General features: G+C 69.0%; 54 protein-coding genes and 2 tRNA genes (1 of these 56 only partly in view). 29 read left to right on the top strand and 27 right to left on the bottom strand.

The window, feature by feature from the left end; translation table 11 throughout:
- Positions 1–169: the 5' portion of an Lrp/AsnC family transcriptional regulator gene (locus tag EPN98_RS09205; protein ID WP_293362388.1), read on the bottom strand. 257 nt of this gene lie to the left of the window's left edge; only the first 169 of its 426 coding nucleotides appear in the window; it begins with the start codon at positions 167–169; its stop codon lies off the left edge, out of view.
- A 121-nt stretch (positions 170–290) separates the two neighbouring features.
- On the opposite strand from EPN98_RS09205, the gene EPN98_RS09200 reads away from it, so the two are divergent.
- Positions 291–1,397 carry a saccharopine dehydrogenase C-terminal domain-containing protein gene (locus EPN98_RS09200; protein ID WP_293362387.1) on the top strand — a complete coding sequence of 369 codons (1,107 nt, stop codon included), beginning with the start codon at positions 291–293 and terminating at the stop codon, positions 1,395–1,397.
- Positions 1,398–1,400: 3 nt separating this feature from the next.
- Positions 1,401–2,924: an aldehyde dehydrogenase family protein gene (locus tag EPN98_RS09195; protein WP_293362386.1), complete on the top strand. Its 1,524-nt coding sequence runs from the start codon at positions 1,401–1,403 to the stop codon at positions 2,922–2,924.
- 279 nt (positions 2,925–3,203) lie between these two features.
- Here EPN98_RS09195 and EPN98_RS09185 read toward each other — a convergent pair whose 3' ends face one another.
- Both EPN98_RS09185 and EPN98_RS09180 read right to left on the bottom strand, forming a co-directional pair.
- Positions 3,204–3,692, bottom strand: coding sequence for a group 1 truncated hemoglobin (locus tag EPN98_RS09185; protein WP_293362384.1), 489 nt, complete (start codon positions 3,690–3,692; stop codon positions 3,204–3,206).
- Entirely contained in the window at positions 3,692–4,561 is an 870-nt protein-coding gene (locus EPN98_RS09180) for a DUF3034 family protein (protein ID WP_293362383.1), read from the bottom strand. Before EPN98_RS09180 ends, EPN98_RS09185 begins: the two co-directional genes overlap by 1 nt.
- Before the next feature lie 85 nt (positions 4,562–4,646).
- On the opposite strand from EPN98_RS09180, the gene EPN98_RS09175 reads away from it, so the two are divergent.
- Both EPN98_RS09175 and EPN98_RS09170 read left to right on the top strand, forming a co-directional pair.
- Complete coding sequence (locus EPN98_RS09175; protein WP_293362382.1) at positions 4,647–5,267, top strand: methylamine utilization protein; 621 nt, start codon at positions 4,647–4,649, stop codon at positions 5,265–5,267.
- A 124-nt stretch (positions 5,268–5,391) separates the two neighbouring features.
- A complete protein-coding gene (locus EPN98_RS09170) occupies positions 5,392–6,519 on the top strand; it encodes a ferritin-like domain-containing protein (protein ID WP_293362381.1) in 1,128 nt (375 codons plus the stop codon).
- A gap of 57 nt (positions 6,520–6,576) precedes the next feature.
- Here the strand turns inward: EPN98_RS09170 and EPN98_RS09165 are convergent, their stop codons facing one another.
- Entirely contained in the window at positions 6,577–7,659 is a 1,083-nt protein-coding gene (locus EPN98_RS09165) for a citrate synthase/methylcitrate synthase (protein WP_293362380.1), read from the bottom strand.
- Between the two features lie 82 nt (positions 7,660–7,741).
- Between EPN98_RS09165 and EPN98_RS09160 the strand changes: the two genes are divergently transcribed.
- Positions 7,742–8,905 (top strand): citrate synthase, encoded by a 1,164-nt coding sequence (locus EPN98_RS09160; RefSeq protein WP_293362379.1) that lies wholly within the window; start codon positions 7,742–7,744, stop codon positions 8,903–8,905.
- A gap of 25 nt (positions 8,906–8,930) precedes the next feature.
- On the opposite strand, the gene gltB is transcribed toward EPN98_RS09160, so the two are convergent.
- Both gltB and EPN98_RS09150 read right to left on the bottom strand, forming a co-directional pair.
- Entirely contained in the window at positions 8,931–13,469 is a 4,539-nt protein-coding gene (gene gltB, locus EPN98_RS09155) for a glutamate synthase large subunit (RefSeq protein ID WP_293362378.1), read from the bottom strand.
- Between the two features lie 5 nt (positions 13,470–13,474).
- The gene (locus tag EPN98_RS09150; RefSeq protein WP_293362377.1) at positions 13,475–14,920 is read right to left on the bottom strand and encodes an NAD(P)-dependent oxidoreductase; all 1,446 of its coding nucleotides are present in this window, start codon (positions 14,918–14,920) and stop codon (positions 13,475–13,477) included.
- A gap of 231 nt (positions 14,921–15,151) precedes the next feature.
- On the opposite strand from EPN98_RS09150, the gene EPN98_RS09145 reads away from it, so the two are divergent.
- Both EPN98_RS09145 and EPN98_RS09140 read left to right on the top strand, forming a co-directional pair.
- Entirely contained in the window at positions 15,152–15,952 is an 801-nt protein-coding gene (locus EPN98_RS09145) for an undecaprenyl-diphosphate phosphatase (RefSeq protein ID WP_293362627.1), read from the top strand.
- Positions 15,952–16,194: a hypothetical protein gene (locus tag EPN98_RS09140; RefSeq protein ID WP_293362376.1), complete on the top strand. Its 243-nt coding sequence runs from the start codon at positions 15,952–15,954 to the stop codon at positions 16,192–16,194. Before EPN98_RS09145 ends, EPN98_RS09140 begins: the two co-directional genes overlap by 1 nt.
- Here EPN98_RS09140 and EPN98_RS09135 read toward each other — a convergent pair.
- On the bottom strand, positions 16,191–17,168 hold the full coding sequence (locus tag EPN98_RS09135; RefSeq protein ID WP_293362375.1) for a complex I NDUFA9 subunit family protein: 978 nt from the start codon (positions 17,166–17,168) through the stop codon (positions 16,191–16,193). The genes EPN98_RS09140 and EPN98_RS09135 overlap by 4 nt on opposite strands.
- Positions 17,169–17,371: 203 nt before the next feature.
- Here EPN98_RS09135 and EPN98_RS09130 point away from each other — a divergent pair.
- Positions 17,372–17,458, top strand: a tRNA-Leu gene (locus EPN98_RS09130).
- Between the two features lie 32 nt (positions 17,459–17,490).
- Here the strand turns inward: EPN98_RS09130 and EPN98_RS09125 are convergent.
- Positions 17,491–18,762: a cytochrome P450 gene (locus tag EPN98_RS09125; protein WP_293362374.1), complete on the bottom strand. Its 1,272-nt coding sequence runs from the start codon at positions 18,760–18,762 to the stop codon at positions 17,491–17,493.
- A gap of 98 nt (positions 18,763–18,860) precedes the next feature.
- Here EPN98_RS09125 and EPN98_RS09120 point away from each other — a divergent pair, with 98 nt between their 5' ends.
- From EPN98_RS09120 to lptB, 6 genes are all read left to right on the top strand, one after another.
- Positions 18,861–19,502 carry a TetR/AcrR family transcriptional regulator gene (locus tag EPN98_RS09120; RefSeq protein WP_293362373.1) on the top strand — a complete coding sequence of 214 codons (642 nt, stop codon included), beginning with the start codon at positions 18,861–18,863 and terminating at the stop codon, positions 19,500–19,502.
- Positions 19,499–19,678: a rubredoxin gene (locus tag EPN98_RS09115; RefSeq protein ID WP_293362372.1), complete on the top strand. Its 180-nt coding sequence runs from the start codon at positions 19,499–19,501 to the stop codon at positions 19,676–19,678. The genes EPN98_RS09120 and EPN98_RS09115 overlap by 4 nt, the downstream gene beginning before the upstream one ends.
- 113 nt (positions 19,679–19,791) lie before the next feature.
- Positions 19,792–20,409 (top strand): ribonuclease D, encoded by a 618-nt coding sequence (locus EPN98_RS09110; protein WP_293362371.1) that lies wholly within the window; start codon positions 19,792–19,794, stop codon positions 20,407–20,409.
- Between the two features lie 9 nt (positions 20,410–20,418).
- On the top strand, positions 20,419–21,069 hold the full coding sequence (gene lptC / locus EPN98_RS09105; RefSeq protein ID WP_293362370.1) for an LPS export ABC transporter periplasmic protein LptC: 651 nt from the start codon (positions 20,419–20,421) through the stop codon (positions 21,067–21,069).
- A gap of 20 nt (positions 21,070–21,089) precedes the next feature.
- A complete protein-coding gene (locus tag EPN98_RS09100; protein ID WP_293362369.1) occupies positions 21,090–21,659 on the top strand; it encodes an LptA/OstA family protein in 570 nt (189 codons plus the stop codon).
- A 47-nt stretch (positions 21,660–21,706) separates the two neighbouring features.
- The gene (gene lptB, locus EPN98_RS09095; RefSeq protein WP_293362626.1) at positions 21,707–22,432 is read left to right on the top strand and encodes an LPS export ABC transporter ATP-binding protein; all 726 of its coding nucleotides are present in this window, start codon (positions 21,707–21,709) and stop codon (positions 22,430–22,432) included.
- Here lptB and EPN98_RS09090 read toward each other — a convergent pair.
- Positions 22,425–23,273, bottom strand: a complete 849-nt coding sequence (locus EPN98_RS09090) for a TetR/AcrR family transcriptional regulator (RefSeq protein ID WP_293362368.1) — start codon at positions 23,271–23,273, stop codon at positions 22,425–22,427. The two genes, lptB and EPN98_RS09090, sit on opposite strands and share 8 nt — an antisense overlap.
- 132 nt (positions 23,274–23,405) lie before the next feature.
- Between EPN98_RS09090 and EPN98_RS09085 the strand changes: the two genes are divergently transcribed.
- Entirely contained in the window at positions 23,406–24,800 is a 1,395-nt protein-coding gene (locus EPN98_RS09085; protein ID WP_293362367.1) for an LLM class flavin-dependent oxidoreductase, read from the top strand.
- Positions 24,801–24,881: 81 nt separating this feature from the next.
- Positions 24,882–26,084 (top strand): MFS transporter, encoded by a 1,203-nt coding sequence (locus EPN98_RS09080; protein ID WP_293362366.1) that lies wholly within the window; start codon positions 24,882–24,884, stop codon positions 26,082–26,084.
- Positions 26,085–26,107: 23 nt separating this feature from the next.
- Here the strand turns inward: EPN98_RS09080 and EPN98_RS09075 are convergent, their stop codons facing one another.
- Positions 26,108–26,596, bottom strand: coding sequence for a hypothetical protein (locus tag EPN98_RS09075; protein WP_293362365.1), 489 nt, complete (start codon positions 26,594–26,596; stop codon positions 26,108–26,110).
- A 214-nt stretch (positions 26,597–26,810) separates the two neighbouring features.
- On the opposite strand from EPN98_RS09075, the gene EPN98_RS09070 reads away from it, so the two are divergent.
- Positions 26,811–27,725: a hypothetical protein gene (locus EPN98_RS09070; RefSeq protein ID WP_293362364.1), complete on the top strand. Its 915-nt coding sequence runs from the start codon at positions 26,811–26,813 to the stop codon at positions 27,723–27,725.
- A gap of 4 nt (positions 27,726–27,729) precedes the next feature.
- Here EPN98_RS09070 and EPN98_RS09065 read toward each other — a convergent pair whose 3' ends face one another.
- Positions 27,730–28,215 carry a chemotaxis protein CheW gene (locus tag EPN98_RS09065; RefSeq protein WP_293362363.1) on the bottom strand — a complete coding sequence of 162 codons (486 nt, stop codon included), beginning with the start codon at positions 28,213–28,215 and terminating at the stop codon, positions 27,730–27,732.
- Complete coding sequence (locus tag EPN98_RS09060) at positions 28,215–29,942, bottom strand: methyl-accepting chemotaxis protein (protein WP_293362362.1); 1,728 nt, start codon at positions 29,940–29,942, stop codon at positions 28,215–28,217. The genes EPN98_RS09065 and EPN98_RS09060 overlap by 1 nt, the downstream gene beginning before the upstream one ends.
- A gap of 535 nt (positions 29,943–30,477) precedes the next feature.
- Here EPN98_RS09060 and EPN98_RS09055 point away from each other — a divergent pair.
- A complete protein-coding gene (locus EPN98_RS09055; RefSeq protein WP_293362361.1) occupies positions 30,478–31,938 on the top strand; it encodes a deoxyribodipyrimidine photo-lyase in 1,461 nt (486 codons plus the stop codon).
- On the opposite strand, the gene EPN98_RS09050 is transcribed toward EPN98_RS09055, so the two are convergent.
- Positions 31,931–32,308, bottom strand: coding sequence for a DUF3597 family protein (locus tag EPN98_RS09050; RefSeq protein ID WP_293362360.1), 378 nt, complete (start codon positions 32,306–32,308; stop codon positions 31,931–31,933). The two genes, EPN98_RS09055 and EPN98_RS09050, sit on opposite strands and share 8 nt — an antisense overlap.
- Positions 32,309–32,420: 112 nt before the next feature.
- Between EPN98_RS09050 and EPN98_RS09045 the strand changes: the two genes are divergently transcribed.
- Positions 32,421–33,245, top strand: a complete 825-nt coding sequence (locus EPN98_RS09045; protein WP_293362359.1) for a transglutaminase family protein — start codon at positions 32,421–32,423, stop codon at positions 33,243–33,245.
- Between the two features lie 6 nt (positions 33,246–33,251).
- Here the strand turns inward: EPN98_RS09045 and EPN98_RS09040 are convergent, their stop codons facing one another.
- The gene (locus EPN98_RS09040; RefSeq protein WP_293362358.1) at positions 33,252–35,102 is read right to left on the bottom strand and encodes a M3 family oligoendopeptidase; all 1,851 of its coding nucleotides are present in this window, start codon (positions 35,100–35,102) and stop codon (positions 33,252–33,254) included.
- Between the two features lie 113 nt (positions 35,103–35,215).
- Complete coding sequence (locus EPN98_RS09035; protein WP_293362357.1) at positions 35,216–35,947, bottom strand: YafY family protein; 732 nt, start codon at positions 35,945–35,947, stop codon at positions 35,216–35,218.
- Between the two features lie 80 nt (positions 35,948–36,027).
- On the opposite strand from EPN98_RS09035, the gene EPN98_RS09030 reads away from it, so the two are divergent.
- From EPN98_RS09030 to ptsN, 5 genes are all read left to right on the top strand, one after another.
- On the top strand, positions 36,028–36,759 hold the full coding sequence (locus EPN98_RS09030) for a glutathione S-transferase family protein (protein WP_293362356.1): 732 nt from the start codon (positions 36,028–36,030) through the stop codon (positions 36,757–36,759).
- A 170-nt stretch (positions 36,760–36,929) separates the two neighbouring features.
- Positions 36,930–38,435, top strand: coding sequence for an RNA polymerase factor sigma-54 (gene rpoN, locus EPN98_RS09025; RefSeq protein ID WP_293362355.1), 1,506 nt, complete (start codon positions 36,930–36,932; stop codon positions 38,433–38,435).
- A gap of 91 nt (positions 38,436–38,526) precedes the next feature.
- Positions 38,527–39,168, top strand: coding sequence for an exopolysaccharide biosynthesis protein (locus EPN98_RS09020; protein ID WP_293362354.1), 642 nt, complete (start codon positions 38,527–38,529; stop codon positions 39,166–39,168).
- A gap of 32 nt (positions 39,169–39,200) precedes the next feature.
- Positions 39,201–39,836 carry a ribosome-associated translation inhibitor RaiA gene (raiA, locus tag EPN98_RS09015; RefSeq protein ID WP_293362625.1) on the top strand — a complete coding sequence of 212 codons (636 nt, stop codon included), beginning with the start codon at positions 39,201–39,203 and terminating at the stop codon, positions 39,834–39,836.
- Positions 39,837–39,908: 72 nt separating this feature from the next.
- Positions 39,909–40,373, top strand: coding sequence for a PTS IIA-like nitrogen regulatory protein PtsN (ptsN, locus tag EPN98_RS09010; protein WP_293362353.1), 465 nt, complete (start codon positions 39,909–39,911; stop codon positions 40,371–40,373).
- 8 nt (positions 40,374–40,381) lie between these two features.
- On the opposite strand, the gene EPN98_RS09005 is transcribed toward ptsN, so the two are convergent.
- Both EPN98_RS09005 and EPN98_RS09000 read right to left on the bottom strand, forming a co-directional pair.
- On the bottom strand, positions 40,382–40,810 hold the full coding sequence (locus EPN98_RS09005) for a globin (protein ID WP_293362352.1): 429 nt from the start codon (positions 40,808–40,810) through the stop codon (positions 40,382–40,384).
- A 2-nt stretch (positions 40,811–40,812) separates the two neighbouring features.
- Complete coding sequence (locus EPN98_RS09000) at positions 40,813–42,099, bottom strand: cytochrome P450 (protein ID WP_293362351.1); 1,287 nt, start codon at positions 42,097–42,099, stop codon at positions 40,813–40,815.
- A gap of 149 nt (positions 42,100–42,248) precedes the next feature.
- Here EPN98_RS09000 and EPN98_RS08995 point away from each other — a divergent pair, with 149 nt between their 5' ends.
- Positions 42,249–42,845: a TetR/AcrR family transcriptional regulator gene (locus EPN98_RS08995; protein WP_293362350.1), complete on the top strand. Its 597-nt coding sequence runs from the start codon at positions 42,249–42,251 to the stop codon at positions 42,843–42,845.
- 19 nt (positions 42,846–42,864) lie between these two features.
- On the opposite strand, the gene EPN98_RS08990 is transcribed toward EPN98_RS08995, so the two are convergent.
- From EPN98_RS08990 to EPN98_RS08945, 10 genes are all read right to left on the bottom strand, one after another.
- Complete coding sequence (locus tag EPN98_RS08990; protein ID WP_293362349.1) at positions 42,865–43,122, bottom strand: DUF1150 family protein; 258 nt, start codon at positions 43,120–43,122, stop codon at positions 42,865–42,867.
- 109 nt (positions 43,123–43,231) lie between these two features.
- Positions 43,232–43,654: an Hsp20 family protein gene (locus tag EPN98_RS08985; RefSeq protein WP_293362348.1), complete on the bottom strand. Its 423-nt coding sequence runs from the start codon at positions 43,652–43,654 to the stop codon at positions 43,232–43,234.
- Positions 43,655–43,752: 98 nt separating this feature from the next.
- A complete protein-coding gene (locus EPN98_RS08980; protein ID WP_293362347.1) occupies positions 43,753–44,142 on the bottom strand; it encodes a GtrA family protein in 390 nt (129 codons plus the stop codon).
- Positions 44,143–44,152: 10 nt separating this feature from the next.
- A complete protein-coding gene (locus EPN98_RS08975) occupies positions 44,153–44,881 on the bottom strand; it encodes a class I SAM-dependent methyltransferase (protein ID WP_293362346.1) in 729 nt (242 codons plus the stop codon).
- Positions 44,881–45,840 (bottom strand): glycosyltransferase family 2 protein, encoded by a 960-nt coding sequence (locus EPN98_RS08970; RefSeq protein WP_293362345.1) that lies wholly within the window; start codon positions 45,838–45,840, stop codon positions 44,881–44,883. The genes EPN98_RS08975 and EPN98_RS08970 overlap by 1 nt, the downstream gene beginning before the upstream one ends.
- A gap of 53 nt (positions 45,841–45,893) precedes the next feature.
- The gene (locus EPN98_RS08965; RefSeq protein ID WP_293362344.1) at positions 45,894–46,415 is read right to left on the bottom strand and encodes a hypothetical protein; all 522 of its coding nucleotides are present in this window, start codon (positions 46,413–46,415) and stop codon (positions 45,894–45,896) included.
- Positions 46,416–46,481: 66 nt separating this feature from the next.
- A complete protein-coding gene (locus EPN98_RS08960; RefSeq protein WP_293362343.1) occupies positions 46,482–47,840 on the bottom strand; it encodes a hypothetical protein in 1,359 nt (452 codons plus the stop codon).
- Positions 47,841–47,842: 2 nt separating this feature from the next.
- Complete coding sequence (locus EPN98_RS08955) at positions 47,843–48,463, bottom strand: hypothetical protein (RefSeq protein ID WP_293362342.1); 621 nt, start codon at positions 48,461–48,463, stop codon at positions 47,843–47,845.
- A 47-nt stretch (positions 48,464–48,510) separates the two neighbouring features.
- Positions 48,511–48,586, bottom strand: a tRNA-Ala gene (locus EPN98_RS08950).
- 136 nt (positions 48,587–48,722) lie between these two features.
- Entirely contained in the window at positions 48,723–49,184 is a 462-nt protein-coding gene (locus tag EPN98_RS08945; RefSeq protein ID WP_293362341.1) for a TIGR02300 family protein, read from the bottom strand.
- A gap of 121 nt (positions 49,185–49,305) precedes the next feature.
- Between EPN98_RS08945 and aroA the strand changes: the two genes are divergently transcribed.
- From aroA to EPN98_RS08925, 4 genes are all read left to right on the top strand, one after another.
- Positions 49,306–50,658, top strand: a complete 1,353-nt coding sequence (gene aroA, locus EPN98_RS08940) for a 3-phosphoshikimate 1-carboxyvinyltransferase (RefSeq protein WP_293362340.1) — start codon at positions 49,306–49,308, stop codon at positions 50,656–50,658.
- Positions 50,658–51,314, top strand: a complete 657-nt coding sequence (cmk, locus tag EPN98_RS08935; RefSeq protein ID WP_293362339.1) for a (d)CMP kinase — start codon at positions 50,658–50,660, stop codon at positions 51,312–51,314. The genes aroA and cmk overlap by 1 nt, the downstream gene beginning before the upstream one ends.
- Positions 51,315–51,491: 177 nt before the next feature.
- Positions 51,492–53,201, top strand: coding sequence for a 30S ribosomal protein S1 (gene rpsA, locus EPN98_RS08930; RefSeq protein ID WP_293362338.1), 1,710 nt, complete (start codon positions 51,492–51,494; stop codon positions 53,199–53,201).
- A gap of 178 nt (positions 53,202–53,379) precedes the next feature.
- Positions 53,380–55,059: DUF3857 domain-containing protein (locus tag EPN98_RS08925; protein WP_293362337.1), on the top strand; the 1,680-nt coding region annotated here is incomplete at its 3' end.

The raw sequence follows: 55,059 nt of genomic DNA, 5'->3' as shown, positions 1-55,059 counted from the left end.
CCCCCGCCAGCCGCACCGCATAGCCCGCGATGACGCCGCTGCGCTCCAGCTTGGCCAGCCGGCTCTGCACCGTGGTCCGCGACAGCCCCAGCGCCCGCGCCAGCTCGGCCACCGGCGCCCGCGCATTGTCCCGCAGCCGCGCCAGCAGATGTTCGTCGAGATCGTCCATCGTCGTTCCGCACAATGAGGTCGGCAATACGCCCAAATTACACCCACATATCGCCGATGCGCTAATTGAAAGTGGCGGCGCACCCCTCGATCCTGTGGTCACTACAACAAGAGGTCACACCATGCGCAAAGTCGCCGTCGTCGGGGCAGGCAAGATCGGTTCCACCGTCGTCGACCTTCTGGTCGGCTCGGGCAGCTACGAGGTCGTGCTGATCGACCAGTCGGCCGAGGCGCTCGCCGAGTTCGCCGGCCGCGCCCACATCTCCACCGCGGCCCTCGCCATCGACAACCCGGCCCAGCTGGAAGGCGCCATGACCGGGTGCTTCGCCGCCGTGAACTGCGCCCCCTACCATCTGACCATCGCCGTCGCCCGCGCCGCCAAGGCCGCAGGGGCCCACTACCTGGACCTGACCGAAGATGTCGCCTCCAGCCGCGTGGTCCGCGACCTCGCCGCCGACGCCGCCACGGCCTTCATCCCGCAATGCGGCCTGGCCCCCGGCTTCATCACCATCGCCGCATGGGACCTGATCAAGCACTTCGACCAGCTGCACGACGTGCGCCTGCGCGTCGGCGCCCTGCCCCGCTACCCCTCGAACGCGCTGAACTACAACCTCACCTGGTCGACCGACGGCGTCATCAACGAGTACTGCGAGCCCTGCGAAGCCATCGTGAACGGCGCGCTGCGCGAGACGCCGGCCATGGAAGAGCGCGAGGAGTTCGCCCTCGATGGCGTCACCTACGAGGCCTTCAACACCTCAGGCGGCCTGGGCACGCTCTGCCACACCCTCGAGGGCCAGGTCCGCAACCTCAACTACAAGACCATCCGCTATCCGGGCCACGCCGCGATCATCAAGGCGCTGCTCAACGACCTGAACCTCCGCAACCGCCGCGACGTGCTGAAGGACATCCTCGAGAACTCGGTCCCGGCCACGATGCAGGACGTGGTCATCGTCTTCGTCACCGTCTCGGGGATGAAGAAGGGCCACCTGATGCAGGAGACCTACGTCAACAAGGTGTTCGCCCAGGAGGTCGGCGGCGAAGTGAAGAGCGCCATTCAGATCACCACCGCCGGCGCCATCTGCGCGGTTTTGGACATGCTGGCAGACGGCTCGCTGCCTGCGCAGGGTTTCATCCGCCAGGAAGATATCCCGCTCCACGCCTTCCTCGCGAACCGCTTCGGACGCTATTACGCGCCGGAGGCTCCGCTCCTTCGCGCCGCCGCAGAGTAGACCATGACCGTGCAAGCCAAGATCACCTCCGCCGCCGCTGAAGCCGCCGACGTCCTCGGTCGCCTGGGCGTCGACGAGGCCCTGTGGAACGGCGGCGGCCGTCCGGTCCGCTCGCCCGTCACCGGTGAGGTGATGGCCCATGTGCATGACGCCTCGAAGGCCGAAGTCGACGCCGCCATCGAAGCCGCCCACGGCGCCTTCCTCGCCTGGCGCAACGTACCCGCGCCCCGCCGCGGCGAGCTGGTGCGCCTGCTGGGCGAGGAACTGCGGGCGGCCAAGGCCGACCTGGGCGCCCTGGTCACCCTGGAGGCCGGCAAGGTCACCTCGGAAGCCCTGGGCGAAGTCCAGGAGATGATCGACATCTGCGACTACGCGGTCGGGTTGTCGCGCCAGCTGTTCGGCCTGACCATCGCTACCGAGCGCCCGGACCACCGGATGATGGAGACCTGGCACCCGTTGGGCGTGGTGGGCGTGATCTCGGCGTTCAACTTCCCGGTGGCCGTGTGGTCGTGGAACTCGGCCCTGGCGTTCGTCTGCGGCGACGCCTGCGTCTGGAAGCCCAGCGAGAAGACCCCGCTGACCGCGCTGGCGACCCAGGCCCTGTTCGAGCGCGCCTGCGCGAAGTTTGGCGACGCGCCAGCGGGCCTGTCGTCGGTCGTGATCGGCGGCCGCGAGGTGGGCGAGGCTCTTGTCGACCACCCGAAAGTCCCGCTGGTCAGCGCCACGGGCTCCACCGCCATGGGCCGCGCGGTCGGCCCGCGGCTGGCCCAACGCTTTGCCCGCGCCCTGCTCGAGCTAGGCGGCAACAACGCCGCGATCATCGCGCCCACCGCTGACCTCGACCTCGCCATCCGCGGCGTCGCGTTCGCGGCCATGGGCACCGCCGGCCAGCGCTGCACCACGCTGCGCCGCCTGTTCGTGCACGAAAGCGTCTACGACGCCTTCGTCCCGCGATTGAAGGCCGCGTACGCCACGGTGCCGGTCGGCGATCCCCGCGCGGCCGGCACGCTTGTGGGCCCGCTGATCGACCAGCAGGGCTTTGACCTGATGCAGGCCGCCCTGGCCGACGCGAAGGCCGCGGGCGGCGCCGTCACCGGCGGCGAGCGCGTCGATATGGGCGAGGCCTTCTACGCCCGCCCGGCCCTGGTCGAGATCGACCGCCAAGCCGACGTCGTGAAACGCGAGACCTTCGCGCCGATCCTCTACGTGATGAGATACCGCGACCTGGATCAGGCTATCGCGCTGCAGAACGACGTGCCCCAGGGCCTTTCGTCGTCGATCTTCACCAACGACATGCGCGAGGCCGAGCTCTTCATCTCAGCCCGCGGCTCGGACTGCGGCATCGCCAACGTCAACATCGGCCCCTCGGGCGCCGAAATCGGCGGTGCGTTCGGCGGCGAGAAGGAGACGGGCGGCGGCCGCGAGGCCGGCTCGGACTCCTGGAAGGCGTACATGCGCCGCGCCACCAACACGATGAACTACGGCTCGACCCTGCCTCTGGCCCAGGGCGTGAAGTTCGACGTCTGATTCCCGCGAGCGCGCCGATCCTCCGTCTGAGAGGATCGGCCGTGTTCCAGTTGATCGGACCTGACGGCCAACCCTATCTCAGCGCCACGCCAGGAACCCTCGGCGGCCATCGCCGGCTTAAGGCCTACGGACGGCTGGATTGCGCCAGCGCGCGCGGCTGGATCGCGAAGGGCCACTATGTCCGCCACCGCGTGTTCTTCGCCGACGAAGCCACCGCCGTCGCCGCCGGCTATCGTCCCTGCGCCCGCTGCCTGCGCGAGCGCTATGCGGCGTGGAAGGCTAGCGCTCAACCGTCGTCCGCTGCATCGGGGCCAACTTCGCCAGGAAGCGGTTCTGGACGCGAAACGGGATCTTCTCACGATCCATCGCCGCCTGAAGGTGCTCGACCAACGCGTTGAAGTCAGCGTTCTGGACGCCGAGATCCCTGTGGGTCGTCTTCATGTCGCGACCCGTGTACTCGCAGCCGCCATTCAGGATGTAGCAGAACTGCTCCTTCAGGGTGCGACGCAGGCGGACCAGGTCGTGGGCCTTGAAGATCTCGGAGATGCGCGGGTCGGCGATGCTGCGGTCAACCAGGTCGTCGACGATCCGGTCGACGCCCGCCCGGCCCCCGAACGCCGCCCACATCGCCTTGTCGGCGAAGGGGGACGCGCCGGCGTTCGCGTTGGACTGCACGTAGGGTTCGACCGCTTCCTCGTTCGGGTAGGTCGGCGACGGGTTCTCGGGCGCCCCCGCGAACGCGGCCGCGATGATGAGGGCCTTGAGCATCAGAAGCCTGCCTGCAGCGAAAGGTAGAGGCCGCGTTGGCCCTTGAACGTGGCGACGGTTCCAAGATCGGCGTAGGCCGCCGTGACCGAGAAGTTCTTGTTCACCGCATAGGCCGCGAACACATCGAACCAGTCGTCCTCCTGGAGGCCCAGCTTGTTCGGCTTGCTCCGGTATTCGGCCCCGACCAGGAGGCGCTTGGACAGCAGCATCCCGGCCGACCCTTCGAACTGGACCGTATAATCGTCGGCGCCCGGGCCGCCGAAACCCAGCAGGCCGGTCTGGTTCGCCTTGGTGGCGCGCAGCGTGCCATTCAAAACGAGGCTCTCCGCCAGAAGCACCTTGGTGGCGGCGACGTAGACGTCGACCCCATCGTCATCCTGTCCGCCCAGCAGCCCGATGACCGCGGCCTTGTCGGCGTTCTTGTACTGCACGCCGACCGCAACCTGCGGGACCCAGGTGTCCTGGTTGTAGATGGCGTCGCCCAGCACCCGCAGCTTCGCGCCGACGACCTCCTGGCGGAACGTGAACCCTTTGCCGAGGCCGAGCTTGGCCCCGGTCCCTCGGGTGTCGAACGCCTGGCGGGTATAGCTGAGCTCGACGCGGTCATAGAGGCCCACGGCGGCGCCATGGGCCCGGAACTGATAGTCTGGCAGTTCGACCAAGGTGGCGTGCGCATTGGCGCCAATGCCCTCGCGGGTCTCGTAACCGGTGACCACAGCCCAGGTGGCCAGGCCGCCGCCTGCCGAACCCTCCACCGTTGTCACGCCGCCGGTAAGCAACAGCTTTCCCAGGGTGCGGACCTCCTGGGCGGCGGCCGGCGTCGCCGAGAGTCCGGCCGCTGCAGCCAGGGCGATCCAGCCCCAAGTCATGACACCCTCTCGCGCGGATTGAGCCCTCACAACTAGACGGGGAAGCCTTTACATCCGGTTCAGGCGATCGACGGTATTGAGGATCATGCGCCGCACACTTGCCCCGCTCGCCCTGGCCGTCGCCTTAGCCGCCGCGCCCGCCGTCGCCGGCGATGTGTCCGTTGATGTCCGCGACCAGGCCGGCAAGCCTGTGCGCGACGCCGTGGTCATGATCCGGCCCGCCGGCGGTGTGGCGCCCGGCACGCCGATGAAGGTGAACTGGCCCATGGTGATGGCCCAGCAGAACACCCAGTTCACCCCCTATGTGCTGATCGTCCCGCTGGGGTCGACCGTCTCGTTCCCCAACAAGGATAAGGTGCGCCACCACGTCTATTCGTTCTCGGCGCCGAAGAAGTTCGAGCTCAAGCTCTACGGACGCGACGAGACCCGGAGCATCACGTTCGACAAGCCGGGCGCCGTCTCGCTGGGCTGCAACATCCACGACAGCATGATCGCCTTCATTTTCGTGAGCGACACGCCGTTCGCGGCCAAGTCGAACCCGCAGGGCGTCGCCGTGGTGCAGGACGCTCCAGCCGGCGGGGCCACGCTGCTGGTCTGGCATCCGGATCTGAAGGCCCGCGCTCCGATCGCTCGCCCGCTGGCCGTAGCCGGCGCCGCCCAGCGGGCCACGGTGACCGTGGAACTGCGGCCCGCCCTCACCCGCTGATCTGCGCCGATCGCGCAGAATCCGTGGCTCCGCATGGTTAGGAAAGTGACACCGGCGTCACTTTCTTGACTCACGCCCTTCCGGCCCTCAGGGTGGCGCCTCTTGAAAAGGTGAGGAACTCCCCATGGCCGCCGACGGCAACATCACCAAGGACATCATCTACGACGCGGTTGCCCCCGACGACTTCGAGTCCATGCTTGAGCTCGACCGGTACAACAACCGCTCGACCGCTTTCGACAAGATCATCAGCGCGACCCACGACCACTTCTGGGACCCGCTCGACAAGAGGTACATCGACTTCGACGAGCCCTTCGACATGGAGAACGAGATGCTCCTGCCGGAGGACATGGTCGTGTCCCTGCAGACGAAGTACGTCTCGGATCGCCTGTCCGACCGCAAGGACCGCGTCCGGTTCGTCAACCAGTTCGCGCTGCGCAGCTTCTCCTCGATCCTGCACGGAGAGCAGGGCGCGCTGAACCTCTCGGCGAGCCTCTGCCACGTTCTGAAGGACCAGGGCGCGCAGGAATACGCCGCCAACCAGACCCGCGAAGAAGCCCGCCACGTCACGGCCTTCGCCAAGTACATCAAGGCGCGCTGGGGGCGCCCGGTCGAGTGCGGCCCGACGCTTAAGGCGCTGCTGGTCGACATCATCGGCAGCCCCGAGGTCTACAAGAAGATCATCGGCATGCAGATGCTGGTGGAAGGCCTGGCGATGGGCGCCTTCGCGACCTTCTTCAAGGTGACCAACGACCCGCTCTGCAAGAAGCTGATGCAGCTGGTCATGACCGACGAGGCCTTCCACCACAAGTTCGGGAAGATTTGGGCCGACCGGACCATCCCGCACCTGTCGGAGAAGGAGCACGAGGTCATCGAACTCTGGGCCGCCCAGTGCTTCCAGACGCTGCTGTTCAACCTGGTGGGTCCGACCCAGCAGCGCAGCCTGTATGAGGAGTTCGGTCTCGACCCCGACATCGTGATCGCCGAGCTCGCCACCATCATCACCGACGAGACGCGTCGCGAGGGGATGAAGGAACAGGCCAACATCTTCCGCGTGCTGGTGAAGACCCTGCTGAACGCCGGCATCATCACCGACCGCACCAAAGCCTTCTACGCCATGTACGTCGACCTGGAGGAACTGCGTTCCGAGGGCGACGCGATGGTGGGCGACGCCATCGCCGAGGAGGGCATCCGCTACCTCCAGGAGATCAACTTCGCCGACAAGGCCAAGCAGATCCTGATCGCGGCCGAATAGGCCTCGCGTCACACAGCGTCGGAGGGGCGGCAGGGCGACCTGCCGCCCCTTTGCGTTTCAGGCCGCCTTCTTCGGCATCGGCCCGACGTAAACGCTGGCCGGGCGGATCAGTCGGCCACCGGCGAGTTGCTCGCGCGCGTGAGCCAGCCAGCCGGCCACGCGGCCCATGGCGAAGACGTTGGTGAAGGCGCTGGGCGGGAAGTCGAGCGCCTCCAAGAGCAGCGCCGTGTAGAACTCAACATTGGTCTGCAGGGCGCGGTTGGGCTTGTGTTCGCGCAGGATGGCCAGCGCCGCCGCTTCCACGGCCTCGGCGAACTCCAGCCGCCCCTGGCGGGCGTCCAGCCAGCGCACGGCGGCCTTCAGGGCATCGGCGCGCGGGTCGCGCACCTTGTAGATCCGGTGGCCGAAGCCCATCAACCGGTCGCCGCGGGCCAGCGCCCCTTCGATCCAGGCCCGGGCGTTCCCGGGCTCGCCGATCTCGTCCAGCATCTCGATCACCGGCCCCGGCGCGCCGCCGTGCAGCGGCCCCTTCAGCGCGCTGATCCCCGCCAGAACCGCCGATGTGAGTCCCGCTCGGGTCGAGGCCACCACGCGGGCCGCGAAGGTCGAGGCGTTCAGGCCGTGGTCGGCGACCGTCACCAGGTAGGTGTCCAGCGCGTCGGCCTCGGCGGCGCTCGCGGTCGCGCCGCGCAGCATGCGCAGGATGTCGGCGGCGTGGCGCAGCGTGGGGTCGGGCGCGACCGGCGCCTCGCCGGCCTGGGCGCGGATCACCGCAGCGGTGAACACGGCCGGGGCGGCCAGCAGGCGGAACGCGACCTGGGCGTCGTCGCCATCGCCAAGACGGGCGGTCAGCGCGCGCATGGCCTCGATCGGCGTGCGGTCCAGCAGGCCGGTGTCCAGCGCGGCCACTTCCTTGAACACCTCGACGCGCGCAACGCCCAGGGCGGCGGGGATATTTGCGGGCAGGTCGGCGTAGAAGCCGCCGAACAGCAGGCCGACCATGTCTTCATAGGTCGTGCGGCCGGCCAGCTCGTCCAGCGAACGGCCGCGGACGATCAGGACGCCGTTCGCGCCGTCCACTTCGCTCAGCACGGTCTCAGCGGCGACGACGCCTTCCAGTCCATCGGAAGCAGCGGTCATAGGGATCTCCTTCTCTCTTGCGGAGGGAGAGAAATGCCTTCAACCTGTCATCGTCAATCTTGATCAATATGATCAATATATAATGCCGCCAACCGACTGGATCGCCGCCGAGGAAGCACAGGCCCGCCTGAAGGTGCGGCCGCAGACGCTGTACGCCTATGTGAGCCGGGGACGCGTGAGCGTACGGCCCGATCCGACCGATCCGCGCCGCAGCCTCTATCGGGCCGCCGACATCGCCGCGCTGACGGAGCGCAAGTCGCGCAGCCGCAAGATTTCCGAGGTCGCCGAAGGCGCGATCAGCTGGGGCGAGCCGGTGCTCAGTTCCGAGATCACCACGGTCAGCGGCGGGCGGCTGTTCTACCGCGGGCGCGACGCGATCCGGCTGGCCGAGACCGAGACCCTGGAGTCGGTCGCCCGCCTGCTGCGCGGCGGCCACGGCGCGGCGCTCAAGCGCACCGACCGGCCGGAACCGCCGCCCGGCTCCGACATGCGCACGCGCGGTTATCTGGCCCTGGCGCGGCGAGCGGCGACCGATCCCCCCGCACGGGGCCGCGCGCCCCTGGCCCTGGCGGTCGAGGCGGCCACCCTCCTGGATGTCCTCACCGACGCCATCGCGGGCGAGGTGGGCGGCGGCGCGATCCACAATCGTCTGGCGCTGGCCTGGGGCCAGGGGCCCGGCGGGCCCGGCGCGGATCTGATCCGTCGCATCCTGGTGCTGGTGGCCGACCACGAGCTGAACGCCTCGGCCTTTGCGGCAAGGGTGGCGGCGTCCACGGGCGCCTCGCTGGCGGCATCAGCGCTGGCGGGACTGTCGACGCTCTCAGGGCCACGCCACGGCGGGGCGACCGAGGCGGTGCGCCGCTTCGTCGCGGAAGCCGCCGAGCGGGGCCCACGCGAGGCGATCGCGGCGCGTCTGACCGATGACCGAGCCCTCCCAGGGTTCGGTCACAACCTCTACCCGGACGGGGATCCCCGCGCGGCCGCCCTGCTGGAGCGCTTCACGCCGCCGCAGGAGCTTGCGCGTCTGCAGGAGATGGTCTGGGCGATCACCGGCCTGGCCGCCAATGTCGACTTCGCCCTGATGGCCGGGTGCGAGGCGCTGAAGCTGCCGCGGGACGCGCCCTTTGCCCTCTTCAGCGTCGCGCGTTGCGCCGGATGGATCGCGCATGCCATCGAACAGGGCCAGCAGGACCGCCTGATCCGGCCGCGGGCGCGGTACGTAGGGCCCGAGCCGGAAGGGATATGAAGTTCCTCCCCCAGGGGGAGGAGCTTTACGCCCGCTCGTGGACCCCCTCTTCGGCCTCCAGAGCGTGATCCAGCCGCCCAACCATCTCCTTCGGGCAGACCTGCACGAACTGCTTCAGCGCCACGTCCCAGTTGCGCAGGAGGTCGGCGGCGAAGGGTGAGCCGGTCTCGGCGGCGTGTTCCTCGACCAGGGCCTTCAGCACCCCCTGCCAGTGCGCCGAGCCCACCGCGCAGGTGACCACGCTGTCGGCGTTCAGGGACAGTCGCAGGCGCCCGTCCGGGTCGTGGACGAAGGCCATGCCGCCGGTCATGCCGGCCGCGAAGTTGAAGCCCACGGGCCCCAGGATCACCGCCGTGCCGCCGGTCATGTACTCGAGCCCGTTGGCGCCGCAGCCTTCGATGACCGCGGTCGCGCCAGAGTTCCGCACGCCGAAGCGCTCGCCGGCGATCCCGGCCGCAAACAAGCGGCCCGACGTCGCGCCGTACAGCACCGTGTTGCCGATGATCGCCTGGCGGTGCGGGTTGGCCAGCCCTGGCGTCGGCCGCACCACGATGGTCGCGCCCGACAGGCCCTTGCCCACATAGTCGTTCGCCTCGCCGGTCACTTCCAGCCGCAGCCCCTGGACCGCGAAGGCCCCCAGGCTCTGGCCGGCCGACCCCTTGAGCTGGACGGTCAGGTGGCCGGGCGCGAGGCCGTCCATGCCGAACTTGCGGACCATGTGCGACGAGGTCCGCGTGCCGATGGCGCGCGCCGTGTTCTGGACCGTGTAGGTCAGCTGCATCTTCTCGCCGCGCTCCAGCAGCGGAGCGGCGTCGCGGACGATCTGGGCGTCGAGGGTGTCGGGCACCTCGTTGCGGCCGGCGACCGTCGAGTAGGGCTTGTTCGCGCCCGGGTCGGCCTTCACCAGCAGCGGGTTCAGGTCGAGGTCGTCCAGGTGCTCGCCGCCGCGGCTCACCTGCATGAGCAGATCGGTGCGGCCCACGATCTCCTGCAGCGAGCGCGCGCCCAGGCCCGCCAGGATCTCGCGCACCTCTTCCGCGATGAAGGTGAAGAGATTAATCACCTTCTCCGGGCTGCCAGTGAACTTGGCGCGCAGCGCCTGGTCCTGGGTGCAGACGCCGACCGGGCAGGTGTTGGAGTGGCATTGGCGCACCATGATGCAGCCCATGGCGATGAGGCTGGCCGTCCCGATCCCGTACTCCTCCGCGCCCAGCATGGCGGCGATCACCACGTCGCGACCCGTGCGGATGCCGCCGTCGGTCCGCAGGCGCACGAAGTGGCGCAGGTTGTTCAGGGTCAGCACCTGGTGGGCTTCGGAGAGGCCCATTTCCCACGGCCCGCCGGCGTACTTGATCGAGGTCTGCGGGCTTGCGCCGGTGCCGCCGACGTTGCCCGAGATCAGGATCGTGTCGGCCTTCGCCTTGGCGACCCCGGCCGCGATCGCGCCGATGCCGGTCATGGCGACCAGCTTCACGGTCACCCGGGCGTCGGGGTTGATCTGCTTCAGATCGTAGATGAGCTGGGCCAGGTCCTCGATCGAGTAGATGTCGTGGTGCGGCGGCGGGCTGATCAGCGTCACGCCCGGCGTCGCATGGCGCAGCTTGGCGATCAGCTCGGTCACCTTGAAGCCGGGCAGCTGCCCGCCCTCGCCAGGCTTGGCGCCCTGGGAGACCTTGATCTCGATCTCGCGGCACTGGTTCAGGTACTCGGCCGTCACGCCGAACCGGCCCGAAGCGATCTGCTTCACCGCCGAGTTGGGGTTGTCGCCGTTGGGCAGCGGCTTGTAGCGGGCGCGGTCCTCGCCGCCCTCGCCCGAGACGCTCTTCGCGCCGATCCGGTTCATGGCGATGTTGAGCACGCCGTGCGCCTCGGGGCTCAGCGCCCCCAGACTCATGCCCGGCGTGACGAAGCGCTTGCGGATCTCATTGACGCTCTCGACCTCTTCCAGCGGCGCGGGCTTGCCCTCGGCGCGGATGTCGAGGAGGTCGCGCAGCTGGATGGCCGGGAAGGTCCGCACGCCCTCGGAGAAGCGCTTGTAGAGGCCATAGTCGCCGCGGTCGCAGGCCGACTGCAGCACGTGGATCATCCGCGCCTCGAAGGCGTGGGCCTCGCCCGAGCGGCGGGCCTTGTAGAAGCCGCCCACCGGCAGGCTGATCGCCGCAGGATCCCAAGCCTTGCGGTGCAGTTCGACCGCCTTGGCCTCGATCCCGGCAAGGCCGATACCCGAGATGCGCGACGGCATGCCGGGGAAGAACTCGGCGACCAGACTGCGCGACAGGCCGACGGCCTCGAAGTTGTAGCCGCCGCGGTACGACGAGATCACCGAGATGCCCATCTTGGAGATGATCTTGAGCAGCCCGCCCTCGATGGCCTTCTTGTGGTTCAGGCACAGGTCACGAAGGCCAAGGTCGCCCGTCAGGCCCCGCTCCAGCCGATCCAGGAAACTGTCCTGCGCCAGGTAGGCGTTCACCGCCGTGGCGCCGACGCCGACCAGCACCGCGAAGGCGTGCGTATCCAGGCACTCGGCCGAGCGGACGATGATGGAGACGTAACTGCGCAGTCCCTTGCTCACGAGCCAGGCATGCACCCCGCCCGTCGCCAGGATCATCGGCAGCGCCACACGATCCGGCCCTGACGCCTCGTCGGTCAGCACAATGGTGGAACAACCGCGCAGCGCCGCGTCCTCGGCCTCGGCGCGGATGCGGTCCAGGTTGGCGCGCAGCGCGTCGCCGGACTGAGCCTCGGGCGCCGGGATCGGCATGGTGCAGTCGACGACGGCGATGTTCTTCTCGCCGATCTCGCCCACGACCCGCAGGAACATGCCGGTGGTCAGCACTGGGCTTTCCATGACGAAGACGTCGGTCTGGGTCTCGTCCTCGGCCAGGATGTTCCCGAGGTTCTTGAACCGGGTCTTCAGGCTCATGACCGCCGTCTCGCGCAGCGAGTCGATCGGCGGGTTGGTCACCTGGCTGAAGTTCTGCCGGAAGAAGTGGCTGAGCGGCCGGTACTGGTTCGACAACACCGCAAGCGGCGTGTCGTCGCCCATCGAGCCCACGGCCTCCTTCGCCTCCTCCACCATGGGCGCAAGGATCAGCTCCAGATCTTCGAGGGTCAGGCCGGCGGCGGTCTGCCGGCGGACCAGCTCCTCGCGGGCGTACATCCGCGGCTCGTCGCCGGGGCCGATGCGGGCCTCCAGCTCGACCATGTTGCCCAGCCACTTGTCGTAGGGGTGCTCGGACGCCAGCCGGTCGAGGATCGCCTCCTCGTGGTAGAGGCGGCCTTCGACCAGATCGACGGCGATCATCCGGCCGGGCTCGACGTGGGCCTTGCGGACGATCCGGCTCTCCTCGACGCGGCACATGCCGGCCTCGGAGCCCACGATCAGCAGCCCGTCCGACGTCTCGGCCACGCGCATCGGCCGCAGCCCGCTGCGGTCCTTGCCGGCCACCACCCAGCGGCCGTCGCTGGCGCAGATGGCGGCGGGACCGTCCCATGGCTCCATCACCGCGTTGCAGTACGAGAAGAGCGCCTTGTGGCTGTCCTTGATCTGCTCGGGCGAGCGCGCCGCCCAGGCCTCGGGCATCAGCAGCGTCTTGGCCATCGGCGCCTCGCGGCCCGCTCGCACCAGCACCTCGAAGGTGTTGTCCAGCGCCGCGGAATCCGATCCGCCCGGCTGGATCACCGGCTTGATGTCGTCCTGGTAGTCGCCGAAGGCCCCGGCCGCCATGCGGATCTCGTGGCTCTTCATCCAGTTGATGTTGCCCTTCACGGTGTTGATCTCACCGTTGTGCGCCAGCATCCGGAACGGCTGGGCCAGCCGCCACTCGGGGAAGGTGTTGGTGGAATAGCGCTGGTGGAACACCGCCACCGCTGCCTTGAAGCGCGGGTCGGTGAGGTCCGGGTAGAACTCGTCGATGTGCTGGGCCAGGAACATGCCCTTGTAGATCAGCGCCCGGGCCGACAGCGAGCAGATGTAGAAGTGCTGGATGTTGGCCGCGGCCACGCGCTTCTCGATCCGCTTGCGGCAGAGGAACAGCGCCCGCTCCAGCGCCTCGCCCTCCAGGCCCTTGGGCGGCGACAGCATGATCTGCTCGATCTCGGGCCGCGTGGCGTTGGCCTTCTCGCCGATCACCGAGGTGTCGGTCGGCACCTGCCGCCAGCCGTAGATGTAGAAGCCGAAGCGCAGAGCCTCGCTCTCGACGATGGTCCGGCAGGCTTCCTGGGCCCCGAGATCGACACGGGGCAGGAATACCTGGCCCACCGCGATGGGCCCGGGGCGCACCTTGTGGCCGATGCGCTCGACGTGGGCGGCGAAGAAGTCCTGCGGCACCGAGACCAGCACGCCGGCGCCGTCGCCGGTCTTGCCGTCGGCGTCGATCGCGCCCCGATGCCAGACGGCCTTCAGCGCGCGGATCGCCAGTTCCACGACCTCGCGTCGAGGCTGGCCGTCGATGGCGCAGACCAGGCCCACGCCACAGGCGTCGTGCTGCTGCGTGATGTCATAGCCGTTGGCCTCGATGAGGCGGGCGCGGTCGCGTTCGTAGCGGGTGGTGAAGTCGCTCATGATCGTCACTCCGCGGCGATCAGGTCGGCGCGGGCGTGCGCCTCGAGGTAGCGGTGGATAGCCTCGGCGGCGTCGCGGCCGTCGCGGATGGCCCAGACGACGAGCGAGGCGCCGCGCACGATGTCACCGGCGGCGAAGACGCCCGGGATCGAGGTCTGCAGGTTGCGAAGGTCGGCCTTCACAGTGCCCCAGCGGGTGACGGCCAGCTCGGGCGCGGCGAACGCGGTCGGCAGGTCTTCGGGGTCGAAACCCAGGGCCTTGATAACCAGGTCCGCCGAGAGGTCGAAGTCGCCGCCCGGAACCTCCTCCGGCGCCTGCCGGCCCGAAGAGTCCGGGGCGCCCAGGCGCATGCGCGCGGCAACCACGCCGGCGGCCCTCAGGGCGTCGCCGGTCACGGCCTTGGGGGCGGCGAGCCATTCGAAGACCACGCCCTCTTCCACCGCATGGCTCACCTCGCGGTCCGAACCCGGCATGTTGGCGCGGTCGCGGCGGTAGAGGCAGGTGACCGAGGTCGCGCCTTGGCGAATGGCGGTGCGCACGCAGTCCATAGCCGTGTCGCCGCCGCCGACCACGACCACCGCCTTGCCCTGCGCGTCCAGGGCGCCCGAATCGAATTCGGGCACGGCGTCGCCCAGGCCCTTGCGGTTGGAGGCGATCAGATAATCCAGCGCCGCGACCACGCCCGTCGAGCCGGCGCCGGGGATCGCCATGTCGCGCGCAGCGTAGACGCCCGTGGCGACCAGAACGCTGTCGTGCTTCGCCCGCAGCTCGGCGAGCGAAGCGTCGCGACCCACCTCGAAGTTCAACGCGAACGTGACCCCGCCTTCGGCCAGCCGGCGCGTGCGGCGCTCGACGATGTCCTTCTCCAGCTTGAAGCCGGGGATGCCGTAGACCAGAAGGCCGCCGGGGCGGTCGTGGCGGTCATAGACGGTGACGTCATAGCCCAGCTCGCGCAGGCGTTCCGCAGCCGCCAGACCCGCCGGTCCGGCGCCCACGATTCCCACCGACTGGCCGCGCGCCTCGCCTGCCGCTAGCGGCTTCACCCAGCCCATCTCCCAGGCCTTGTCGGTCAGGTACTTCTCGACCGAGCCTATGGTGACGGTGCCGTGGCCCGACTGCTCGATCACGCAGTTGCCCTCGCACAACCGGTCCTGCGGGCAGATGCGGCCGCAGACCTCGGGCATGGCGTTGGTGGCCTGGGAGAGCTGGTAGGCTTCCTCCAGCCGCCCCTCGGCGGTCATCCGCAGCCAATCGGGGATGTTGTTGTGGAGCGGACAGTGCGTCTGACAGAACGGCACGCCGCACTGGCTGCAGCGTGAGGCCTGCTCGGTCGCCTTCGCGTCGATGAACTCGCGATAGATCTCGTGGAAGTCGCCCGCACGCGCGGTGGCGTCCCGCTTCTCGGGCGTCGCCCGCGGCGTGACCGTGAATTTCAGCATGCGCTCGGCCATAGCGGGCCTCTCAATCTGTCCGAGCCGGCCATCTAGGGCGCGATTTCGGCGCTGGAAAGGCTATTGTCTATTTTATGGAGTATATCAGCAGGCGTTTGAAGCGTTCAGCGGAAGCATGGATCGACCTCGGGCGTATTTAGTCCAATTTTGAGATCATTGCGTTTCTGCCTATGGTCGGAGTACGGGTCGGTCGTCGCCGAATCCCTCGCGTTTTGAAGTGAGTGCGCCGTGCTGCCGGACTGGGTCTATGCCGTCATCCTGGGGATCATCGAGGGCCTGACAGAGTTCATTCCGGTCTCGTCGACCGGCATGATGCTGCTGGCCAAGCAGGCCCTAGGGCTGCCCAACGGCTTCTGGGACACCTTCGCGGTGATGATCCAGCTGGGCGCGATCCTGGCCGTGGTGGTCCTCTACTTCGGTAAGCTCTGGAAGCAGGTGGTCGGCCTGCCCACCGACCCCGAGGCGCGCAAGTTCGCGCTGACCGTGATCGTGGCGTTTCTCCCCTCGGTCGTGCTGGGCCTGATCTTCCACGACTTCATCAAGGCGGTGCTGTTCGACAATCCGACGGTCCAGTGCATCTCGCTGATCATCGGGGGCATTGTCCTCCTGTTCATCGACCGCCTCGCGCCCAAGCCCGTGGCGCACGATCCCTTCAAGCTGCCGATCCTGAAGGCGCTGGCCATCGGCCTGTTCCAGGTGCTGGCGATGATGCCGGGCGTCTCGCGCTCGGGCGCCACCATTGTGGGCGGCATGCTGTTCGGCGTGGAGAAGCGCGCGGCCGCCGAGTTCACGTTCTTCCTGGCGATCCCGACCATGCTAGGCGCCTTCGTGCTCGACGCCTGGGAGAGCCGCGATCAGCTGACCGCCGACACGATGCCGCTGATCGCCATCGGCTTCGTGGTCGCATTCCTGGTGGCGATCGTGGTCATCCGCACCATGCTGGCGGTCGTCACCAGCCGCGGCCTCGCGCCGTTCGGCTGGCTGCGGATTGCGATCGGCGGCGTGGGCCTGGCGCTGCTGAACTTCGCCTGATGCGCAGGATCGGAGCGCTCGACGTCGGAGCGGCGATCTCCGAGCGCATCGGCTCCTATGTGCACGCCGAGCTGCTGGAGTTCCTCGCCGTCGATGAGGACGTCATCCACTGCTGGTACATGAACAGCGGCGGCAAGGGCCCGACCTTCCATGTGACGCTGACCCGCCGACCCGACGGCGAATGGTCACTGGGACTTCTGGAATTGCCGCCCGGGACCGAGCAGCGAATTGAGAACCCCTAAGCCCGGCCGGCTTCCATCTCGCGCGCGTCCTGGTCGGCGTACTGGCCGCCTTTGCGGTAGCGGTAGAGGTAGGTCGGCAGGATCGCTTCCAGCGTCGTTGGGGTCACGCCCAGGTCCCTGAGGCCCGGGTATTGGCCGCTGACCACATTGTCGACCGTCAGGCTTTCGACCTGGTCGGCCGTGACAGGCGGGGGCAACAGGAACGACCCGAAGTCGGCCACGCTTCCCAACATCCGCGCCACGGGCCACGGCACCGGAACGAGCAGACGCCGCTGCCCGGTCTCGGCCAGCAGCATCTCCATCAGCGCCTTGAACGTGAAGACCCCGGGGCCGCCCAGCTCGTAGGTCTGCCCCGCCGCCTCGGCGTCGCTCACGACACGGGCCAGAGCGCGCCCGACGTCGCCCACGAAGACCGGCTGGAAGCGCGTCTCGCCGCCGCCGATCAGTGGCAGGGCCGGCGACACCTGGGCCATGGCGGCGAAGCGGTTGAAGAAGCCGTCGCCGTTGCCGAACACGATGGAGGGCCGCACGATCACAGCGTCAGGGCGAACCTCGCGCACCGCAGCCTCGCCCTCGGCCTTGGTGCGGGCGTACTTCGACGGGCCGTCGGGGTCGGCGCCGATGGCCGACATCTGGACGACCCGGCCCACGCCCTGGGCCGTCGCCGCCTCGGCCACCGTCTTCGCGCCCATCGCATGGATGGCCTGGAAGCCCTGGCGGCCGGTCTCGCGCAGCACGCCGGCGAGGTTCAGCGAAGCGCTGGCGCCCTGCAGCGCGCGATCGATCGAGGCGCGGTCGCGGATGTTGGCCTGGACGACGTCGATCTGCCCCACATCGCCCAGCAGGCGCATCTTGTAGGCCAGGTTCGGGTTGCGAACGGCGACGCGGACGTTCCACCCGGCCTTGGCCAGAAACCGGACGGCCTGCGTGCCGACGAAGCCGGAGCCCCCGAAGACGGTGACGAGGTTCTGCATGGCGGTCTCAAATACCCCTGGAAGTCGCCTGCGGATTAGACGATGCGGCGGCGCGCCGCAATGCATGCTCCCCCTGGCGCGCAGCAACGGAGGGGGCATGGCGTCGCACCTTCAACGCCATGGGGTGAAAGACTCTCGCCAAGGCCCCGTTGACGCCGTCCAGACCTTGCCATAAGTAGCCGCCTCCCGATCCGACGGACGGGGCCCAGGTGGCGGAATTGGTAGACGCGCTGGCTTCAGGTGCCAGTGGCTTAACGGCCGTGAAGGTTCGAGTCCTTTCCTGGGCACCACCGTCGGGGGTGGTCGCCACCCTCTCCAGACCTCAGTGCATCTTGAAGCGGATCGGCACCGATTTCGGGCCGCAGACGAAGCTTGCTTCCATACGGCGGGGCTGGCCGTCCAGTTCGACCGACTCGAGGCGGGGGAGGAGTTCCTCCCAGAGGATGCGCATTTCCATCCGGGCCAGGTGCTGGCCCAGGCAGACGTGGGCGCCGTAGCCGAAGGCGACGTGCTTGTTGTTGGCGCGGGTGACGTCGAAGTCGAAGGGATTGTCGAAGACGGCTTCGTCGCGGTTGCCGGAAGGGTAACTGAGCATCAGCCAGTCGCCCTTGGCGATCTTGCGGCCGGCCAGTTCAGTGTCGGCGGTGGCGGTGCGCATGAAGTGCTTCACCGGGGTCTCCCAGCGGATCGATTCTTCGACCAAGCCTTTGATCAGGCTAGGTTCTTGCTTGACGGCGCGGAACTGCGCCGGGCGCTCGGCCAGGGCCCAGAGGGCGCCGGCGGTGGTGCTGGAGGTGGTGTCGTGGCCGGCGGTGGCGGCGATGATGTAGTAGCTCATGGCCTCGAGGTGGCCCAGCGGCTGGCCGTCGATCTGGCCGTTGGCGATGACGCTGGCCAGGTCGTCCCGCGGATTGCGCCGGCGATCCTCGGTCATCTCGTTGAAGTAGACGATGAAGTCGGCGACCGTGGCCTGCAGGTTGGCCAGCGCCTGGTCGGTGTCGTCGACCTTGCCCTGGGCGCGGTTGAGCTCGGGGTCGGCGCTGCCGAACAACTCCTGGGTGAGCTTCAGCATGCGCGGCTCGTCGGCCTCGGGCACGCCCAGCACCTCCATGACCACGTGCAGCGGGTAGAGGAAGGCCACGTCCTTGGCGAAGTCGCAGCGGTCGCCCTTGGCGGCCATGCGGTCGATGAAGCCGCGGGCGATCTCGCGGATCCGCGCCTCGAGCGCGCGCAGGTTCTGGGGCGCGAACGACGGCTGGGTCAGGCGGCGGTAGTTCCCGTGGTCGGGGTTGTCCATCTGGACCAGCGAGCGGACCAGGTGCGGCGAGCCGCCCATCATCTGGCGCACCTTCAGGTCGGCCTCGATGGTGGTCAGCACGGTCGAGCGGTCGCCGTTGTGGAACAGCTCGTTCTGCAGCTCGACCTGGCGGATGTCGTCCTGGCGGGTGACCACCCAGAACGGATCGAAGCCCTCGGGATGGGCCACGTCCAGCGGCGCCTCGCGGCGCAGGTAGGTGAAGGCCTCGTCGATGGGCTGGCCGGCGGCGTAGGCCTTGGGGTCGATGATGGTCTTGGCGATGTGATCGGGGATCATGCTGGCGTCCTCAACGGGGCGTCCGAGACCGGCGCCCGCCTCGACCATCAGACTACGAGTAACTTGCTATACGTTCAACAAATAAGTACGGTTCTCCCATGACCAACGCTGCCCAGGTCGCCGTCGGGCGACGCACCCAGGCGGAACGACGCGACGAATCCGAGCGGCGGCTGCTGGACGCGACGGCCCACGTGGTCGCCGAACGGGGCGTTTCGGCCGCCACCTTCGAGGCGATCGGGCGCAGCGCCGGCTACAGTCGCGGCCTGGCCACCCAGAAGTTCGGATCCAAGGACGGGCTGATCGAGGCCCTGATCGCCGACCTGCACGAGCGGCAGAACGCCCTGCTGGACGGCCACCACATCGCCGACCTGGGCGGGCTGGAGGCGGTGCTGGCCTATGTGGACCTGTACCTGCGGCACCTGGGCGACGGGGAAGCCACGCGGGCCTACTTCATGCTGCTGGCGGGAGCCGTGGCCGACGCCTCGCCCCTGCGGGCCGCCTTCGCCCACTCGCACGAGCTGGTGAAGGGCCGGCTGGCGGCGCTGGTCGAGCGCGGCCAGGCGGAGGGGTCGATCCGCCGCGAGGTCGATCCGCAGGCCGCCGCCCTGATGGTGGGCAGCCTGCTGCTGGGCCTGTCGGTGCAGTGGCTGGTCGACCCCGACACCCAGCTCGACGCGATTCGCACGACCAGCCTGGAGACCCTGCGGCTGGCCTTCGCCACATCCCGGGACCGCCCATGACCCAAGCGCCCTACAAGACCTGGCAGTGCCGGACCTGCGGCTACCTCTACGACGAGGAGGCCGGCGACCCGGGCGAAGGGCTGGCGCCCGGAACCCGCTGGGGCGACATTCCGGCCGACTGGGTATGCCCGCTGTGCGGAACGCCCAAGTCGGACTTCGACATGGTCGAGATCTAGGCCCTAACGCCCACCGCCCCGCCCCTATCGGCAGGGCGGCGGATCATCTAAAGACAGCCGAAGACGGGGCCCGGGAGCGGGCGTGAGAACCCGTGTCGGACTGTCGAGGCGAAGTGACGACCTACGTTCATGAAGGGGACCTGCCGGCCGACGCGCTGGCGAGCGCGACCGCCGTCGCGATCGATTCCGAGACCATGGGCCTGCGCCTGGGCCGCGACCCGCTGTGCGTCGTGCAGCTGTCGGACGGCGGCGGCGACGCCCATGTGGTGAAGCTGAACCGCGAGACCTACGACGCCCCCAACCTGAAGCGCCTGCTGACCGATCCGGCGGTCGTGAAGATCTTCCACTTCGGCCGCTTCGATATCGCCATGTTCTGGCTGCACCTTGGGGTCGTGACCGCCCCCGTCTACTGCACCAAGATCGCCTCGAAGCTGGCCCGCACCTACACCGACCGCCACGGCCTGAAGGACGTGACGCGCGAGCTGCTCAGCGTCGACCTGTCCAAGGCCCAGCAGAGCTCGGACTGGGGCGCGGCCAAGCTTTCCGACGACCAGATCGCCTACGCCGCCTCGGACGTGCTGCACCTGCATGCCCTGCGCGAGCGGCTGGACGCCATGCTGGTGCGCGAGCGTCGCGACCACCTGGCCCGCGCCTGTTTCGAGTTCCTTCCGCACCGCGCCCTGCTCGATGTTGCGGGCTGGGAGGATGCGGACATCTTCGCCCATACCTAGGTAGGTCCCATGACGGCCGCCGATCCCGCCCTGCCGCAAGCCCCGCTCCCCCCGTCTCCGCTGTCGGAGCCCCGGCGCGCCGATTTCGAGCGCTGGCGTCGCCGTTCGCGCCTGATCCGCACGTTGCGCGTGGCGCTGCCGGCCGCGATCGCGCTGATCTTCGCCGGCCTGATCGGCAGCGTGGCCTGGTCCACCTTCAACGCCCAGCCCAAGGCGGCCCGGGTGGGCGACGAGCCCATCAAGCTGATGAACCCCCGCTTCGTCGGCCGCGACGACAAGGGCCGCGCCTTCACGCTCACCGCCGACTCGGCGGTCCGCGACCCCAAGGACTACCAGCGCGTGGTGCTGCAGAAGCCCGCCCTGGTGCTCGACGAGAACGGCCCCGACCAGATGCGCATCAACGGCGCCTCGGGCATCTTCCACGAGCAGACCGGCAAGCTGGAACTGTCCAACGGCGTGCGCATGGCCGACAACAAGAACGCCTTCGCCACCGCCGCCTCGCTGTTCGACACCAAGACCGGCGAAGTCGTCGGTTCAGGCCCCATTCAGGGCGCGGGAGGTCTTGGAGAAATCAGCGCGGAGTCCTATGGCGTGTACGGCAAGGGCGACCGCATGGTCTTCAAGGGCGGTGTCCGCACCCGCCTCGAGCAGAAGAAGTGATGCGGCGAGCAAGGGCAGTCATGACGTCGTTCCGTTCCGTTTCCGTCTTCGCCCCCGCCCTCCTGGGCGCGGTTCTGCTGGCGGGCCCCGTGATGGCCAAGGGCCTGGGCCCCAGCTCGGACGGCCCCATCGACATCACCGCCGACGAGCTCGAGGTGCAGAACAAGACCTGCATCTCCACGTGGCGCGGCAAGGCCGAGGCGCTGCAGGGCGACGCCCGGCTGCGGGCTGACGTGCTGAAGGCGATCCTGGAGGTGAAGTCGTCGGCGCCCGGAACGTCGACCGGCGGGACCAGCGCCTGCGGCGAGATGCTCCGCATGGAGGCGACCGGCAACGTCTTCTACGTGACCGCCAAGAACCAGCGCGTGCGCGGCGACGCCGGCGTCTATGACGTGCAGGCCGAGACCGTCACCCTGACCGGCGACGTGGTCGCCGTGCAGGACGAGAACGTGCTGCGCGGCAGCCGGATGGTGTTCAACACCGCCACCGGCGAGGGCCGCATGGTCGGCGGCGGCGCGGGCGCCAATTCGAAGAACCGCCCGCGCGGCGTCTTCTATCCCTCGAAGAAGTCGGAAAGCCCCAAGAAGTGAACGCGCCGCAGCGGGTCGCCGCCCAGGGTCCGAAGGCGCAGGGCGCCATCCCCTCCGAGGGGCTGGTCGTCGACAACGTCGGCAAGTCGTTCCGTGGCCGCGCGGTGGTGAAGGGCGTGAGCCTGCGCCTCTGCCGCGGCGAGGTGGCGGGCCTGCTCGGCCCCAACGGCGCCGGCAAGACCACGACCTTCTACATGATCACCGGCCTGATCCCGGCCGACTACGGCGCGATCTATCTCGACGGCGAGAACATCACGGCGCAGCCGATGTACCAGCGCGCCCGCATGGGTGTGGGCTACCTGCCGCAGGAGACCTCGATCTTCCGCGGCATGAGCGTCTGGGAAAACGTCATGGCCGTGGTCGAGCTGCGCCAGAACGACAACAAGAAGGCCCGCGAGACGGTCAACCAGCTCCTGGAAGAGCTGCACATCGAGCATCTGAAGAACTCGCCCGCCGTCTCGCTCTCGGGCGGCGAGCGCCGCCGCGTCGAAATCGCCCGCGCGCTGGCCTCCGAGCCCAGCTTCATGCTGCTGGACGAGCCGTTCGCCGGCATCGACCCCCTGGCCATCGCCGACATCCGCGAGGTCATCAGCTACCTCAAGCAGCGCGGCATCGGCATCCTGATCACTGACCACAACGTCCGCGAAACGCTGGACATCATCGACCGCGCCTCGATCATCCACGCGGGCGAAGTGCTGTTCGAGGGCTCGCCGGACGAGATCGTGGACGACCCGGAAGTGCGGCGGGTCTACCTGGGCGACCGGTTTAGCTAGACACCGTAGCGAGCGGCGCGGGCGCGCTTTCGTGGACGCCGTCTCTCGCCGCGGCCGCGGGGGCATGCCCCAGCGCGCCATCGACAAGGGCTCGGTACGCCGCATCGGGCAACACCGTGGGCGGTGTCCATTCCGGTGGCTCCGCAACGGGCCGCCAGCCGTAGGCCTGCAACTGCTCCGGGGTGATTGTCTTCACGACATCGATCAGCGCCCGGCACGCGATCGCGGCGTAGAGCGGCAGTTCGCCGGCCCAGGGCTTGCCGGCGCCGACGAACATCGTTGATCCGGCGATGGACGCCGCGACGAACAGGGCGAGCGTCTCGCGCTCCCGTGGGGCAAGGCCCGGATTGAGTTCACCGATAAGGGGGACCAGCCGCAGGCGTTCGAGAATGTAGATGCTGTCGACCGCCTGGGCGACAAACGGATCATGGTTGGCCAGCGCCCACAGGTGCGGGAAGAGGCCGGTTGTCCGCCGGGTCTGTATGTCCTCGAGAAGCAGCCGGATGATCTGCTCCAGCTTCTGTTCGGCGGTCGCGCCCGGGACGTGTTCGATCTCGTTGAACCGGTCCGCGTACGGCACGAGCACCATGTTCAGGACGTCCTGGAGCAGGTCCGCTCGGCCTTTGTAGTAGTAGGTGACGGCGCCCATCCGCACGCCGCAACGCCGCGCCACTTCCCGCAGCGACAGCGCGTGATAGCCGCCCTCCAAGATGATCTCGAGCGCCGTATCCAGGATCTGCGCGACGCGGTCCCGTCCGGCCTGGTACCGGCCTGCGCCTTCGCGGGTGCTCGAAAGCCATGCGCCGATCCGGGGCGTGCGGGTCTCAGGCGGGTTCGTCATCAGCTCCACATAGCATGGTCGCGGCGGCCGGCGGCGGGCCAGCAGGGGTCAGATGCTGGCTGCATCCTCGACTTTGGTCAATTGACCAATTTTTGAAGTCTGGCTAGGCTGATCAGCCAAGGGAGAGATCCAATGGTTCGCGAGCTCCGCCTCAACGCCTTCGCCATGAACTGCGTGGGCCATCAGTCCCAGGGCCTCTGGCGACACCCTCGCGACCGGTCGGCCAACTACAAGCACACCGATCACTGGGTGGACCTCGCCAGGTTGCTTGAGCGCGGCAAGTTCGACGCGCTGTTTTTGGCCGACGTGGTGGGCGTCTACGACGTCTATGGCGGCAGTCCGGGTACCGCGCTCCGCGAGGCGGTCCAGGTGCCGACCAACGACCCGCTTCTGGTGATCCCGCCGATGGCGCAGGCGACGCAGCATCTCGCGTTCGCGGCGACGGTGAACCTGTCGCACGAGCCACCCCTGCCGTTCGCACGCCGGATGTCGACGCTCGACCACATGACGGATGGCCGGATCGGCTGGAACATCGTGACCGGCTACCTGGATAGCGGCGCGAAGGGGGCGGGAGCCCGCCAGCAGGTGGCCCACGACGTGCGTTACGACATCGCCGAAGAGTTCATGGATATCCAGTACGGGTTCTGGGAAGGCAGCTGGGAGGAGGACGCGCGCCAGGCCGACCGCGAGTCCGGGGTTTTCACCGATCCGTCGAAGGTCCATCGCGTCGTTCATGACGGGGAGTACTTCCGTGTCGACGGGGTGCACCTATGCGAGCCGTCGCCGCAGCGCACGCCGGTCCTCTACCAGGCCGGATCGTCGTCCAAGGGGACCAGCTTCGCGGCCCGCCATGCGGAGTGCGTTTTCGTCGGCGGCAATTCGCGGAGCAAGATGGCGGCGGACGTCGCCAGGCTTCGAGCTTTGGCTGTCGAGGCCGGCCGCGCGGCGACGGACATCCAGGTGTTCGCGCTGGCCACCATCATCACCGGGGCGACGGACGAGGAGGCCGAGGCCAAGTTCGCAGACTACAAGCAATACGTAAGCGCAGCCGGCGCCCTGGCGCTGATCTCCGGATGGACCGGTATCGACTTCGCCAACCCGGAGGTCGTCACCGCATCCGCCGCGTCGAGCAATGCCATACAGGGCGCCGCAGCCGCCTTCACGGCGAGCGCTCCGGGAGACCATCGCGACCTCGACAGCATAGCGCGATCCGTCGGGCTCGGCGGCGGCGGCCCGGTGCTTGTCGGCGGTCCGCAACGCATCGCCGACGAACTTGAGGCCTGGGCGAACGCGGCCGATCTGGACGGGTTCAACCTCGCCTATGCGGTCATGCCGGAGACCTTTGCCGACGTGGTGGAGCACCTGGTGCCCGAACTGCAGCGACGCGGACTCTTCAAGATGGACTATGCGCCGGGCACCTACCGCGAGAAGCTGTTCGGGCGTGGCCCCCGTCTGGAGGAGAACCATCCGGGCGCCGCCCGCCGCCGCGGCCCGAAGACGTCGCCTTCGAACATCCCCGCCGCTTAGCGGGGGCGGAGCCTGACCTTGACCGAGCCAGGACCCCTTAGAGCCAAACCTGCCGAAGCGCAGCGTTCTGCGGGCCGTGGCGTGGCCCGCAAATGGCCCTCCATCGCTGTCATCCTGTTCGCTCAGGTCACCGCCATGGCCGTCTGGTTCGCGTCAGCCGCGGCGGCCTCCGCTCTGGCGCGGAGCGCGCCACTCTCGGCGTTCGAATCCGCGCTGCTCACCAGCGCCGTCCAGGCGGGCTTTGTCATCGGAACGCTCGCAAGCGCCCTGCTCGGCATCCCAGACCGCTTCGATCCCAGGCGGATATTCATGATCTCGGCCCTGTCAGCGGCCGCGGCCTCGACCGTGCTGGTGATGCTCCCGCCGACCGGAGCCGGCATCCTTGCGCTCCGGCTGCTGACCGGCGTGGCCCTGGCCGGGGTCTACCCGATCGGCATGCGCCTGATCGCGACCTGGGCTTCCGGCGACCTTGGACTTCTGGTCGGCCTGCTGGTCGGCGCCCTGACCCTCGGTTCGGCCAGCCCCCACGCGTTCGCCGCCTTCGCTCAGCTCGACTGGCGGGTGATCTATCTCGCGGCCGCCGGACTCGCCGCGTGCGGCGGGCTGGCCATCCTGTTCGCAGGCGTCGGCCCGAACGCGCCCCGCCAGATGCGCCTGCAGGCCGGCCGGATATCCCAGGCATGGCGCAATCCGGCGCTCCGGCTCGCGAACCTCGGTTACCTCGGCCACATGTGGGAGCTCTACGCCATGTGGACCTGGCTCGCCGTGTTCCTGGCCGAAAGCTTCCGGCGCTCGGGCGTGGCAGACCCCTACAGCACGGCTGAGATGGCCACCTTTGCATCGATCGCCGTGGGTGCGGTCGGCGCCTGGCTGGGCGGTGTCTGCGCCGATCGCTGGGGACGCACGACCGTGACCATCGGCGCGATGGCGGCCAGCGGCGCCTGCGCCGCCACCATGGGATGGCTGTTGGGAGCGCCGCCATTCATCGTGATTGCGGTGGCCCTCGTGTGGGGCGTCACGATCATCGCCGACTCCGCGCAATTCTCCGCGAGCATCGCCGAGCTCAGCGAGCCTGAATCGGTCGGCACGATGCTCACCTTGCAGACCTGCGCCGGCTTCCTCCTGACCCTGGTGAGCATCCAGCTCGTCGCGCCCGTTTGGAAGGCCTTCGGATGGCCGGGGGCTTTCACGATGCTCGCGGCAGGCCCCCTGCTCGGGTGCATCGCCATGGCGCGTCTTCGGACCAGTCCCAGCGCGACCCAGCTCGCGGGCGGTCGCCGCTGAGGGCCTACGGGCGAACCGTTCGGTTACGAACCGGGCAGCACGGGAGGCCTGGGCGTCTGGGCGCGGGGAAAGTTGGCGATCCCGTCCCCGTATCCCCATGCCGCCATCTGCGCGTCGGCGGCGGCCCAGCTGGCCAGGTCGCGGGCGCAGGCCATGGCCTGGGCCCACTCGGGATTGAGCCGCATCCACGTGTGGACGGTGGAGCGGCTGGGCATGTCGGGGTCGCGGCAGATGGTGCGCAGGGGCTCGCCCGCGGCCAGCCGCTCGAGGATGACGTCACCGATCCCGTTCCGGAAGCCGGACGGTAGGCCTGCGCCGTCGAGGCCGCCCATCCGGCGCAGGGCCTGGGCCGTGGCGGCGAAGTCGGGCCGCTCGCGCAGCCAGCGCATGACCGTGGCGCGGGTGGGCATGCCGGGCTGGCGGCAGAGGCGGCGCAGGCCGTGACCTTCGTTGAGGCCCCGCCAGATGCGCCAGGCGATCTCGGCGCTGAACGGGACGCGGGGCTTTCGCATGCGCCGGATATGGGGCGCGAACAGATCGGGAACAAGAAGGTCGCCGCGTCGGAGCGCAACAGATTGCTGCAAGGCGCCCCATGCGCACGCTGTCCGTGCATCTTGATCTCAGAACGCGACCGAAGATTGCGGAGCGAACAAAAACCAAGTTATTCGTTGCCCCCGTCAGAACGGGCGAACGGCGGGGCGGGTTGAACTCGGAGATGGCTTAGTCTTGCAGGGCGCCCTCCCACATCCGGCCGTCAGCCGCGCCGCGGCTGTGTTCGTCAGAAACTTTCTCCAGGACGCGGCGACCGCCAGCGGCGGCGATTTCATCGACGCCATGATCCGCATGGCGATCACGGACGCCAACATCCGGCACCTCATCTCGGACGATGCGGAGAGCCGGCGTTTCGCCCGCTTCGACCAGGGGGTGCCCGACGAGCTCCGCCGCCCCGTGAGCATCCATGGCGTCTCGACATCGCTGGGGATGCCCTTCGAGACCGTGCGGCGGCGCGTGCGGCGGCTTACGGAGGCGGACCTGTGCAAGCTCCTGCCCAGTGGCCTCATCGTCACGCAGGAGCAGCTGGCCACCGAGGCCACGCGGGCGCTCTACGACAGCACCTACCGCGGCGTCGCGGAGCTCCACGCGAGCATCGCGCAGTATCCGCCGTTCGCGGATGTGCGGGACACGGACGGGCTGCCCGCTCTGGACCTTTCCGCGCCGCCCGTTCGGATCGTGGGGCGCCCGGCGCTGGCCTATGTCCTGCGGTATCTGGAGTCCGCCGCGCCGGTGGCGGGGGGCATGCTGGACGGGATCGTGTTTCTGTTCGTGAGCGCCGCCAACATCCAGCACCTCGCGGCCGAGGGCGAGCCGGACGGCGCGCCGTATGAGGTGGTGGACGACGCGCTGCGCCAGCGGGTGGCCGTGTTCGCCTTGTCGCGGACCATGGGGTTGCCGGCGGAAACGGTCCGGCGCCGGGTCAGCGCGCTGATCGCCCGGGGCCTGTGCAAACGGGACCACATGGGCGTCTACGTGCCGGGCGACGTGCTGCTCTCTCCGCCCCTGGTGGCGCATCGCGCCAGCAACCTCGTCAGTCTTCAGAGGCTGTTCGCCGAGCTTCGGAGAGCGGGCTTGCGGTTCGGCTGACGGGCTAGGCCGCGACCAGCGCCGCCTGGAGGGGCGCCTCGGCGGGCTCGGGCAGCAGGGAGCCGAGCACCAGGCGGGACAACATGCGCCCCTCGAGCGTGAGGATGGCGTCCACCAGCGGCGGCGCGTCGCCGTAGTCCATGCGAGGCGGCGCGTGCAGCATCTCGGGATCCACCGAGAAGGTCTCCTGCACGGCGTCGACCATGAGGCCCACCACGCGATCGTCCTGCTGGACGACGACGTACACGTGCCGCGAGGTGGCCGACGTGTCGCCGAACCCCAGACGGGCGCGCAGGTCCAGGACCGGCATCACCACGCCCCGCAGGTTGATCACGCCCAGAACGTAGGGCGGCGCATTGGGCATCAGCGTGGGCGGGGTCCATCCGCGGATTTCGCGCACGGACTGCGTGTCGATGCAGAACCCCTGGCCAGCGATCTCGAACGAGATCAGCTCGAGCTTCTCACCGTTTTTCGCGGTCTCGACGCTCATCAGAATTCGCTCCACTCGGACTCTGCGCCGACGGCGGCCGCCAGCTTGGCGTGCTGTCGGGCGACAGGGTTGGGCGCCGGGCGACGCGAGGTCTCGGCGACCAGCTCCAGGCGGGTGGAGCGGCCGGACGCCGCACCGGTCTGGAACCGTCCGATCAACCGCGTCAGTTCCTGCGACTCTGCGCGCAGATTGGCCGCTGCGGCCGTGGCTTCCTCGACCATGGCCGCGTTCTGCTGCGTGACCTGGTCCATCTGGTTGACCGCCGTGTTCACCTGGCTCAGGCCCGTGGCCTGTTCCTGCGACGACTGGGCGATCTCGGCGATGAGGCCGTCGATCTGAGTGACCTTGTTGACGATGCCGGTGAGCGCCTCGCCGGTGTCGCCGACCAGTTTCACGCCGCGCCCGACCTGGCTCGTCGAGGTGGCGATGAGGGTCTTGATCTCCTTGGCGGCTTCCGCCGAGCGCTGGGCCAGCGCGCGGACTTCGGACGCGACGACCGCGAAGCCCTTGCCGGCGTCCCCGGCGCGGGCGGCTTCGACGCCGGCGTTCAGGGCCAGCAGGTTGGTCTGGAACGCGATCTCGTCGATCACGCCGATGATCTGGGTGATCTGCTGGGCCGAGCTCTCGATCTCACCCATCGCGGCCACAGCCTCGCGCACCACGTCGCCCGACTTCTGGGCGTCGGTTCGCGCCTCGGAGGCCGCGGCGGACGCCTGCTTCGCGCCGTCGGCGCTGCGCTTCACCGTGGCGGTGATCTCGTCCAGGGCCGCTGCGGTCTCTTCCAGGCTCGCGGCCTGCTGCTCGGTGCGGCGCGAGAGGTCGTCGGACGCCGCCGCGATCTCCGCCGAACCGCCGCCGACGCTGGTGCTCGACGCGGACACCGCGGCCAGCGTCTCGTCGAGGGCGTTCATGGCGTTGTTGAAGTCGGCGCGCAGCTTCTCGAAGGTCGGATCGGCGAGCTGAGGCACCCGGTGGGTCAGATTGTTCCGGGCCAGCTGCTCCAGGCCTTGCGCGATCGAGTCGACCGCCGCGACGCGGGCCGTCACGTCGGTGGCGAACTTGACCACCTTGGTGACCCTGCCCCGATGGTCGAAGATCGGGTTGTAGGAGGCCTGGATCCAGATCTCCTTGCCGCCCTTGCCGAACCGCTTGAACTCGGCGGAGAAGAACTCGCCCGCCTGCAGCTTGCGCCAGAACTCCTGGTAGTCGCCGGACCGGGCGTAGCCGGGCTCGACGAACATGCTGTGGTGGCGGCCCTGGATTTCGCCCAGCGTGTAGCCCAGCGTGCCGAGGAAGTTCTGGTTGGCCGTGACGATATCGCCTGTCGGCGTGAACTCGATCATCGCCTGCGACCGCGAGATCGCTTCGATCTTTCCCGCGAAGTCGGCGTTGCGCAGCTTTTCCTCGGTGATGTCGGTCGCGACCTTCACGACCTTGACCACGGCGCCTCGTGGGTTGCGCACGGGATTGTACGAGGCCTGAATCCAGACCTCCTTGCCGCCCTTGCCGAAGCGCAGGTATTCGCGTGCGTCAAACTCGCCACGCGCCAGCTTCGCCCAGAACGCCGTGTAGTCGTTGCTCCGCGCGTATTCCGGCTCAACGAACATGCTGTGGTGCTGACCGAAGATCTCGGCGGCGGAGTAACCCATCGCTCGGCAGAAATTCTCGTTCGCCGAAAGGATCTTGCCCTTCGGATCAAACTCGATGACGGCGAGCGAACGGCTCATTGCTTCAAGCGTTGCAGCTGAATCCTTGAAGCCATTCTTGTGGATACCCAGCACGTTTCAGCCTCCACGCGCGATATGTCGAATCGATATACTTATTAAATCTGCCAAATCGACGGACATTAACCGCAATAGGCATGAATATAGACAACGTTGGCGCCGATTTTCTGATCTATGCAAAATCCGAATTGGCGCAGTTGTGAGTCTTGTCTTGCGATCGGAATGCCTAATGATGTCATAATTGGTATGTTTTCACTCACCGTTATGAGTAAAGCGCACAACAGGGCGCGATCTCTTGGGGGATACTTTCTTTTTAGTTGTCAGCTATGGGTCGACAACGTGGGGTGGTCGATCCTGTCTCCGCCTCGCCGCGACGTCGGATCGTCCCGCGGCGCACCGCTGCTTCGAAACGGTTTGCAGGCGAGCGGCGGCGACGCCTAGGCTGGAGCCACGGCCCCCAAGCGATTGACGCCGCCTGCGGCCTGCCCGCACGTCCCGATCGACGACGAAGGGGGCGCTGCGTGGAGTCCCTCCTGCCATGACCGTCCTCGTCTGGTTCCGCCGGGACCTGAGGCTTTCCGACAACCCGGCCCTGCAGGCCGCGCTGGCGACGGGCGAGGCCATCGTGCCGGTCTATGTCCACGACAACAACGAGGCGGGCGACTGGCGCCCGGGCGGCGCCTCGCGCTGGTGGCTGCACGGCTCGCTGTCGGCGTTGGACGCGGACCTGCGCCAACGGTCCGACGCCGGGGGCCTGGTGCTCAGATCGGGCCGGGCCGAGGCGGTGATCCCGGCGCTGGCGGCGGAGACCGGCGCGCGCACGGTGGTCTGGAACCGCCGCTACGAACCCTGGGCGGTGGCGCGCGATGGGGCGCTCAAGGCGGCCTTGCGGGCGGACGGGCTCGAGGCCCGATCGTTCAACGGCGCGCTGCTGGCCGAACCGGCCAAGTTCTTCAACAAGACGGGCGGCCCCTACCAGGTGTTCACGCCGTTCTGGCGGGCCCTGCGGGCGGCCGCGCGGCCGCCCGCCTTCGCCCCCGCACCTGACCGGCTGGAGATCGCGGGCGGGGTCGCGGGAGAGGCGCTGGACGACTGGGCCCTGCGCCCGACCCGGCCGGACTGGGCGGGCGGCCTGCGGGAAGCCTGGACCCCCGGCGAGGCCGGCGCCGCCGCACGGCTGGCCGCCTTCACGCAGAAGGCCGTGTTCGCCTACGCCGATACGCGCAACGTGCCCGGCGTGACCGGGACGTCACGGCTGTCGCCGCACCTGCACTTCGGCGAAGTCGGGCCCTGGCAGGTTTGGCGGGCGGCGTTGGCGGCGGGCGAGTCAATGCACGGCGACCCGCTGCAGCGTGGGGTGGAGACGTTCCTATCGGAAGTCGGCTGGCGCGAGTTCAGCGCCCACCTGCTGTACCATTTCCCCACCCTGCCGAACGCGGCGCTGAAGCCCGAGTTCGATCGCATGCCGTGGCAGGACGACGCCGCGGGACTGGCGGCGTGGCAGGCCGGACGGACAGGCTATCCGATCGTCGACGCCGGGATGCGCGAGCTGTGGGCGACCGGCTGGATGCACAACCGCGTGCGGATGATCGTGGCGTCGTTCCTGATCAAGGACCTGATGGTCGACTGGCGCCGCGGCGAGGCCTGGTTCTGGGACACCCTGGTCGACGCCGATCTGGCGAGCAATTCGGCCAGCTGGCAGTGGGTGGCGGGGTCGGGGGCGGATGCGGCGCCCTACTTCCGGGTGTTCAACCCGGTGAGCCAGGGGCAGACCTTCGATCCTGAGGGGACCTACGTGAAGCGGTGGGTCCCGGAACTGGCCCGCATGCCCAAGGCGTTGATCCACGCGCCTTGGACGGCGACGACGGCGCAGCTGGACGCGGCGGGCGTTCGCCTTGGCCGCGACTATCCCCGGCCCCTCGTGGATCACGCCGAGGCGCGCCAGCGGGCGCTGGCGGCCTACGCCGAGGTCCGCGGGAAGGACGCGGCGGCTACTTGAAGAAGTCCTGAGGCGCCAGCGCGTCGTTCTCGGCCAGACGCTGGATCATAGCGGCGTGGAGGCGGGCGTCGGTCTCGGCCGGATCGTCCTCATCGATGTCGAGGTTGAGGCTCTCGGCGGTCTGGCGGCGGGACTCGGGCGTGTCGGGCAGGCCGACCAGGGCGAAGAGCGCGCCGAGGTCATCGCGCCAGCCGCTGCCGAAGCCCGTGCGGGCGGCGCGGGCGTCCAGGATCATCGCGACGTCGGGGGGCGTCGCCATGCGGGTGCGGACAGGGGTCGGCGGCACGCGATGAGGGTCGCGGGCCGGCAAAGGCGGCGCGTCGGACGGGGCGCCGGCGAAGGCGTCGTGGATCTTCTGCATCATCCGCATCGGACGAACTCCATGGGGCGGACGGCGCCCTCGGTTGCGTCAACGGCAGGCATGCGTCACGGTTCCGGCGCGTCCGCGGGATCGACTGCGATGACGGCGCGTTGGCGAGGACATGGCCCTGCACATCCGCGCCGACCTCACCTACGACTTCCCGAGCCCCAGCGAGACGCTGCTGATGCTGGAAGCGTCTCGCGACGCCGACCAGACGGTGTTGCGCGAGCGCCTCTCCGTCACGCCACAGAGCGATCTGGTGCGCCGCGACGACGGGCCGGCTGGCGAGCGGCGCGCCGTATTCACCGCCAGTGGGCGCGTGCGCATCCTCTATGACGCGCAGGTGGCCGTTCGGCGCGAGACGCCCCGCCTGGAGGGCGCGGCGCAGGTGGCGATCCGCGACCTGCCGCCCGGGGTGCTGCGCTATCTGCGGCCCAGCCGCTTCTGTCCGTCCGACAGCTTCGAGCGCTTCGTGGACCGCGAGTTCGGAAGCCTGCGCGGCGGCGACCGGGTGGTGGCGATCCTCGAGTGGATCGCCGGGCACGTGGACTATGTCGCCGGTGTCAGCGACGCTCAGACGACGGCGTTGATGACCTTCGCCGACCGGGCCGGCGTGTGCCGCGACTTCACCCACCTTGCCATCTCGCTGCTGAGGGCCAGCGACATCCCCGCCCGCGCGGTCAGCGCCTATGCCTGGAAGCTGGACCCGCCCGACCTGCACGCGGTGGCCGAGGTCTTCGTGGGCGGCGGGTGGCGCCTGGCGGACCCGACGGGCAAGGTCGAGGCCTGCGATCTCGTGCGGGTGGCCACCGGCCTGGACGCGGCCGACATCGCCTTCATGAGCGTGTTCGGCCGGGCCGTGCTGGTGTCACAGGCCTTCTCGGTGACCCAGGCCGACGACGAGATCGCCCAAGGGGTGGGCCGCCTCGACGCCGTCGCGGTGTGACCGCCGTCAGGCGATCAGCTTTTCCATCTCGTCGAGAGTCTTCTCGAACTTGCCCAGCATGGCGCGGAACGGCTCGGGCGTGGTCATGTCGACGCCGGCGCGCTTGAGCACATCCACCGGATAGTCCGAGCCGCCGGCCTTGAGCGCGCCAAGGTAGGCGTCGCGCTCCTTCGGACCCCCGCCCAGGATGCGCTCGGCGAAGGCCGAGGCGGCCGTGACCGAGGTCGCGTACTGGTAGACATAGAAGTTGTAGTCGAAGAAGTGGCCGGGCAGCGCCCACTCCAGGCCGTAGACGTCTTCGATCTGCACCTTGGGCCCGTGGTAGCGCTTGAGCAGGTCGAGATAGATCGCCGAGGCGCGCTTGCCCGACAGGGCCTCGCCCTTCTCGGAGGTCTCGTGGATGGCCAGCTCGAACTCGGCGAACATTGTCTGGCGGTAGAAGGTGGCGCGCATCATCTCGCAGACGCGGTCCAGGTAAAACAGCTTCTCGGGCTTGGTCTTTGCGGCCTTGACCATGTGGGCGACCAGCAGCTGTTCGTTGACGGTCGAGGCCACCTCGGCGGTGAAGGTGGGATAGCCCGCCAGCTCCCACGGCTGGGCCTTCTGGGCCAGCAGGGTGTGCATCGCGTGGCCCCACTCGTGGGCGTAGGTCGACAGGCCCTCGTAGTTGTCGGTGTGGTTCAGCAGCATGTACGGGTGGACGTCGTAGGCTGCGCCGAAGACGTAGGCGCCGGGCCGCTTGCCCTTCTGCGGATAGACGTGGACCCAGGGCTTGGACGTGGCGTCGGCGAACAGGGCGCCGTACTCCGGGCCAAGCGGCTTCATGGCCTCCAGCGACAGCTTGCGGCTGGCCGCCAGGTCGAACCTGGCGTCCAGCTTGGTGACCGGGGGGTAGAGGTCCCAGTAGCCCATGTCGGACAGGCCCAGCAGCCGGCGGCGCAGCTCGAAGTAGCGGTGCAGGATGGGCAGGCCGCGGTTCGCCTCGGAGATCAGGGTCCGGTAGACGGCCTGCGGGATGTTGGGGCCATCGACCGCGGCGGCCAAGCTGCTCTCGTACCTGCGCGCCTTGGCGTTGAAGATGTCGCCGTTGACCTTGGCCGACAGCGCCGCGCCCAGGCTGCTCTCGAAGCCCTTGAAGGCGGTGAAGAAGGTGTCGAACACCTTCTTGCGCTCAGCTCTGTCGGCGGCGGTGCGGGCGCGGGTGTAGCCCTGCTGGTCCAGGCGGATCTTCTCGCCGGCCACCTCGACGGTGGGCCACGGGATGTCGGACGCGACCAGCTGGGTGCGGATGTTGCGCGGCCCCTGCAGCGGATTGCCGGCGGCGGCCAGCAGGGCCTCGCCCTGGTCGTCCAGGGTGTGGTCGGCCTGGCGCAGGGTGTCCAGCAGCCCGAAGCGGAACTTCTCAAGGCCCGGGTCGGCCTTCACGAAGCCCTCGATCTTCTCGCGGCCCACGCGCAGCAGCTCGGGGCTGGTCCAGGCGGTGGCTTCGCCCAGCTTGGCGCTGAGGGCCTGGGCGTTCTGGCGGCGCTCCTGGTCGACGGCGACCTGCAGGTCCTCGTCGCCCTTCAGCGTGGCGTAGACGAACAGCCGCGCCACGCGCTTGGTGATGTCGGAGATCAGCTGCATCGCGGCCTTCAGGGTCGCGGCGCTCTCGCCCAACCGGCCCTTATAGGCGGCGATGCCGGAGAGGGCGGCTTCCACAGCCTTGCGCTCGGTCTCCCAGGCCTCGGGCGTCGGATAGAGATGGGTAAGGTCCCAGACGGTCGGCAGGGCCGTATCCGCGGCGTTTGCGGCGGCGGGCGCGAAGGCCGCGGCGGCCGCGAGCAGCAGCGCCTCGCGGCGGCTGACGTCGTTCATGGCGTGTAACTCCCCAGGGTCTGCCGTTACGCTTACGGGCGTGGAAGGTCCGCGCCAAATTACCGAAAAGTCACGGTGGCGAGCGGGTGTCGAGGCGCGACGAGCGGCCAGAGCTATGCGCGCTCGCGGTCGCGGGCCTTGTGCCGGGCCTGCATGCGTTCCCACTGCTCCTGCTGGTGGCGGCGCCAGCGGGCGCGCAGGGACGCCGGGCGATCCGGGTAGCGGTCCTCGGGGAACTCGGCGCCGGCGACGCGGTCGGTGCGGAAGCTGCGGAAGTCCGAGCGCATCTCGCACCAGGCCATGATCAGTCGGGTGGTCTCGTAGTAGCCAACGGCGAAGGGCCAGACCGTGCGCTGAGTCTCGCGCTCGTGCTCGTCGCGGTAGGTGAGGATCAGCTTGCGGCCGGCGCGGATCTGCTGGCGGACGCTCGCCATGTCGATGTTGTCGGGCGTGGTCTTCCAGCTGGGGGCGGCGCGGGTGGCGGGCTCGACCACCAGCGGGCGCAGGTTTTCCGGGATCACCGCGCCGATCTTGGCGATCAGGTCCTCGGCGGCGCGGCGCAGCACGGGGTCGCCGCGGGCCGCCACCATCTGGGCGCCCAGCACGGCGGCCTCGATCTCGTCGGGCGTCAGCATCAGGGGCGGCAGGTCGAAGCCGTCCTCCAGGATGTAGCCTACGCCCGCCTCGCCTCGGATCGGCGCCCGCTGACCGATCAGGTCGGCGATGTCGCGGTAGACCGTGCGCTTGGAGGTCTCGAGCTCCTCGGCGATGGCGTCGGCCGTGATCGGCTTCTTTCCCCGACGCAGGATCTGGATGATCTGGAAGAGACGATCCGCCCTTCGCATGTTCGCGTACCGTTCTGCTGACAGGATGCTGTCAGCAAGGCCCTGGCAAGTTGCCGGTGTCAAGACGAGGGAGAGAACCGATGATCACGCTCTACGGGCTCGGCGAGGGGTTCGGCCTCCCGGAGATCAGCCCCTATGTCACCAAGACAGAGGTGCAGCTGAAGATGGCCGGCCTGGGCTATGCGAAGGCGCTGGCGCGGCCGGAGCACTCGCCAAAGGGGCAGGTGCCGTTCATCGACATCAACGGCGCCAAGGTGGCCGACTCCACCTTCATCCGCGCCTTCCTGGAACGCACCTACGGCCTCGACTTCGACGAGGGGCTGGACGGCGTGCAGCGCGCGCAGGCCTGGGCGATCGAGCGGATGATGGAGAATCACTTCGGCTGGACGATGATCGCCGAGCGGTGGCTCTGCCCGGCCAACTTCGCCAAGGGCCCCGCCCACTTCTTCGACGGCGCGCCCGAGGGCGTCCGCGAGATGGTGCAGAACGAGGTGCGCAACAACATTCGCGCCGTGGGCGTCGGCCGCCACACCGACCTGGAGATCGTGGCCCTGGCCGTGAACTCGCTGGCGGCGGTGTCGGCGATCCTGGGCGACAAGCCCTACCTGTTCGGCTCGCGTCCCTGCGGCGCGGACGCCACCGTGTTCGGCATGCTGGCCGGGGTGCTGACCCCGTTCTTCGAGGGCGAGATCCGCCGCCGCGCCGAAGGCTTCGGCAATCTGGTGGCCTATGTCGACCGACTGATGGCCCAGTTCTACCCCGAGTTCGAATGGGACCTGGAAGCCAGTCTGCGGGCGCCCGTCGCCGCCTGATCCCCCGCAGGCGCTGTCGCCAACTGGGCCTCCGCAGGCGCGGGGGCCCTTCTTTTTTGCCGACCTGAAGGGCGCGCGCAGGGCGCGCGGGCTGAATTTGCCTGCGTTAACCAGTCAGTGGGGAAGCCCGCCTAGCTTGAAGCAAGAAACAGGCCACGGGGGCGGGTTCTTTGGCGCTCAGCGCACGACTAGAGGTTCGGCAGGGACAGGGGCTGGTCATCACCCCCCAGCTGCAGCAGGCGATCAAGCTGCTGCAGATGTCGAATCTCGAGCTCGAGGCCTTCGTGGAGACGGAACTCGAGCGCAACCCGCTGCTGCAGCGGGACGAGCGCGACAATGAGGCCGACGAGGCGCCGGTCGCCGACAGCGCGGTCACCAACGAACATGCGGCCGACGCCGACGCGCGCGCCGACATGGACATAACCTATGACGAGGCTTCGCCCGGCGAGCGCGCCACAGGCGACGCGCCGGAAGTGGCCGACGCCGCGGCGGCCGACGCGGGCGGCGCCATCGACTGGTCCAAGGCCGGCTCGGGGGGTAGCTTCGACCGCGACAGCGAGCTGGGCGACGGGGCGCTGACGCGCGAGAAGACCCTGATCGAACACCTGCAGGAACAGCTGGCCGCCTCGGGCCTGCGCGGGCCCGACCTGATGATCGCCGGCATGCTGATCGATGCGGTCGACGAGGGCGGATACCTGCGCGCCGAGGTGGACGAGGTGGCCGAGCGCCTGGGGTGCGCCGCCGAACGCGTCGAGACGGTGCTGGGCGTGATCCAGGGTTTCGACCCCGTGGGCGTCGCCGCGCGCGACGTGCGCGAGTGCCTGATGATCCAGCTGAAGGACCGGAACCGCTACGACCCGGCGATCGCCGCGATGCTCGACAACCTGCCGCTCCTGGCCAAGCGCGACCTGGCGGCGCTGCGCAAGGTGTGCGGCGTCGACGACGACGACCTGCGCGAGATGATCGCCGAGATCCGCGGCCTGACGCCCCGGCCCGGCGCCGCCTTCGCCGGCGGCGAGCCGGCGACGCCGGTCGCGCCGGACGTATTCGTTCGGGAAGGCGCCGGCGGCCTGTGGAACGTCGAGCTGAACTCCGACACCCTGCCCCGCCTGCTGGTCGACCAGCGCTATCACGCCCGGGTTTCGGGACAGACCAAGACCGACCAGGAAAAGACCTTCGTCGCCGACTGCATGGCGCAGGCCAACTGGCTGATGAAGAGCCTGGACCAGCGCGCGCGCACCATCCTGAAGGTCAGCTCCGAGATCGTGCGCCAGCAGGACGCGTTCCTGGCCTATGGCGTCGAGCACCTGCGGCCGCTGAACCTGAAGACCGTCGCCGACGCCATCGGCATGCACGAATCGACCGTCAGCCGCGTGACCTCGGGCAAGTACATGGCCACCCCGCGCGGCCTGTTCGAGATGAAGTTCTTCTTCACCTCGGCGATCCAGTCGTCCGAGGGCGGCGAGGCCCACTCGGCCGAGAGCGTGCGTCACAAGATCAAGCAGCTGATCGAGGCCGAACTGAGCGACGACGACGTCCACTCGGACGACGCCATCGTCGACATCCTGAAGGCCGCGGGCGTCGACATCGCCCGCCGCACCGTCGCCAAGTACCGCGAGGCGATGCGGATTCCCTCGTCCGTCGAGCGCCGGCGGATGCTGAAGACACCGGCGTAGGGGCCAAAACGCCACAATCGCTGAACTTTTCCGCGCGCTCGGACCTTCCAGCCCTTGGCGCAGCGCGTGTGGCGCTCCAGATGCGATTGAGATGTCCGAGACCGTGCACCCCGCCGAATTGCCGGAAGCCGAGCTGCCGCTGTCGGCGGTGCTCGCCGACATCGCCGACTATCACGAGGAGTCGATCTCGGTTCAGCAGCTGACCGAGCGGTTCGGCGGCCGTGCGATCGGCGCCCTGCTGTTCGTGTTCGGCCTGGCCTGCATGCTGCCGCTGCCGCCGGGCGCCACCACGATCTTCGGTTTCCCGCTGGTGCTGCTGGCGCCGCAGCTGATCATCGGCGCATCGGTTCCGTGGCTGCCCAAGGGCGTGAAGCACCGCACGATCTCGACCTCGCACCTGAAGGACGGCCTGCCGCGCGCCATCCGCTGGCTGAAGAAGGTGGAGGCCGTGTCCAAGCCACGGCTGGTCTTCCTGTTCGGCCCGGTGGGCGAGCGGCTGATCGGCCTGGTGTGCCTGGCGCTGGCCCTCGTGCTGATCCTGCCCATCCCCGGCGGCAACATCCTGCCCGCCATGGCGGTGTCGGCGCTGGCCTTCGCGCTGATCCAGCGGGACGGCCTGATCGCGCTCATCGGCTACGCGCTGGCCATCACCAGCGCCTCGGTCCTGGCGCTGGCGGCTCACATTATCGTCAGGATGTTCCTGCACGCCTGGACCGTCGTCACAGGCGCTTGACACCGTTCGCTGGCAGGCGCGTTGTCATGGGTATGCAAGTCCAAGTGACCGGCAAACATGTCGATGTCGGAGAGGCTCTGCGTTCGCGAGTCGCCGACGAACTTACAAACAGCATCCTGAAGTATTTCGACCGTGACGGCGGCGGCGCCGACGTCGTGGTCAGCCGAGAAGGCAGCGCCTTCAGGGTAGATTGCTCTGTCGTCCTGGCCTCAGGCCAGCAGCTGACGACCCAGGGCGTGGGCGGCGACGCCCATGTGGCGTTCGACGTCGCGCTCGAGAAGATGAGCAAGCGCGTCCGACGATACAAAAACCGATTGCGCGACCACCACGGACAGGCGCTGGCCAAGCAGGCCGAGAGCGCGGCGTACTTCGTCATCGCCTCGACCGACCTGGACGACGACGCCGAAGACGTCGACGAGGCGGCCCCCGCCTTCGCCGAGCCCATCATCATCGCCGAGACCGAGAAGCCCGTGCGTTCGATGACGGTGTCCCGCGCCGTGATGGAACTGGACTTGACGGAAGCTCAAACAATCGTGTTTCGAAACGCCGCGCACGGCGGGCTTTCGGTGGTATATCGCCGCCCCGACGGGAACATCGGCTGGATCGATCCGGAGCGGACCAAAGGCCGCAACGGGGTCGATGGAGAGGACACCGGTCCGGCCCACTAGGTGCAACGACGACCCCGGACGCCCGCCGCGGAGGCGGGAGCCCGGGGATCGAGGGGTTAGTTTTTCAAGGCCATGAACATCGGCGAATTGCTGGATCGCTCTGCGATCTCCTTGCGCGTGAGCGCAGCCAACAAGAAGAAGGCCCTGGCCGTGATCGCCGAGATCGCGGCCCGCAATTTCCACCTCGACGCCGGCGAGGTGCTGGAGGCGCTGAGCGAGCGGGAAGCCGCCGGCTCGACCGGCGTCGGCCACGGCGTGGCCGTTCCGCATGCGAGGCTCGACGGGCTGGAGCGCATGCGCGGCGTCTTCGTGCGCATCGAGCAGCCTGTGGAATTCGAGTCCGTCGACGACCAGCCGGTCGACCTGCTCTTCGCGCTGTTCGCGCCCAAGAACGCCGGCGCCGATCACCTGCGGGCGCTGGCCCGGGTGTCACGGATCATGCGCCAGGGCGAGCTCCGCGAGCAGCTGCGAAAGGCCCGCACGGCCGACGCTCTGCATGCCCTGCTGGTCCAGGACGCGGCGCGTCCGGCGGCCTGAGGCGCGATCTACACCGTGATCCGTTCAGGATGCGCCACGTAGCGGTCGAGCTCGGCCAGCGTGCTGCGCCAAGCCTGCGCCATCCGCGGCGACCACTCGGGACCGCAGGCCTCCTCCACCACCTCGGCGATGATCCCGAAGAAGGTGGCGAAGACGTCGGGCGGGACGTCGTACCCGGCGTGGGTGACCACCTCGGTCTGGATCATATGGTCGGCGAACTGGCGCGCGCGGATGAAGTCGAGGATGGCTTCGAACGCGCGCATCAGCATCTCGCCCTTGATGCTGTCGTCCGTGTCCCGCCAGAACAGCGCCTGCATCTGCGGTTGCCGCTGGAAGAGGCGCGCATAGACCCTCCCCGTGAGGTCGCCCCCGCGCTCGCCGGCCAGCTCGAGACTTTGCTCGATCGCCTCGGCCTGCGCCGGGTCGGTCAGCGGCACGGCTAATTCCGGTACGGAATGATTACCGGCAGCGTCTCGAAGCCGTGCACGAAGGCCGACCAGTTCAGCACCGGCTCGCCCGTGACCTTGATCTCGGGGAAGCGCTTCAGGATCTCTTCCCAGATGATGGTCAGCTGGAGCTCGGCGACGCGGTTGCCGACGCAGCGGTGAACCCCGAACCCGAACGACATGTGCTGGCGCGGACGCTCGCGGTCGATGATGAACTCGTTGGGCCGGTCGATCACCGTCTCGTCGCGGTTGCCCGAGATGTACCACATGACCACCCGGTCGCCCTTCTTGATGGTCTTGCCGCCCAGTTCCACGTCGCGGGTCGCCACGCGGCTCATGTGAGCCAGCGGGGTCTGCCAGCGGATGGTCTCGGAGACCATCGGCAGGATCAGTTCGGGATTGGCGCGCAGCTTGGCGTACTGCTCGGGATACTTGTTCAGCGAATAGACGCTGCTGGAGATGGTGTTGCGGGTGGTGTCGTTGCCGCCGACGATCAGCAGGATGACGTTGCCCTGATAGGTCTCCATCGACATGTCCCGGGTCGCCGGGTTGTGCGCCAGCATCGAGATCAGGTCGTTCTTCGGCGGCGCGTTGACCCGCTCGTTCCAGAGGCCGGCGAAGGCGCCGAAGCACTCCATCATCGCCGCGCCCTTCTGCTCCCAGCTTTCGACGGGGCCGTGACCAGGCATGTTCATGACCATGTCCGACCACCAGGTCAGCTTGCGGCGCTGCTCGAACGGGAAGTCGAACAGGGTGGCCAGGGTCATGGCCGTCAGTTCCTTGGAGACCAGGTCGACCCAGTCGAACTCCTGGCCGATCGGCAGGCTGTCGAGGATCTGGCCGGCGCGCTCGCGCACCAGCGGAGCCATGTTGTGCAGGTTGCTGGGGGCGACCGTCGGGCTGACCGCCTTGCGGGCCGGGCCGTGCTCGGGCTCGTCCATGGTGATGAAGCCGGCGTTGCCCCGCCGGCGTTCGCCCATCACCCGCTCCTGCTCCTTCATGGCCTCGAGGTTGGCCAGGCCGATGCCTTCGGCCGACGAGAAGGATTCATGGTCGGTATCGACCGCCATGATGTCGTTCCACTTGGTGATCGACCAGTAGGGGCCGAACTCGCTCTCGGGGGTGAAGTGGACCGGGTCCTCCCGGCGCAGGCGCTCGAACACCGGCCAGATCGTGTCGTGGTAGAAGCGGTCCACCTTGGCGGGGTTCAGCTTCTCCAGCGGCGTGGCGGCGATCTCGGCGGCCGCATCGGCGGCGGCGACCTTCACGGCGATGTTCATTCGTTTCTTCCCGGTTGGAGACCGCCGGCCGCGTCTGGCGCGCAGCTTCGGCAAGATGACAGCGGACAAGCTGAGCCCTCTTCCGGCGCATGTCAACGCCCATTGACTTCATGGCTGACGGTCGGGCCGGTTCGTGCCAGGATCGTGAGATGACCGACGCCCTGCTCGCCCGCCCCGCGCCCCGCAAGCGAAACGCCGAGGCCACGCGCGCGGCGATCCTCGAGGCCGCCAAGTCTCAGTTCGCGCTGCTGGGCTATGACTGCGCGGTGCTACGCGACATCGCCCGCGAGGCCGGCGTCGATGTCGCCCTGGTGAAGCGGTACTTCGGGGGCAAGGAGGCGCTGTTCGTCGAGGCGCTGAGAGCCTCGTTCGTGGGTGACGGGATGCGCGGCTGGGACCGCGCGACGATCGCCCAAGAGCTGGCCACGACCCTGGCCGGGAGTCCTCACGAGGACGAGGCGCGGACCCACAGGTTCCAGTTCCTGCTGCGGGCGGCCACTTCGCCCACCACCGCGCCGCTGCTGAACGTGCTGGTGCACGACCGCTTCATGGACCCGATCCGCCAGTGGCTGGGCGGGGAGGACGCCGATGCGCGGGCCCGCGTATTCGCCGCGACCTACATCGGGTTCCTGGTGGAACGCCTCGTGCGGGGCGAGGCGCTCCACGGCCGTGAACGCCAGGTGTTCATTGAACGCGTCACCGCGGTCTTCGCCGGCCTGATGACCGACGAGGCTGCAGGGGCGTGAGCGGAAACCCCTCGCTGGGTTAGTGGACGGAGACCGGGGCCAGTTCGTGCGCCAGGGCGGCGGCCATGGCCGCGTCCCGGTCGGTCAGGATCGCGAGGCGTTCGCCATCGGCGCGGTGCACCGCATACAGCGTCTGTTCCGGATCGAGCTCGAAGCTCTGGATCTGGGACGGGTGCGTGTTGGCGATGATCTCGGCGGCCTTGATCGGCCGCACGTAGACAAGGCTGGGCGCGCCCAAGGCGGCAAAGGCTTCAGTCGTAAGAATAGGCGTCATCATGACCACCTCCAAAAAACTCAACGCTCCGAAAGGCCGCCGGTTCAGCCGGCCCTTCATTTGATGGGACGCCGGCTTGTCCGGCCGCCCCGGGTATTACGTCCTGCTCAACTCAGCCCACCGTGCGGATCGGTATCGATTGCACGCGTTTCTCGGGCTCGGGCCGAGCGAGGTCGATGTGGAGCAGGCCGTGCTCCAGGATCGCGCCTTCCACCACCATGCCGTCGGCCAGCACGAAGCTTCGCAGGAAGCCCCGGGCGGCGATGCCACGGTGGAGATAGGCGTCTTCGGATCGGGCCGTGGCGCCGTCACGCTTGCCGATGACCACCAGCTGGCGGTCCTCGACCGTCACGCTGAGCTGGTCGGGCGAGAAGCCCGCCACCGCCAGCGTGATGCGCAGGTCGCCGTCGCCGCGATCCTCCACGTTGTAGGGGGGATAGCTTTCGGCGGCGGCCTTGGCCGCGCGTTCGATCAGGCTTCGGGTGTGCTCGAAACCCAGGAGAAAGGGACTGTCGAAGATCAGGCTACGGTTCATCCACAGAGTCCTCGCAGGAAGCGACTCTCCGGCCGACACGCCCGATATCGGCACGTTTCGACCGGACCCTCCCTATGTGGGGATCGGGATCGAAAGGATCAATGCGCCCGGAAGGCCCAGAGGCGCTGGAGCACGAATGACAGCGCCGGCACGGCCACGGCGACCACCGCCAGGCCGGCGCCGAACGGCCAGCCGCCCCGTTCCACCAGCAGCCAGGTGAGGCCCTGGGTCAGCGCCAGGCCGAGCAACGACACCAGCACGAACCGCACGAACTGCGGCCCGTGCCAGAGCGCGCGGCGGAAGGTGAAGCGCGCGTTGCCCAGGTAGCTGACGCCGACAGCCGCTGCGTAGCCCGCGAAATTCGCCGCCATCGGCGAAAGGCCCGCGAGCTCGCGGGCCGCCAGGGCGGCGGCCACATGGGTCAGGGTGGCGGCGGCGCCGACGATGGCGAACAGCGGGACCTGCTGGAGGAGCGGCCGCTCGGTCATCCTTCGCTCTTCATGGGCGCTCGGCGATCAGCAGGATCGAGACGCCGAACGGGATGTCTGTCGCCCGCAGGATCGCCTTCTCGGCCCCGAACAGGCGCCGCAGCAGGCCGTTGAGCGGCGCGGGCGGCAGGGCCTCGTCGTCGCCGCCCTTGATGCCCGCCGCCGACTTGGCCAGGCGCACGGCGGCGATCGGCGGGAACAGCACCGAATTGAAGTGGGTGGCGCGGCGCACCTTGAGCCCCGCGGCGTCGAACAGGCGGCGGTAGGCGGGCATCGAATAGCGGCGCTTATGGTGGTGGTGGGCGTCGTGCTCGCTCCACATCCACGGGTAGGCCGGCACGGTGGTGACCAGGAATCCGCCGGGCTTCAGCAGGGCGCCCAGGGCCGCGACGGCGCCGGCGTCGTCGTCCACGTGCTCGACCACGTCGAAGGCGGCCACCATGTCGAAGAGGCCGCCCAGGTCGGGCAGGCCGTCGGGCAGGAGGCCGCCGTCCACCGGCACGCCCGACTGCTCGGCCGCGTAGGCGCGGGACTCGGCGTCGGGCTCGATGGCGCGGACGTCGCCGAAGGCCTTCAGCAGTTCGAGGTTGCCGCCAGGGCCGCAGCCCACCTCCAGGATGCGGGCCGGCCGGGGCAGCGGCAGGCGGGAAATCTCGGCCGACAGGATCTCGCGCCGGGCGGTGAACCACCAGTGGGTCGCCTGGAGGCCGCGCATGCGGTCGTAGATGCGGCGTTCCATCAGTCGTCGAACCCGACGCGGTCGCGGATGAGGTAGATGGGGCGGCCCTTCACCTCCTGGTACATGCGCCCGATGTACTCGCCCAGGACGCCCAGAGCGATCATCTGCAGCGCGAAGGCGAACAGGATCACCACCATCAGCGAGGCGTAGCCGGGCACGTCGCGCCCGACCACCAGCACCCGGACCACGATGATCGCCGCCGCCAGCAGGGCGACGACCGCCGACGTTGCGCCCACCACCGTCCAGACCCGCAGGGGGGCCGTCGAGAAGGAGGTCATCCCGTCCAGCGCAAAGCGGAACAGGCGGCGATAGGGAAAGGAACTGGTCCCCGCCACGCGCTCGGGCCGCACGTAAGGCACGCCCACCTGGCGGAAGCCCACCCAGGCGAACAGTCCCTTCATGAACCGGTTGCGCTCGGGCAGCGCCTTCAGGGCTTCGACCACCGCGCGGTCCATCAGGCGGAAGTCCCCGGTGGAGGCCGGGATCTCGCGCTCGGCCAGCCAGTTGAACGACCGATAGAACAAGCCCGCCGTCCAGCGCTTGGCGCGAGTGTCGGACGACCGGTCGGCGCGCACGCCGTAGACCACGTCGTAGCCCTGCTCCCACAGCGCCACGAAATCGGCGATCAGCTCGGGCGGGTCCTGCAGGTCGGCGTCCAGCGGGACGACGAGGTCGCCGAGGGCGACGTCGAGACCGGCGGTCAGCGCCGCCTCCTTGCCGAAGTTGCGCGACAGGCCGACCAGGCGGATGCGCGGGTCCCCGGCGGCGCGGGCGGTCATCCGCGCCCAGGTGTCGTCGCGGCTGCCGTCGTCGACGCAGACGATCTCCAACGCCAGGCTCAGCTGGCCCACCGTGGCGTCGAGGCGCTGGAACAACGCGTCCAGCACCTCGGCCTCGTCGTGCATCGGGATGACGAGGCTGAGCGTCCGGCCGACGCGGGTCCGCGCAGGCGAGGCCAAGGGGGCGCCCTGAGTCGAAACGCTCGGTGGCGAAACGCTCGGCGGGGCCGCGGTCACTGGGCGACGAAGCCGATAGTCACCGAGTCGAAGACGCCCGTCTTGTCGGCGGACACGACCCGCACGACGGCCTGGTGCGGCCCTGGCTTGATGACGCCGGCGGGCAGGGTGACCGTGAAGCCCGTGTTCTCGAGCGCCGGGGTCTTGAAGTAGTCGGCCACGTCCTTGCGCTGATGGCCATAGCTGGTGGGATAGGCCACGCCATCGATCACGATATCGACCGCCGCGCCGGGCGCCTTGGCCACGGGATCGAAGCCGAAGCCGGTCAGGGTGACGGGCCCCGACGCGCTGATCCTGGCGGGCGTGTTCACCGGGTCCTTGGCGTCGTTGATGACGTCCAGCGAGAAGCCGGCCATCTCGGCGCGCTTGGACAGGTTCGCCGAGGCGGCGGCCGGAGCGGCGGGCGCGGCCGTGGCGGGCGCCGCCGTCGCGGGCTCGGCCGGTCGGGGCTTGGGCTGGTCGCAGGCGGCGAGCGAGAGGCAGGCCAGGACGGCGAGCGGCGTCGTAACGGATTTCAAGGGTCGGATCTCCCGGTCAGGAGGGCTGATTGCCACAACCGCTGGGCGCGGAGAAGGCCGCGGGCGTCATCGTCGGCCCGGTCGCGCGATCAGCAGTCCCAGCGAGGCCAGGGCCACCAGGGCGCCCAGCACGTTGGAAGGGAAGATGTAGCGCGCATCGGCCGCGGGACTGGCGACGAACAGCAGCGCCGGATAGGCGAAGACCCCCGCCAGCATGGCCAGCAGCAACGGCGCGTACGCGCGCTCGCGCAGGGCCGCCATCCCGCCCAGCACCAGGGCCAGGACGTACAGCCAGAACGGCCGGGTCCACAGGGACGGTTGGGACTCGAGGATGCGATGCACGACCTGGGCCGAGAGCTCGGGGTGGGCGAGCGTCAAGCCGAAGCTGTTGGCGTCGATCCCGGCGTGGGTGGGATAGAACACCCCATCCTTGGCCATTCCCATCTGTTCGACGAACACTGCCGTGCGGTGCGAGAGGTAGCAAACCGGCTCCTTCAGGATCACCGGCAGCCATGCGCGCTGGACCTGTCCGCCGGCCTCGCCCTCGAGCAGCGCGGGCACGCCGGGCCGCTTGGCCAGCGTCATGTGCAGGTGGCGCGGATCGTAGGCCTTGCGCAGGTGATAGGCGCTGGTTCCCGGCGGCGCGATGCCCGGGGGCAGGTAGTTCCTGTCGGCGCACGCCGAGATGCCGATAAGGTCGAACTGCTGGGTGCCGCCCAGGCTGGCCGGCGCCGGCATCCGCAACAGGTCGGGCAGCCGCCATTGGGTCGAGGCCCAGGCCAGGCCCAGGGCGCCGACGACGCAGACCACGACGAAGGGACGGGCAAAGCGGGTGGGTCGTCCCAGCAGCGGCGACCAGACCATCAGCGCCAGCAGGCAGGCCACCAGGACGAAGGCGTTGTAGCGCAGCGCCACCGCACACCCGAACGCCAGGATCGCCGGCGCCAGCAGCAGCGGCTGTCCATAGCGCGCCGCCAGCAGCCACAGCGCCAGGCCCAGTAACGCGAAGCTTGCGGTCGGCACGTCGCGCCAGTGGGCCAGCATGGGGCCCAGCACCGCCGGCGACAGGGCGATCACGGCGGCGAACGCGACGCAGAGCAGGAAGGCGACGGCGCGGTTGCGCACGAAGAGGTGCAGCACCACCGCGGCCGATGCGAAGAGCGTGGCGGTCTGGAACACAAAGACGCCCCAGGTGGAGGCGCCCAGCCGCTCGCTGACCTGGAACATGTAGGTGTGCAACGGCGGCCACAGCATGGTCTGCACGCCGTAGCGGGCCTGTTGGTAGGCGAAGAGGCTGTCGTACGACATGAAGCCCGGCCACGCAGGGTAACATACCAGGGCGGTGGCGACGGCGGCGAACAGCAGCGAGGCCAGCCAGCCGGGTTCGCCCAGTTGTGTGGCCAGGGAAGATGGAGGGCGCGCCATGGCTAGAGCTCCACGGCGCCCAGCGCGCAGACCGCCCGGCCGTTGTCGATGACGCCGAAGGCTCTGACGTGGCCCGTGAGCGCGTAGGCGATCCCCTCCCAGCCGGTCGTGGGCGAGGTGACGGCCGGGACGACGTTCGGCACGTCGGGGCGGCTCTGGCCCGTCTCGCCGACGCCCACGATGATGTCCGACGCGTCCACGAGGACCACGCGCGGCACAGGCGCCTTGGCGGCATACTCCCAGGCCCAGCCCACGATGACGGCGCCGGGCGGCTGGCCGCGGTGAACGCGGATCACGCGATCGGTATTGCCCATGCAGACGCCGTCCGCGGGGAAGACCGCGCGCAGCGGCTTGCCCATCAACGGCGCCGCCCAGGCAGGGACGGGCGGCGCCGGCCCGTCGTCGCCCGGCAGCGCCTTCTTGGGGTTCGGCGGCAGGGCGCGCGGGGCCTTGGACGTCTCGGGGTTGGTCCAGTCGGGGCGCGAGCAGGCCGAGAGCGCGAGCAGGGCCAGCCCCGCCACGGCGATCCGGGCGGCATTGGCGGTCGTCCGTGCGGCCGGCGTCAGCATGCCCCATTGGTAGGGCGCGAAGCGGCGCCGCGTCGAGGCCTGGGTTGAGAGCACGGGTCGCCGAAAAGGAGAAGGCCCGCAGCGGTAGCTGCGGGCCTCCATGGTGGAGCTAAGCGGAGTCGAACCGCTGACCTCTTGAATGCCATTCAAGCGCTCTACCAACTGAGCTATAGCCCCGAGGTCCGGGTCTTCCCAAGGGCGGGCCCCCAGGAAGGCGCGGAACCTATTCAAACCGGTTCCCGCGATCAAGCCCACTTTGTAAGCTTTTTTGACGCGGGGTCCGCGCGGGCTTGGTGACCCGCGCAGCCGGGGATTAGCGGTCCTCGTCGCCCTCGCCCGGAAGGCCTTCGATTTCCGAGTCGTCGAAGTCGTCTTCGTCCTCGTCCTCAAGGAACGGGACGTCGTCGTCCTCGGCTTCGGCGTCGTCGTCGGTGAACTCGCCGAGGTCTTCCGAGACCGCGCCGGCGCCCGGTTCGTCCACCGTGTCGTCGTCGTCGGTGACGAGCGGCGGTTCGTCGACCACTTCGTCCAGTTCCGGCGTGACGGCCTCGTCCTCTTCTTCGTCCTCGTCGGCGTCCTTGTCGGCGACCTGATCTTCGACCTGGTCGTCGTCGGGCACGATGGTGCGCGCACGGACACGGCGGTTGCGGACGGCTTCGTCAGGATCGAACTCGTGCGCGCACTTCGGACAGTGCGCGGGACGTTTGCCCAGATCGTAGAACTTGGCCTGGCAGTTCGGGCAGATTTGCTTGGTGCCCAGTTCGGGATTTGCCAAAGGCGGCGACCCTCTAATATTGAAATTCCGCGGAGGCGGCGTCCCTTGCCACGGAGGGGGCCGGCTGTCAAAGCAATCGCCCCCGACATTCCACCCCGCATCCGGAGGCGCGTTTCGAGACATGACGGCGGCGAACCTGACCGCCAGGCGCGCAGGCCCCCTGAAGGGCGTCGTGCGGGCTCCGGGGGACAAATCCATCAGCCATCGCGCGCTCATCCTGGGCGCCCTGGCCAGCGGCGTGACCGAGATCGAGGGCCTGCTCGAAGGCGACGACGTCAAGCGGACGGCCGCGGCCATGGCCGCGTTCGGCGCGGGCGTGGAACGGCTGGGAAGTTCTGAGCACGGCGGGGGCAAGTGGCGCGTCGAGGGCCGGGGCGGCTTCTCCGAGCCGGCCGACGTGGTCGACTGCGGCAACGCCGGCACCGGTGTGCGGCTGATCATGGGGGCGGCGGCCGGGTTCGACATGGCCGTCACGTTCACGGGCGACCAGTCTCTGCGCGGGCGGCCGATGAACCGCGTGCTGAAGCCGCTGGGCCAGATGGGCGCCACATGGATCTGCCGCCAGGGCGGGCGCCTGCCGCTGACGCTGAAGGGCGGAAACCTGCGGAAGATCGCCTACACGCTGCCCGAGCCGTCGGCGCAGGTGAAGTCGGCGGTGCTGCTGGCGGGCCTGCATGCCGAGGGCGGCGCCGAGGTGATCGAGCCCGAGGCCACTCGCGACCACACCGAGCGGATGCTGCGGGGCTTCGGCGCCGAGATCGAGGTGCGTGAGCTCGGCGCCGGGCGCCACGTGATCCTGCCGGGCGGCCAGACGCTGCGCGGGACGAAGATTCATGTGCCGGGCGACCCGTCCTCGGCCGCGTTCCCGCTGGTGGCCGCCCTGGTCACGCCGGGGTCGGAGGTCACCGTGCAGGGGATGCTGCTGAACCCGCTGCGCATCGGCCTGCTGGAGACGCTGGGCGACATGGGCGCCGACATCTCGGTGACCAATGTCCGCGACGAGGGCGGCGAGACGGTGGCTGACGTCACCGCGCGGCATTCCGAACTCGAGGGCGTCGAGGTGCCGCCCGAGCGCGCGCCGTCGATGATCGACGAGTATCCGATCCTGGCCGTGGCCGCCGCTTTCGCCAGCGGCAGGACCGTGATGCGCGGAATCGGCGAGATGCGGGTGAAGGAAAGCGACCGCATCGCCCTGATGGCGGCGGGGCTCGCGGCCTGCGGCATCGGCGTCGAGGAGGAGCCCGAGACCCTGACCGTCGTGGGCGCCAAGCGCGGCAACCACCTGGTGGCCGGCGGGGCGGGCGTCACCACCCACGGCGACCACCGCATCGCCATGAGCCACCTGATCCTGGGGATGGCCGCCGAGGCGCCCGTCAGCGTCGACGAACCCGGCATGATCGCCACCAGCTTCCCGGGCTTCGTCGCGATGATGCGCGGGCTGGGTGCGGAGATCGGCGAAGCGGTCGACGCCTGATGGCCTTCGTCATTGCCGTCGATGGGCCTGCGGCGTCCGGGAAGGGGACGATCGCGACGCGGCTGGGGGCCATGTTCGGGCTGCCGGTGCTGGACACCGGGCTCCTATACCGGGGCGTGGGCGTGCTGACGGAACGGGCCGGGGCAGACCCGGACGACCCGCGGGCGGCGGGCGCGATCGCGGCCACCCTGACCGCCGGGCAGTTGGACGATCCGGCGCTCAGGACCCGTGCGGCGGGCGAATTGGCCAGCCGGGTGGCGATCCACCATCCCGTGCGGGCGGCCCTGCTCGACTTCCAGCACACCTTCGCCGGCCAGCCGGGCGGCGCCGTTCTGGACGGGCGTGACATCGGCACGGTGATCTGTCCGCAGGCGCCCGCCAAGCTGTACGTCACCGCCACGCCGGAGGTGCGCGCCGAGCGCCGCTGGAAACAGCTCAAGGGCCAGGGCGAGGACGTCGGCTACGACGACGTGCTGGCCGATATCCGCAAGCGCGACGCCCGCGACGGCGCCCGCGACGCCGCCCCGATGGTGGCCGCGCCGGACGCCCAGTTGCTCGATACGACCGAAATGACTATAGAGCAGGCCGCCGATGCAGCCCGCCGCATCGTCGAGGCAGCGCGCGCGCGCTGGGAAGGCTCGCAAGAGACGACCTAGCCCGCAAATCCAACCGCGCCTTTCCCTCGGTCGCTGCGGGCAAATCTCACCGCGTGGGCCCTTCCTCCGGGAAGCCGACTGCGCCTTCGGTTGCAACCCTTAACCCGACCAGCGGGACTCCGTCCGTCATCCCTCGGGATGCGCGGGGGCCGTGGTCATTCGAAGACGAAAGACAATATGGCTGACGATATGAGCCTGAACCCCACGCGCGACGATTTCGCCGCGCTGCTCGACGAGTCCCTCGGCGGGCGCGACTTCATGGAAGGCCAAGTGGTCCACGGCAAGGTCGTGGCCATCGAGAAGGACTTCGCCATCGTCGACGTCGGTCTGAAGACCGAAGGCCGCGTGTCGCTGAAGGAATTCTCGGCGCCGGGCGAAGACAAGCCGCCGCTGAAGGTGGGCGACACCGTCGAGGTGTTCCTGGAGCGCGTCGAGAACGCGATGGGCGAGGCCGTCATCAGCCGTGAAAAGGCCCGCCGCGAGGAAGCCTGGACCCGCCTGGAAGAAGTCTACGCCAAGAACGAGCCGGTGATGGGCGTCATCGTCGGCCGCGTGAAGGGCGGCTTCACCGTCGATCTGGGCGGCGCCTCGGCGTTCCTGCCCGGTTCGCAGGTCGACATTCGCCCGGTGCGCGACGTCGGCCCGCTGATGGGTCGCGAACAGCCCTTCGCCATCCTGAAAATGGACCGTCCGCGCGGCAACATCGTCGTCTCGCGTCGCGCCATCCTGGAAGAAGCCCGCGCCGAGCAGCGCACCGAACTGGTGTCGCAGCTGCAAGAGGGTGAAGTCCGCGAAGGCGTGGTCAAGAACATCACCGACTACGGTGCGTTCGTGGACCTGGGCGGCATCGACGGCCTGCTGCACGTCACCGACATGAGCTGGAAGCGCGTCAACCACCCGAGCCAGGTCCTGGCCGTGGGCGACACCGTCAAGGTGCAGATCGTCAAGATCAACCCCGACACCCAGCGCATCTCGCTCGGCATGAAGCAGCTCCAGTCCGACCCGTGGGACGGCGTGGAAGCCAAGTACCCGGTGGGCGCGAAGTTCACCGGCCGCATCACCAACATCACCGACTACGGCGCCTTCGTGGAGCTGGAAGCCGGCGTCGAGGGCCTGGTGCACGTGTCGGAAATGTCGTGGACCAAGAAGAACGTCCACCCCGGCAAGATCGTCTCCACCTCGCAGGAAGTCGACGTGGTCGTGCTGGACGTCGATCCGTCCAAGCGCCGCGTCTCGCTGGGCCTCAAGCAGGCCCTGGCCAATCCGTGGGAAGCCTTCGTGGCGGCTCACCCGATCGGCTCGGTCGTCGATGGCGAGGTCAAGAACGCCACCGAGTTCGGCCTGTTCATCGGCCTGGAAAACGACATCGACGGCATGGTGCACCTGAGCGACCTGGACTGGGCCGTGTCGGGCGAAGAAGCCATCGCCAAGTACCAGAAGGGCGAGTCCGTGAAGGCCCGCGTCCTGGACGTCGACGTCGAGAAGGAGCGCATCTCGCTCGGCATCAAGCAACTGTCGGGTGACCCGCTGCAAGGCGACACCTTCCGCAAGGGCCAGACCGTCACCACGACCGTCACCGAGATCACCTCGGGCGGCATCGAGGTGAAGTTCGGCGAGGACGACGCGCCGATGACGGCGTTCATCCGCAAGTCGGACCTGAGCCGTGACCGCGCCGACCAGCGCCCCGAGCGTTTCGCCGTCGGCGACCGCCTGGACGCCCAGGTGACCAACGTCGACAAGGCCGCGCGTCGCGTGTCGCTGTCGGTGAAGGCCCTGGAAATGGCCGAGGAAAAGGAAGCCATCGAGCAGTTCGGCTCGTCGGACTCCGGCGCCTCGCTGGGCGACATCCTGGGCGCGGCTCTCCGCGAGAAGGCCCAGAAGGAATAGTCGGGTTGTTCCCCGCGGGGAGCTTCGGCTGACCTGATCAGGGCTCCCGCTCGAAAGAGCGGGGGCCCTTTTCTTTATCCCCTCTACCCCGCGCGCCGGAGGCGGGACGAGAGGGAGAGGAGCTTCCGTTTCTCGGTACGACCTCTATCGTCCTGCCGAAGCCTTCGAAGGACCGCCAGTGCTGCTGCGTTTCGCCACCACCCTGACCCTCGCGTTCGTAATCGCCGCGCCCGCGCTCGCCGCGCCCAAGCCGGCCTACGGTCCGCCGCCGAAGTGGGTGCAGGTGGCCGAGGCGCCGCCCGCGCCGCCGGCCGACAATGCTCCAGCCGTCCAGACGCTGCTCGACGACAACCAGAGCCGCCTGACCCCGCAGGGCGACGCCTACTACAACCGCCGCGTCCGCAAGATTCTGAAGGCCGAGGGGCTGCCCTCGATGACCTCGTTCAGCGTCACCTGGGATCCCGACGACGAACAGGTGACCGTCCACACCCTGCGGATCATCCGCGACGGCAAGACCATCGACCTGCTCGACAAGGGCAAGAAGATGCTGGTCCTGCGGCGCGAGCGCGACCTGGAGCGGGCGATGCTGGACGGGCGGATGAGCGCCAGCCAGCAGATCGAGGGCCTGCAGGTGGGCGACATTCTGGACGCGTCGTGGACCCACGCCGGGCGCGATCCGGTCGCCGGCAACCGCAGCTACGACATGGAAGGCCTGTCCTTCCCGGGGGTGGCGAGCCGCTATCGTGCGCGCCTGTCGTGGCCGACGGGCACGCCGGTCCGTTACCGGACCACCGAAGGCTTCGGCGAGCCAAAGAAGACCGAAGCCGACGGCTGGACGTTCCTGGAGCTGGACGCGACCAACATCCAGGCGCCGAAGCCGCCTGTGGGCGCCCCCCAGCGCTATCGCCGGCTGGGCACGTTGGAGGCGTCCAGCTTCGCGAGCTGGAATGAGATTTCCCAGATCATGGCGCCCTTGTATGCGCGGGCCGCGACCATCGACCCGGCCTCGGACCTGCGCGCCGAGATCGCCGCCATCGCCCAGAAGAGCGCCGATCCCAAGGTGCGCGCCTTCGAGGCGCTGAAGCTGGTCGAGGACAAGACCCGCTACTTTTTCATCGGCATCGGCGACGGCGGCTATGTGCCCGCCCCGGCGGACGAGACGTGGCGGCGCAAGTTCGGCGACTGCAAGGGCAAGACGGTGCTGCTGCTGGCGATCCTGAAGGAGCTGGGCGTCGAGGCCGAGCCCGCCCTGGTCAGCCTGGGGTTCGGCGACGGGATGGACGGGCGGCTGCCCTCGCTGGCGGCGTTCAACCACGTGATCGTCCGCGCCACCGTCGGCGGCAAGGTCTACTGGCTGGACGGCACCCGCACCGGCGACCGCAGCGGGCTGGACGCCCTGAAGCCCCCGCCTCACCGCTGGGCCCTGCCGATCCGCAGCGCCGGCGCCGACCTAGAGGCCATCGTCCAGCCGCCGCTGGACGCCCCGATGATCGAAGCCCGGCTGCGTTTCGACGCCACGAAGGGGCTGGACGAGCGGGCGGGCGTGTCGATGAGCACGCGCCTGACGGGCGACGCGGCCAACGCCATGCGCCAGGCCGTCGCGACGAACACCCGCACCGATCTGGAACGCGCGTTCCGCCAGCAGATGTCGGCGGGGATGAGCTGGGTCGAGCTGGAGAAGATCGACTGGCAGGACGACGCCCAGAACGACGCCTTCGAACTGCGCGCCAGCGGCACCGCCGACCTGGACTGGCGCAAGAACCCCGACCTCGGCGTGCGCGAATACAAGGTCTCGACCTCGACCAACCAGACGCCGGGATTCCCGCGCCGCGAGCCGGGCCCGAACCGCGATGCGCCG

Source organism: Phenylobacterium sp. (genome assembly GCF_004299445.1).
GTDB lineage: Bacteria > Pseudomonadota > Alphaproteobacteria > Caulobacterales > Caulobacteraceae > Phenylobacterium.
Note: the sequence above shows the minus strand (reverse complement) of the source record. Positions and strands in the feature narration are given on the sequence as shown.

What these genes read in the sequence shown, in the direction of transcription:
- EPN98_RS08960 (WP_293362343.1), bottom strand. Translation starts at nt 47,840, where the DNA reads ATGGCGCGCCCTCCATCTTCCCTGGCCACACAACTGGGCGAACCCGGC.
- EPN98_RS09030 (WP_293362356.1), top strand. Translation starts at nt 36,028, where the DNA reads ATGATCACGCTCTACGGGCTCGGCGAGGGGTTCGGCCTCCCGGAGATC.
- ptsN (WP_293362353.1), top strand. Translation starts at nt 39,909, where the DNA reads ATGAACATCGGCGAATTGCTGGATCGCTCTGCGATCTCCTTGCGCGTG.
- EPN98_RS09075 (WP_293362365.1), bottom strand. Translation starts at nt 26,596, where the DNA reads ATGCGAAAGCCCCGCGTCCCGTTCAGCGCCGAGATCGCCTGGCGCATC.
- EPN98_RS09035 (WP_293362357.1), bottom strand. Translation starts at nt 35,947, where the DNA reads ATGCGAAGGGCGGATCGTCTCTTCCAGATCATCCAGATCCTGCGTCGG.
- EPN98_RS08980 (WP_293362347.1), bottom strand. Translation starts at nt 44,142, where the DNA reads ATGACCGAGCGGCCGCTCCTCCAGCAGGTCCCGCTGTTCGCCATCGTC.
- EPN98_RS09170 (WP_293362381.1), top strand. Translation starts at nt 5,392, where the DNA reads ATGGCCGCCGACGGCAACATCACCAAGGACATCATCTACGACGCGGTT.
- EPN98_RS09185 (WP_293362384.1), bottom strand. Translation starts at nt 3,692, where the DNA reads ATGCTCAAGGCCCTCATCATCGCGGCCGCGTTCGCGGGGGCGCCCGAG.
- EPN98_RS08995 (WP_293362350.1), top strand. Translation starts at nt 42,249, where the DNA reads ATGACCGACGCCCTGCTCGCCCGCCCCGCGCCCCGCAAGCGAAACGCC.
- EPN98_RS09090 (WP_293362368.1), bottom strand. Translation starts at nt 23,273, where the DNA reads ATGACGAACCCGCCTGAGACCCGCACGCCCCGGATCGGCGCATGGCTT.
- EPN98_RS09050 (WP_293362360.1), bottom strand. Translation starts at nt 32,308, where the DNA reads ATGCGGATGATGCAGAAGATCCACGACGCCTTCGCCGGCGCCCCGTCC.
- EPN98_RS09115 (WP_293362372.1), top strand. Translation starts at nt 19,499, where the DNA reads ATGACCCAAGCGCCCTACAAGACCTGGCAGTGCCGGACCTGCGGCTAC.
- cmk (WP_293362339.1), top strand. Translation starts at nt 50,658, where the DNA reads ATGGCCTTCGTCATTGCCGTCGATGGGCCTGCGGCGTCCGGGAAGGGG.
- EPN98_RS09195 (WP_293362386.1), top strand. Translation starts at nt 1,401, where the DNA reads ATGACCGTGCAAGCCAAGATCACCTCCGCCGCCGCTGAAGCCGCCGAC.
- EPN98_RS09135 (WP_293362375.1), bottom strand. Translation starts at nt 17,168, where the DNA reads ATGCAGAACCTCGTCACCGTCTTCGGGGGCTCCGGCTTCGTCGGCACG.
- EPN98_RS09045 (WP_293362359.1), top strand. Translation starts at nt 32,421, where the DNA reads ATGGCCCTGCACATCCGCGCCGACCTCACCTACGACTTCCCGAGCCCC.
- aroA (WP_293362340.1), top strand. Translation starts at nt 49,306, where the DNA reads ATGACGGCGGCGAACCTGACCGCCAGGCGCGCAGGCCCCCTGAAGGGC.
- EPN98_RS08975 (WP_293362346.1), bottom strand. Translation starts at nt 44,881, where the DNA reads ATGGAACGCCGCATCTACGACCGCATGCGCGGCCTCCAGGCGACCCAC.
- EPN98_RS09065 (WP_293362363.1), bottom strand. Translation starts at nt 28,215, where the DNA reads ATGAGCGTCGAGACCGCGAAAAACGGTGAGAAGCTCGAGCTGATCTCG.
- EPN98_RS09085 (WP_293362367.1), top strand. Translation starts at nt 23,406, where the DNA reads ATGGTTCGCGAGCTCCGCCTCAACGCCTTCGCCATGAACTGCGTGGGC.
- EPN98_RS09040 (WP_293362358.1), bottom strand. Translation starts at nt 35,102, where the DNA reads ATGAACGACGTCAGCCGCCGCGAGGCGCTGCTGCTCGCGGCCGCCGCG.
- rpsA (WP_293362338.1), top strand. Translation starts at nt 51,492, where the DNA reads ATGGCTGACGATATGAGCCTGAACCCCACGCGCGACGATTTCGCCGCG.
- raiA (WP_293362625.1), top strand. Translation starts at nt 39,201, where the DNA reads ATGCAAGTCCAAGTGACCGGCAAACATGTCGATGTCGGAGAGGCTCTG.
- EPN98_RS09165 (WP_293362380.1), bottom strand. Translation starts at nt 7,659, where the DNA reads ATGACCGCTGCTTCCGATGGACTGGAAGGCGTCGTCGCCGCTGAGACC.
- EPN98_RS09020 (WP_293362354.1), top strand. Translation starts at nt 38,527, where the DNA reads ATGTCCGAGACCGTGCACCCCGCCGAATTGCCGGAAGCCGAGCTGCCG.
- EPN98_RS08990 (WP_293362349.1), bottom strand. Translation starts at nt 43,122, where the DNA reads ATGATGACGCCTATTCTTACGACTGAAGCCTTTGCCGCCTTGGGCGCG.
- EPN98_RS09100 (WP_293362369.1), top strand. Translation starts at nt 21,090, where the DNA reads ATGACGTCGTTCCGTTCCGTTTCCGTCTTCGCCCCCGCCCTCCTGGGC.
- EPN98_RS09160 (WP_293362379.1), top strand. Translation starts at nt 7,742, where the DNA reads ATGCCGCCAACCGACTGGATCGCCGCCGAGGAAGCACAGGCCCGCCTG.
- EPN98_RS09200 (WP_293362387.1), top strand. Translation starts at nt 291, where the DNA reads ATGCGCAAAGTCGCCGTCGTCGGGGCAGGCAAGATCGGTTCCACCGTC.
- EPN98_RS08985 (WP_293362348.1), bottom strand. Translation starts at nt 43,654, where the DNA reads ATGAACCGTAGCCTGATCTTCGACAGTCCCTTTCTCCTGGGTTTCGAG.
- EPN98_RS09140 (WP_293362376.1), top strand. Translation starts at nt 15,952, where the DNA reads ATGCGCAGGATCGGAGCGCTCGACGTCGGAGCGGCGATCTCCGAGCGC.
- lptC (WP_293362370.1), top strand. Translation starts at nt 20,419, where the DNA reads ATGACGGCCGCCGATCCCGCCCTGCCGCAAGCCCCGCTCCCCCCGTCT.
- EPN98_RS09125 (WP_293362374.1), bottom strand. Translation starts at nt 18,762, where the DNA reads ATGATCCCCGATCACATCGCCAAGACCATCATCGACCCCAAGGCCTAC.
- EPN98_RS09060 (WP_293362362.1), bottom strand. Translation starts at nt 29,942, where the DNA reads ATGAGCCGTTCGCTCGCCGTCATCGAGTTTGATCCGAAGGGCAAGATC.
- EPN98_RS09175 (WP_293362382.1), top strand. Translation starts at nt 4,647, where the DNA reads ATGCGCCGCACACTTGCCCCGCTCGCCCTGGCCGTCGCCTTAGCCGCC.
- EPN98_RS09120 (WP_293362373.1), top strand. Translation starts at nt 18,861, where the DNA reads ATGACCAACGCTGCCCAGGTCGCCGTCGGGCGACGCACCCAGGCGGAA.
- EPN98_RS09000 (WP_293362351.1), bottom strand. Translation starts at nt 42,099, where the DNA reads ATGAACATCGCCGTGAAGGTCGCCGCCGCCGATGCGGCCGCCGAGATC.
- EPN98_RS09055 (WP_293362361.1), top strand. Translation starts at nt 30,478, where the DNA reads ATGACCGTCCTCGTCTGGTTCCGCCGGGACCTGAGGCTTTCCGACAAC.
- gltB (WP_293362378.1), bottom strand. Translation starts at nt 13,469, where the DNA reads ATGAGCGACTTCACCACCCGCTACGAACGCGACCGCGCCCGCCTCATC.
- EPN98_RS09180 (WP_293362383.1), bottom strand. Translation starts at nt 4,561, where the DNA reads ATGACTTGGGGCTGGATCGCCCTGGCTGCAGCGGCCGGACTCTCGGCG.
- EPN98_RS09150 (WP_293362377.1), bottom strand. Translation starts at nt 14,920, where the DNA reads ATGGCCGAGCGCATGCTGAAATTCACGGTCACGCCGCGGGCGACGCCC.